The 56,305-nt window shown below is 64.3% G+C and carries 52 protein-coding genes, 1 other RNA gene, 1 pseudogene and 2 riboswitches (2 of these 56 running past the window's edge); of the genes and pseudogenes, 28 read left to right on the forward strand and 26 right to left on the reverse strand.

Annotation, left to right across the window (positions count from 1 at the left end; all coding sequences use genetic code 11):
* Positions 1–395 carry the 3' portion of a YcgN family cysteine cluster protein gene (locus EP379_RS02365; RefSeq protein ID WP_172600354.1) on the forward strand. Its footprint begins 46 nt before the window's first position, so only the last 395 of its 441 coding nucleotides appear in the window; its start codon lies beyond the left edge, outside the window; it ends in the stop codon at positions 393–395.
* A gap of 141 nt (positions 396–536) precedes the next feature.
* Here the strand turns inward: EP379_RS02365 and EP379_RS02370 are convergent, their stop codons facing one another.
* On the reverse strand, positions 537–929 hold the full coding sequence (locus tag EP379_RS02370) for a YkgJ family cysteine cluster protein (protein ID WP_127475433.1): 393 nt from the start codon (positions 927–929) through the stop codon (positions 537–539).
* 215 nt (positions 930–1,144) lie between these two features.
* On the opposite strand from EP379_RS02370, the gene EP379_RS02375 reads away from it, so the two are divergent.
* The 8 genes from EP379_RS02375 (at position 1,145) to EP379_RS02410 (ending at position 13,517) form a co-directional block, all read left to right on the forward strand.
* The gene (locus tag EP379_RS02375; protein ID WP_127475435.1) at positions 1,145–2,059 is read left to right on the forward strand and encodes a phosphate/phosphite/phosphonate ABC transporter substrate-binding protein; all 915 of its coding nucleotides are present in this window, start codon (positions 1,145–1,147) and stop codon (positions 2,057–2,059) included.
* A gap of 5 nt (positions 2,060–2,064) precedes the next feature.
* A complete protein-coding gene (locus EP379_RS02380) occupies positions 2,065–4,887 on the forward strand; it encodes an EAL domain-containing protein (protein WP_127475437.1) in 2,823 nt (940 codons plus the stop codon).
* Positions 4,884–6,758: a peptidase U32 family protein gene (locus tag EP379_RS02385; RefSeq protein ID WP_127475439.1), complete on the forward strand. Its 1,875-nt coding sequence runs from the start codon at positions 4,884–4,886 to the stop codon at positions 6,756–6,758. Before EP379_RS02380 ends, EP379_RS02385 begins: the two co-directional genes overlap by 4 nt.
* 1,028 nt (positions 6,759–7,786) lie before the next feature.
* On the forward strand, positions 7,787–8,143 hold the full coding sequence (locus EP379_RS02390) for a hypothetical protein (protein ID WP_127475442.1): 357 nt from the start codon (positions 7,787–7,789) through the stop codon (positions 8,141–8,143).
* Entirely contained in the window at positions 8,140–8,613 is a 474-nt protein-coding gene (locus EP379_RS02395) for a C40 family peptidase (protein ID WP_127475445.1), read from the forward strand. The genes EP379_RS02390 and EP379_RS02395 overlap by 4 nt, the downstream gene beginning before the upstream one ends.
* Before the next feature lie 128 nt (positions 8,614–8,741).
* Positions 8,742–12,590 carry a DUF3683 domain-containing protein gene (locus tag EP379_RS02400; protein WP_127475447.1) on the forward strand — a complete coding sequence of 1,283 codons (3,849 nt, stop codon included), beginning with the start codon at positions 8,742–8,744 and terminating at the stop codon, positions 12,588–12,590.
* A gap of 72 nt (positions 12,591–12,662) precedes the next feature.
* A complete protein-coding gene (locus tag EP379_RS02405) occupies positions 12,663–13,175 on the forward strand; it encodes a GlcG/HbpS family heme-binding protein (RefSeq protein ID WP_127475449.1) in 513 nt (170 codons plus the stop codon).
* Between the two features lie 138 nt (positions 13,176–13,313).
* Positions 13,314–13,517 (forward strand): acetyltransferase, encoded by a 204-nt coding sequence (locus tag EP379_RS02410; protein ID WP_127475452.1) that lies wholly within the window; start codon positions 13,314–13,316, stop codon positions 13,515–13,517.
* A 175-nt stretch (positions 13,518–13,692) separates the two neighbouring features.
* Here the strand turns inward: EP379_RS02410 and EP379_RS16840 are convergent, their stop codons facing one another.
* Positions 13,693–14,790, reverse strand: coding sequence for an adenylate kinase (locus EP379_RS16840; protein WP_127475455.1), 1,098 nt, complete (start codon positions 14,788–14,790; stop codon positions 13,693–13,695).
* 188 nt (positions 14,791–14,978) lie between these two features.
* On the opposite strand from EP379_RS16840, the gene EP379_RS02420 reads away from it, so the two are divergent.
* The 4 genes from EP379_RS02420 (at position 14,979) to ppa (ending at position 19,511) form a co-directional block, all read left to right on the forward strand.
* A complete protein-coding gene (locus EP379_RS02420; RefSeq protein ID WP_127475458.1) occupies positions 14,979–15,332 on the forward strand; it encodes an acetate and sugar kinases/Hsc70/actin family protein in 354 nt (117 codons plus the stop codon).
* A 30-nt stretch (positions 15,333–15,362) separates the two neighbouring features.
* On the forward strand, positions 15,363–16,634 hold the full coding sequence (locus tag EP379_RS02425; protein ID WP_127475461.1) for a 6-phosphofructokinase: 1,272 nt from the start codon (positions 15,363–15,365) through the stop codon (positions 16,632–16,634).
* A gap of 106 nt (positions 16,635–16,740) precedes the next feature.
* Positions 16,741–18,774, forward strand: a complete 2,034-nt coding sequence (locus EP379_RS02430; protein WP_127475463.1) for a sodium-translocating pyrophosphatase — start codon at positions 16,741–16,743, stop codon at positions 18,772–18,774.
* A 188-nt stretch (positions 18,775–18,962) separates the two neighbouring features.
* Positions 18,963–19,511 (forward strand): inorganic diphosphatase, encoded by a 549-nt coding sequence (ppa, locus tag EP379_RS02435; RefSeq protein ID WP_127475465.1) that lies wholly within the window; start codon positions 18,963–18,965, stop codon positions 19,509–19,511.
* A 71-nt stretch (positions 19,512–19,582) separates the two neighbouring features.
* Here ppa and EP379_RS02440 read toward each other — a convergent pair whose 3' ends face one another.
* The 4 genes from EP379_RS02440 to rpiA all read right to left on the reverse strand — a co-directional run bounded on the left by EP379_RS02440 (position 19,583) and on the right by rpiA (position 22,649).
* The gene (locus EP379_RS02440) at positions 19,583–20,194 is read right to left on the reverse strand and encodes a PilZ domain-containing protein (RefSeq protein WP_127475467.1); all 612 of its coding nucleotides are present in this window, start codon (positions 20,192–20,194) and stop codon (positions 19,583–19,585) included.
* Complete coding sequence (locus EP379_RS02445; protein WP_127475470.1) at positions 20,191–20,940, reverse strand: flagellar motor protein MotB; 750 nt, start codon at positions 20,938–20,940, stop codon at positions 20,191–20,193. The genes EP379_RS02440 and EP379_RS02445 overlap by 4 nt, the downstream gene beginning before the upstream one ends.
* 8 nt (positions 20,941–20,948) lie before the next feature.
* Positions 20,949–21,752, reverse strand: coding sequence for a MotA/TolQ/ExbB proton channel family protein (locus EP379_RS02450; RefSeq protein WP_127475472.1), 804 nt, complete (start codon positions 21,750–21,752; stop codon positions 20,949–20,951).
* A 243-nt stretch (positions 21,753–21,995) separates the two neighbouring features.
* Entirely contained in the window at positions 21,996–22,649 is a 654-nt protein-coding gene (gene rpiA / locus EP379_RS02455; protein ID WP_127475474.1) for a ribose-5-phosphate isomerase RpiA, read from the reverse strand.
* 133 nt (positions 22,650–22,782) lie between these two features.
* On the opposite strand from rpiA, the gene ilvA reads away from it, so the two are divergent.
* A complete protein-coding gene (gene ilvA, locus EP379_RS02460) occupies positions 22,783–24,300 on the forward strand; it encodes a threonine ammonia-lyase, biosynthetic (RefSeq protein WP_127475477.1) in 1,518 nt (505 codons plus the stop codon).
* A gap of 166 nt (positions 24,301–24,466) precedes the next feature.
* On the opposite strand, the gene EP379_RS02465 is transcribed toward ilvA, so the two are convergent.
* Positions 24,467–24,925, reverse strand: coding sequence for an EVE domain-containing protein (locus tag EP379_RS02465; protein WP_127475480.1), 459 nt, complete (start codon positions 24,923–24,925; stop codon positions 24,467–24,469).
* A 181-nt stretch (positions 24,926–25,106) separates the two neighbouring features.
* On the opposite strand from EP379_RS02465, the gene EP379_RS16315 reads away from it, so the two are divergent.
* Positions 25,107–25,244, forward strand: coding sequence for a hypothetical protein (locus EP379_RS16315; RefSeq protein WP_172600355.1), 138 nt, complete (start codon positions 25,107–25,109; stop codon positions 25,242–25,244).
* 49 nt (positions 25,245–25,293) lie between these two features.
* Here EP379_RS16315 and EP379_RS02470 read toward each other — a convergent pair whose 3' ends face one another.
* The 4 genes from EP379_RS02470 to EP379_RS02485 form a co-directional block, all read right to left on the reverse strand.
* Entirely contained in the window at positions 25,294–25,932 is a 639-nt protein-coding gene (locus EP379_RS02470) for a 5-formyltetrahydrofolate cyclo-ligase (protein WP_172600356.1), read from the reverse strand.
* A 34-nt stretch (positions 25,933–25,966) separates the two neighbouring features.
* Positions 25,967–26,149, reverse strand: a non-coding RNA gene (gene ssrS / locus EP379_RS02475) — 6S RNA.
* A gap of 27 nt (positions 26,150–26,176) precedes the next feature.
* Positions 26,177–26,497, reverse strand: a complete 321-nt coding sequence (locus EP379_RS02480) for a cell division protein ZapA (RefSeq protein ID WP_127475482.1) — start codon at positions 26,495–26,497, stop codon at positions 26,177–26,179.
* 1 nt (position 26,498) lies between these two features.
* Complete coding sequence (locus tag EP379_RS02485) at positions 26,499–26,708, reverse strand: TIGR02449 family protein (protein ID WP_172600357.1); 210 nt, start codon at positions 26,706–26,708, stop codon at positions 26,499–26,501.
* 184 nt (positions 26,709–26,892) lie between these two features.
* Between EP379_RS02485 and EP379_RS02490 the strand changes: the two genes are divergently transcribed.
* From EP379_RS02490 to EP379_RS02545, 12 genes are all read left to right on the forward strand, one after another.
* On the forward strand, positions 26,893–27,471 hold the full coding sequence (locus tag EP379_RS02490; RefSeq protein WP_172600358.1) for a UPF0149 family protein: 579 nt from the start codon (positions 26,893–26,895) through the stop codon (positions 27,469–27,471).
* A 2-nt stretch (positions 27,472–27,473) separates the two neighbouring features.
* On the forward strand, positions 27,474–28,784 hold the full coding sequence (gene pepP, locus EP379_RS02495; protein ID WP_127475487.1) for a Xaa-Pro aminopeptidase: 1,311 nt from the start codon (positions 27,474–27,476) through the stop codon (positions 28,782–28,784).
* 70 nt (positions 28,785–28,854) lie between these two features.
* On the forward strand, positions 28,855–30,192 hold the full coding sequence (gene ubiH, locus EP379_RS02500; RefSeq protein ID WP_127475489.1) for a 2-octaprenyl-6-methoxyphenyl hydroxylase: 1,338 nt from the start codon (positions 28,855–28,857) through the stop codon (positions 30,190–30,192).
* 4 nt (positions 30,193–30,196) lie between these two features.
* Positions 30,197–31,408 (forward strand): UbiH/UbiF/VisC/COQ6 family ubiquinone biosynthesis hydroxylase, encoded by a 1,212-nt coding sequence (locus EP379_RS02505; RefSeq protein ID WP_127475492.1) that lies wholly within the window; start codon positions 30,197–30,199, stop codon positions 31,406–31,408.
* A 13-nt stretch (positions 31,409–31,421) separates the two neighbouring features.
* A riboswitch (glycine riboswitch) is annotated at positions 31,422–31,512 on the forward strand.
* A riboswitch (glycine riboswitch) is annotated at positions 31,513–31,590 on the forward strand. It abuts the riboswitch before it with no gap.
* A 204-nt stretch (positions 31,591–31,794) separates the two neighbouring features.
* Entirely contained in the window at positions 31,795–32,685 is an 891-nt protein-coding gene (lipA, locus tag EP379_RS02510) for a lipoyl synthase (RefSeq protein ID WP_127475494.1), read from the forward strand.
* A 25-nt stretch (positions 32,686–32,710) separates the two neighbouring features.
* Entirely contained in the window at positions 32,711–33,793 is a 1,083-nt protein-coding gene (gene gcvT, locus EP379_RS02515) for a glycine cleavage system aminomethyltransferase GcvT (RefSeq protein ID WP_127475496.1), read from the forward strand.
* Between the two features lie 38 nt (positions 33,794–33,831).
* Positions 33,832–34,227: a glycine cleavage system protein GcvH gene (gene gcvH, locus EP379_RS02520; RefSeq protein WP_127475499.1), complete on the forward strand. Its 396-nt coding sequence runs from the start codon at positions 33,832–33,834 to the stop codon at positions 34,225–34,227.
* A 66-nt stretch (positions 34,228–34,293) separates the two neighbouring features.
* Positions 34,294–35,703 (forward strand): aminomethyl-transferring glycine dehydrogenase subunit GcvPA, encoded by a 1,410-nt coding sequence (gene gcvPA, locus EP379_RS02525; protein ID WP_127475501.1) that lies wholly within the window; start codon positions 34,294–34,296, stop codon positions 35,701–35,703.
* A 52-nt stretch (positions 35,704–35,755) separates the two neighbouring features.
* On the forward strand, positions 35,756–36,256 hold the full coding sequence (gene tpx / locus EP379_RS02530; RefSeq protein WP_127475504.1) for a thiol peroxidase: 501 nt from the start codon (positions 35,756–35,758) through the stop codon (positions 36,254–36,256).
* A 35-nt stretch (positions 36,257–36,291) separates the two neighbouring features.
* Positions 36,292–37,746: an aminomethyl-transferring glycine dehydrogenase subunit GcvPB gene (gene gcvPB, locus EP379_RS02535; RefSeq protein WP_127475506.1), complete on the forward strand. Its 1,455-nt coding sequence runs from the start codon at positions 36,292–36,294 to the stop codon at positions 37,744–37,746.
* Positions 37,747–37,751: 5 nt separating this feature from the next.
* The gene (locus EP379_RS02540) at positions 37,752–38,135 is read left to right on the forward strand and encodes a diacylglycerol kinase (protein ID WP_127475508.1); all 384 of its coding nucleotides are present in this window, start codon (positions 37,752–37,754) and stop codon (positions 38,133–38,135) included.
* Positions 38,136–38,534: 399 nt separating this feature from the next.
* Positions 38,535–39,467, forward strand: a complete 933-nt coding sequence (locus EP379_RS02545) for a carbohydrate kinase family protein (protein ID WP_127475511.1) — start codon at positions 38,535–38,537, stop codon at positions 39,465–39,467.
* 76 nt (positions 39,468–39,543) lie between these two features.
* Here the strand turns inward: EP379_RS02545 and EP379_RS02550 are convergent, their stop codons facing one another.
* From EP379_RS02550 to EP379_RS02560, 3 genes are all read right to left on the reverse strand, one after another.
* Complete coding sequence (locus EP379_RS02550; RefSeq protein ID WP_127475515.1) at positions 39,544–40,464, reverse strand: phosphoribulokinase; 921 nt, start codon at positions 40,462–40,464, stop codon at positions 39,544–39,546.
* Positions 40,465–40,763: 299 nt separating this feature from the next.
* Complete coding sequence (gene purD / locus EP379_RS02555) at positions 40,764–42,050, reverse strand: phosphoribosylamine--glycine ligase (protein WP_127475517.1); 1,287 nt, start codon at positions 42,048–42,050, stop codon at positions 40,764–40,766.
* A gap of 79 nt (positions 42,051–42,129) precedes the next feature.
* Positions 42,130–44,133 (reverse strand): LTA synthase family protein, encoded by a 2,004-nt coding sequence (locus EP379_RS02560; protein ID WP_127475520.1) that lies wholly within the window; start codon positions 44,131–44,133, stop codon positions 42,130–42,132.
* Between the two features lie 115 nt (positions 44,134–44,248).
* Between EP379_RS02560 and EP379_RS02565 the strand changes: the two genes are divergently transcribed.
* Positions 44,249–45,631, forward strand: coding sequence for a purple acid phosphatase family protein (locus EP379_RS02565; RefSeq protein ID WP_127475522.1), 1,383 nt, complete (start codon positions 44,249–44,251; stop codon positions 45,629–45,631).
* A gap of 37 nt (positions 45,632–45,668) precedes the next feature.
* On the opposite strand, the gene EP379_RS02570 is transcribed toward EP379_RS02565, so the two are convergent.
* The 12 genes and pseudogenes from EP379_RS02570 to dsbD form a co-directional block, all read right to left on the reverse strand.
* Positions 45,669–46,121, reverse strand: a complete 453-nt coding sequence (locus tag EP379_RS02570; protein WP_127475525.1) for a bacteriohemerythrin — start codon at positions 46,119–46,121, stop codon at positions 45,669–45,671.
* Between the two features lie 221 nt (positions 46,122–46,342).
* Positions 46,343–47,901, reverse strand: a pseudogene (gene purH / locus EP379_RS02575) (bifunctional phosphoribosylaminoimidazolecarboxamide formyltransferase/IMP cyclohydrolase).
* 351 nt (positions 47,902–48,252) lie between these two features.
* A complete protein-coding gene (gene fis, locus EP379_RS02580; protein ID WP_127475527.1) occupies positions 48,253–48,507 on the reverse strand; it encodes a DNA-binding transcriptional regulator Fis in 255 nt (84 codons plus the stop codon).
* Positions 48,504–49,493 carry a tRNA dihydrouridine synthase DusB gene (gene dusB / locus EP379_RS02585; protein WP_127475530.1) on the reverse strand — a complete coding sequence of 330 codons (990 nt, stop codon included), beginning with the start codon at positions 49,491–49,493 and terminating at the stop codon, positions 48,504–48,506. The genes fis and dusB overlap by 4 nt, the downstream gene beginning before the upstream one ends.
* A 348-nt stretch (positions 49,494–49,841) precedes the next feature.
* A complete protein-coding gene (locus EP379_RS02590; RefSeq protein ID WP_127475533.1) occupies positions 49,842–51,023 on the reverse strand; it encodes a DUF3426 domain-containing protein in 1,182 nt (393 codons plus the stop codon).
* A 15-nt stretch (positions 51,024–51,038) separates the two neighbouring features.
* Complete coding sequence (prmA, locus tag EP379_RS02595; RefSeq protein WP_127475536.1) at positions 51,039–51,914, reverse strand: 50S ribosomal protein L11 methyltransferase; 876 nt, start codon at positions 51,912–51,914, stop codon at positions 51,039–51,041.
* A 119-nt stretch (positions 51,915–52,033) separates the two neighbouring features.
* Positions 52,034–52,534, reverse strand: coding sequence for a bacteriohemerythrin (locus EP379_RS02600; RefSeq protein ID WP_127475538.1), 501 nt, complete (start codon positions 52,532–52,534; stop codon positions 52,034–52,036).
* A 166-nt stretch (positions 52,535–52,700) separates the two neighbouring features.
* On the reverse strand, positions 52,701–54,041 hold the full coding sequence (accC, locus tag EP379_RS02605) for an acetyl-CoA carboxylase biotin carboxylase subunit (protein WP_127475541.1): 1,341 nt from the start codon (positions 54,039–54,041) through the stop codon (positions 52,701–52,703).
* A 30-nt stretch (positions 54,042–54,071) separates the two neighbouring features.
* Positions 54,072–54,521, reverse strand: a complete 450-nt coding sequence (gene accB, locus EP379_RS02610; RefSeq protein WP_127475544.1) for an acetyl-CoA carboxylase biotin carboxyl carrier protein — start codon at positions 54,519–54,521, stop codon at positions 54,072–54,074.
* Between the two features lie 15 nt (positions 54,522–54,536).
* A complete protein-coding gene (aroQ, locus tag EP379_RS02615) occupies positions 54,537–54,986 on the reverse strand; it encodes a type II 3-dehydroquinate dehydratase (RefSeq protein ID WP_127475547.1) in 450 nt (149 codons plus the stop codon).
* Positions 54,987–55,307: 321 nt separating this feature from the next.
* Positions 55,308–55,826, reverse strand: coding sequence for a TlpA family protein disulfide reductase (locus EP379_RS02620; protein WP_127475549.1), 519 nt, complete (start codon positions 55,824–55,826; stop codon positions 55,308–55,310).
* Between the two features lie 116 nt (positions 55,827–55,942).
* Positions 55,943–56,305: the end of a protein-disulfide reductase DsbD gene (gene dsbD, locus EP379_RS02625; RefSeq protein ID WP_127475552.1), read on the reverse strand. 1,848 nt of this gene lie beyond the right edge of the window; 363 of the gene's 2,211 nt are visible here — the last part of the coding sequence; its start codon lies beyond the right edge, outside the window — the gene reads right to left on this strand; its stop codon occupies positions 55,943–55,945.

Genomic DNA, 56,305 nt, shown 5'->3' on the forward strand with positions numbered 1-56,305 from the left:
CCACGGAGTGGGAGCAGTTGTGCGATGGCTGCGGCCGCTGCTGCTTGCACAAGCTGGAGGACGAGGACAGCGGTGAGGTGTATTACACGCGCGTCGCCTGCGCCAGACTCGATATCGACACCTGCCGTTGCACCGCCTATGCAGCGCGGGCGCAGGCGGAGCCGGAGTGTGCGGTGATCACGCCGGCCAATATCGCCGCGCTGGATTACCTACCGGAGAGCTGTGCCTACCGTCTGCGCCACGCCGGCCTGCCGCTGCCGCCGTGGCATCCGCTGCTGAGCGGTGATGCGCGCAGCGTGCATCGCGCCGGCATATCGGTGCGCAGCTATGCGCTGCCGTTGTCCGCGGTGCCCGATCCGGATGACCTGGAAGACTTCATCATCGATCCGCCGTAACCGCGCTGCCGGCGCACGTGCATTTTCCGAGTGCCGGCGACAGTACGCACGGGAACACCTTCCTCGTATCTTGTGCCTTGTCCCTCGTATCTATCCGCCGTGCCGCGCCTGCCTGCGGCAGCTGCAACAGGAATGCGCCGATCAGGTCTGCGGGATGTAGGCGCAGTAGCCCGGCCGCGGACCGATGCGCGGATGGTTGCGGCAGGTGTCCGGGCGGCGTTCGTAGACCGTGCAGCGGCGTGTGGCGGCGTCGAGATAGACGCAGTCGCCATTGGCGCGCCGCGCCAGGGTGAACAGTCCGCTCCTGAGGTTGAAGTGCTCGATGAGGCCGGCCTTTTCCAGGCGCCGGGCGATGGGCTTGAGCGGCTCCTCCGCCTCGAAGGCATCCATCACGCCCAGGCGGATCAGATCGGTGACGCGCACCTCGGCCGGCAGTGTGCAGCAGGTGGCGCGGCAGTCGTCGCACAGGCCGTTGCGGTACTTGTGCCAGGTGGTGAGCCGTTCGGGATCGGCGCCGGTGCGGGGTTTGCTCATATGTTCCGTAGGGGTATGCCGGGGGCGGCATTATAGCGGCCGCCGCATGCATGAGTCGCGTGGCGCACAGTGGTCCGCCAGCGGCGTGTGTCCCCGTCCCGGCATAGGCGCCACTGCCGGCTTCCCGTATACTTGTGCCCATTACACGATATGCGCGCCGCGCCGCCGCCCCTGGCGACCGCAAGCGCAAGACTACTCTCCGGGAACCCCGCTTCATGAAGCCATCCCTCCGTGCCGTTGTGGCCTGCCTGGGTGTCTGCGCCGCCGTCGTGCTCGGTGGTTGCCAGGGCCGCGACGAGCCGGAGTACGCCCCGCGCTTTTCTGCCGAGGCCCCAAGCAGCGACCCGGTATACGTGTTCGGGGTGCATCCGCTGCACAATCCGCAACGCCTGCACGAGGTGTTCAGTCCGCTGATGGCCTACCTGAGCGCCCACATCGCGGGGGCCCGCTTCCGCCTGGAGGCCTCGCGCAACTACGCCGCCTACGACGAGAAGCTGTACGCGCGCCAGTTCCACTTCGCCCTGCCCAATCCCTACCAGACCATCAACGCCGTGAAGCATGGCTACCGTGTGTTCGGCAAGATGGGCGACGACGACAATTTCCGCGGCATCATCCTGGTGCGCAAGGACAGCGGCATCCGCGAGGTGCGCGACCTGCGCGGCAAGGCGGTGAGTTATCCGGCGCCGAGCGCGCTGGCGGCCACCATGCTGCCACAGTACTTTCTGCACAGCCACGGTATCGACGTGATGCATGACATCGAGAATCGCTATGTGGGTTCGCAGGAATCTTCCATCATGAACGTCTATCTCGGCGATGTGGCGGCCGGCGCCACCTGGCCGCCGCCGTGGCGTGCCCTCAGTCGTGAGCGGCCGGAGCTGGCAGCGGCGCTGGAGGTGCGCTGGCAGACCGATCCCCTGCCCAACAACGGTCTGGTGGTCCTGCCCGAGGTGCCGGAGACGGTGGTGGCGCAGGTGGGGCGGCTGTTGTTCTCCCTGCATGAATCGCCCGAGGGAAGGCGCCTGCTGGCGCCGATGGAGCTGTCGCGTTTCGAGCCGGCGGATGATGCGACCTACGCCCCGGTGCGTGAGTTCATCCACCGTTTCAGCGCCGCAGTGCGGCCGGTCGAGTAAATCCCATGTGGCGCTATTTACACCGTCTGTACACTGCCTCGATCACTAGGCAGCTGATGCTCGGCATTGCTGCTGTGCATGCCCTGTTGATGACCGTGTTCGTGTTCGACCTGGTGGGACGCGAGCGCATCTTCCTTTCCGAGCAGAGCGAGGCGCAGGCACTCAGTCTGGCCTCCACCCTGGCGGCCAATGGCACCTCCTGGGTACTGGCCAACGACATCGTCGGTATGGAGGAGGTGATTGTCGCCCAGGCGCATTATCCCGGCGTGCGTTATGCCATGTTTGTCGATCGGGACAACAAGGTGCTGGCCTATACCGACCGCAGTGTGGTGGGCCAGTATCTGGCCGACGCGGTAAGCCAGACACTGCTGGATGCCGCGCCGTTACCCCATCTGCTCATCAGCCGGGTAGAGTTCAACGATGCCGCCGCCCCGATCTTCAGCAACGAGGTACATATCGGCTGGGCGCGCGTCGGTCTGAGCCGGGGTGATATCACCGCCAATCTGCAGCAGGTAACACACGACGGCCTGACCTATACCGCCATCGCCATCGTCATCGGTTCGCTCTTCGCCTGGCTGATGGCGCGTGGCCTGACGCGCGGCCTGCGCACCCTGAGCGAACAGGCCGAGCGAGTGCGCCAGGGCGCGCGCAATGTGGAGTTTTCCTGCCAGCGCCATGACGAGATCGGCCGCCTGGCCGATGTGTTCGGCCGTATGGTAACGACGCTGGCGGAGCATGAGCTGATGATCGCCGAAAATCACGCCCTGCTGCGCTCGATACTGGATACCTCGCCGGACCTGATCTTCTTCAAGGACAGCAAAGGGGTCTATCTCGGCTGCAACAGTGCCTTTGCCGAGCTCGTTGGCCGCAGCGAGGCGGAGATTGTCGGCAAGACCGACCTCGATCTGTTCGATGCCGAGGTGGCGGAATCGTTTCGCGACAATGACCGCAAGATGCTGGAGCTGGGCGAGCGGCGCAGCAATGAAGAGTGGCTGACCTATCCGGACGGGCGGCGCATCCTGGTGGATACCCTGAAGACGCCATATTACGGCCCGCACGACACGGCGCTGGGTGTACTGGGCATCAGCCGCGATGTCACCGCCCGGTACCAGGCCGACGAGCAGGTGCGCCACACGCAGAAGATGCTGGAAAACGCCCAGCGTATTGCCCGCATCGGTTCCTGGGATCTGGATCTGGTGGCCAATCGCCTGCGCTGGACGCCCGAGGTCTACCACATCTTCGAGCTGGACCCGGCGGAGGTTACGCCCAGTTACGACGGCTTCCTGGCGGCGATACATCCCGAGGATCGCGACATGGTCGATCAGGCCTACCGCGACTCCCTGCGCACGCGCCGCCCCTACAAGCTGGAACACCGCCTGAGGATGAAGGACGGCCGCATCAAGTATGTCGAGGAGCAGGGCGAGACAATCTACGACACCAGCGGCAAGCCCATTCATTCCTACGGTACGGTGCAGGACATCACCGAGCGGCACCTGACCCATGCCCAGTTGCAGGAGAAGCAGCAGCATCTGGATCGCCTGGCCCATTACGACTCGCTCACCGGCCTGCCCAACCGTATGTTGTTCCGCGATCGTCTGGAGCAGTCGCTGCTCAAGGCGCGGCGGCGCCGCGAACAGCTGGCGGTGCTGTTCGTCGACCTGGACGAGTTCAAGCAGATCAACGACAGCCTGGGCCATGCGGTCGGTGACCTTGTGCTGCAGCAGGTGGCGCGCCGCTTCCTCTCCGTGGTGCGCGAGGAAGACTCGGTGGCGCGCCTGGGCGGCGACGAATTTACCGTGATTCTGGAGTCGGTACAGTCGGCGGAGAGCGTGTCGCAGGTGGCGCAGAAGCTGATCCATGTGACGCAGGAACCGCTGCACATCGACACGCGCGAACTGTATGTCACCACCAGCATCGGCATCAGCCTCTACCCCGGCGACGGCCAGGATGCGGAGACTCTGCTGCGCAATGCCGATACCGCCATGTTCAAGGCCAAGGAGCAGGGGCGCAACGCCTTCCATTTCTACACCGAGGACATGACCGAGAAGGCCTACGACCGCATCCTGATGGAGACCAATCTGCGCAATGCCCTGCGCAACGAGGAATTCGTGTTGTATTACCAGCCCAAGCTGTCGTTGCGTACCCGGGCCGTGGTCGGTATGGAGGCGCTGATCCGCTGGCAACTGCCCGAAGGCGGCATGATCTCCCCGCTACGCTTCATCCCGGTGGCGGAGGAGTCGGGCCTCATCATCCCGCTCGGTATCCGGGTCTTGCGCGAGGCATTCAAGCAGGCACGTCTCTGGCAAGAACAGGGACTGTTGCAGGGCCGCGTCGCTGTCAACCTATCAGGCAAGCAGTTGTATCAGCGTGATCTCATCGAGGTGATGCGCAACGTGTTGGCTGAAACCGGCTGCGACCCGACATGGATCGAACTGGAGGTGACAGAGGGTTTCGTGATGAAGAACCCGGAGCAGTCGATTCATCTGTTGGGTGAGTTGCGCGCCATGGGCTTCGAGCTGTCCATCGATGATTTCGGCACCGGCTATTCCTCCCTGGCCTATCTCAAGCAATTGCCCATCTCCAAACTGAAGATCGATCAGTCCTTCGTGCGCGGTATTCCTGCGGACAGCGACGACATGGCCATCGTCCGCGCCGTCATCGCCCTCGGCCACAGCCTGCAGCTCACCACCATCGCCGAAGGTGTGGAGACCGTGGCGCAGCGCGACTTCCTGCTGGCCGAAGGGGGCGACGAGGTGCAGGGCTATCTGTTCAGTCATCCCCTGCCCGAGGATCGGGCGAGCCAGTTTCTGGCGGCACACAAGATATGACGACCGCACGCCATCGCCTGGAACTGCTCGCCCCGGCCAAGAATGCCGAGTTCGGTTGCGAGGCCATCAATCACGGCGCTGACGCGGTGTATATCGGCGGCCCGTCGTTCGGCGCGCGTGCCGCGGCGGGCAATACCGTGGCCGATATCGCGCGGCTGGTGGACTATGCGCACCGCTATTCCGCACAGGTGTTCGTCGCCCTCAACACCATACTCAAGGACGAGGAACTGGAGGCGGCGCGGCAGCTCGCCTGGCAGGTATACGAGGCCGGTGCCGATGCCCTGATCATCCAGGATATGGGCTTGCTGGAGCTGGACCTGCCGCCCCTCGCCCTGCACGCCAGCACCCAGGCCGACAACCGCACGGCCGCCAAGGCGCATTTCCTGGAACAGGTGGGCTTCTCCCGCGTGGTGCTGGCGCGCGAGCTGTCGCTCAAGCAGATTCGTGAGATCGCGCAGGCCACCACCGCGGAGTTGGAGTTCTTCGTGCACGGCGCGCTGTGCGTCAGCTACAGCGGCCAGTGCTATGTCAGCCATGCGCAGACCGGGCGCAGCGCCAACCGCGGTGAGTGTTCACAGATGTGCCGCCTGCCGTTTTCCGTCGCCGACAGCAACGGCGCGATCGTGGTACGCGACCGCCATGTGCTCTCGCCCAAAGACAACAACCAAAGCGCCAACCTGCGCGCCCTGGTCGAGGCCGGCATCAGTTCGTTCAAGATCGAGGGACGCCTCAAGGACCTGTCCTACGTCAAGAACATCACTGCCCACTATCGCACCTTGCTGGATGAAATCATCGCCGAGGTACCGCACTACCGCGCCGCCTCCGCCGGGCGGTGCACCTTCTTCTTCCAGCCGCAGCCGGAGAAGAGCTTCAACCGCGGTTTCACCGATTACTTCACCCGGGAACGGCACCAGGACCTGCTGGCGCTGGACAGTCCCAAGTTTGTCGGCCTGCCCATCGGCAGCGTCACTCGCGTGGGACCGGACTGGTTCGAGGCGGAGAGCGAGGCCGAGTTGCACAACGGCGACGGCCTGAGCTGGTACGACGCCAACCATGAGCTGGCGGGCGTGCGCATCAATCGCGTCGAGGGGCGGCGCCTGTTTCCGGCGGAAAAGAACGTGCTGCCCGCCGTGGGCACCACGCTGTATCGCAACCGCGATCAGGCATTCGAGCGCCTGCTGGAGAAGAAGTCCGCCGAGCGCAGGATACGCGTGCAGATGCACTTTGCCGAAACGGCCGCCGGCTTTGCCTTGACTCTCATCGACGAGGAGGGTGTCACCGCCACCGTGGAGCTGGCGCAGCCGCATGAGCCGGCGCAGAACGCCGAGCGCGCCGAGGCCACCCTGCGCGAGCAGCTGGGCAAGCTGGGCAATACGATCTTCAAGGCGGAAGACATCACGCTGGCGCTGTCGGCGCCGTGGTTCATTCCCGTCGGCGCTCTCAATGCACTGCGCCGTGCAGCGGTGGACAAGCTGGAGGCGGCGCGCCGTGCGGCCTATCGCCGCCCCGTTCGTGCCCAGGCCGTCGAGCCGCCGCCGGCCTTTCCGCAGACCGAGCTGAGCTATCTGGGCAACGTCTACAACCAGCGCGCCCGCGATTTCTACACCCGCCACGGCGTCAGCCTCATCGCGGAGGCCTACGAGGCCAACCAGGAACGCGGTGAGGTGTCGCTGATGATCACCAAGCACTGCGTGCGCTACAGCTTCAACCTCTGCCCCAAGCAGGTGAAGGGCATCAAGCCCGATCCCATGACGCTGATCAGCGCCGGCGAGAACCTGCGCCTGGAGTTCGACTGCAAGCGCTGCGAGATGCATGTGATCGGGCGGCTGAAGCCGCAGAAGGTGGTGTTGGGGAGTTTGAAGCGGGGATAGCGCGCAGCGCTGTTTGACTTTGTTGTTGTGGTGCGCTGTCGCGCGGATTGATTTTTAAGGAAGGTCTGAATAAGTCCATCCTGGACTTTTCAGGTCGCTCCCGCCCCTCCCTGGGCTGCGCGACATAAGTCCATCCGTGGACAAAACCACGCCAAGCGAAAAGTGTGATTTTCGCTTGGCTTCATTTTTCAACGACTTATCGTCGTTGAAAAATGGCGGCACATCCCTGTGCCGCGGAAGCTCTGAACTTATTCAGAGCTTCCTTAACGGGGGATTCCGTCCCCCTGCGCCGGGTTACTTTTCTTTGAACGGCCAAAGAAAAGTAACCAAAAGAAAAGCCGCCCCGATGTCTCGCCCTGCGGGTTCCCTGCGCTACTCGCCCGGGACGGGTTTCTCCGACGGCACGTCCCTGTGCCGACGGAGAAATGCGCGCCATCCATGGCGCGCCCCCTGCGGGCTGTTCCGCCCCGGGCTGCGTTGCTCGGCGAGACAAAGGGGTTTGAAAGGCAAAGACGGCTCGCCTGACGGCATCGCGCTGTGAGGTGTGCGCTACGCGCACACAAAATGTGGGGTGCGCATTGCGCACCAATGCCGTGCCAGCCGAAGGATACGGTGCGTGGTGCGCACCCTACGGGAACCGGAGTGGTTTTGATTTTGGGTTTGTCTTTTGACTTTCCGCCTTTCCCCCCGTCTGCCGCGCCGAGCATCGCAGCCCGAATCGGGGGAAGCCCGTAGGGGACATGCCAGGGATGGCATGTCCTCGCCTTCGCGCCAGGACGGCGCGTAGGCGAGCGCCGATTCGGGCGAGAAGCGCAGGGGACCCGCAGGGCGCGGCAATCGGGTCGCCTTTTCTTTCGTTAGTTTCTTTTGGCGAGACAAAAGAAAGTAACACGTCGTACGGGGGCGGAACCCCGACCCAATTAACTCGCGCAGCGCACAAAACCCTAACACCGCAAAGCTCGCCCCTGGTGAGCCCAACCCCACAATGCGCTATCCTCCCCCAAACACCGGCAACACGAGGACACGCCATGCCCCGCCTGCTGACCCTGATGGCCCTGGCCCTGCTCGCCGGCGCCGCTGCCGCCGAGGACTACCTGCGCAACAAGGCGGAGGTGGAGGCGCTGCTCAGCGGTGCCACGCTGAACGGTGTCTATCTGCGCACCCAGTCGGCCTATACCCTGGAGTTCCGTGCCGACGGCACGCTGGTGGACAAGAACGGCGCCGGGGCGCGCTGGTGGGTGAATGACAGCGGGCAGTATTGCCGCGAGTGGCTGAGCGGGAGGCTGGCCGGCAATCGGGCGTGTATGGACCTGGCCGTCGAGGGGCAGCGCGTCGTCATCTATTCCAGCGGCAAGAAGGTGGCGGAAGGGGAGTTGGTCCGATGAGGGCGTTGCTGTTACTGGGGATGACGCTGGGGCTCGCGGCCTGCGGTTCCCTGCATCCGCCGGCGGCGCAGCGCCCGGTGCATCAGCCTGCCCCGGCAATGAGCACGGCGCCGATGTCGCGGGCGGTGGTGGTGGCGCAGCAGATGGTGGGCAAGCCCTATCGCTATGGTGGCAACACGCCGCGTGGTTTCGACTGCAGCGGGCTGGTGCAGTACTCCTACGGCCAGGCCGGCAAGGCCGTGCCGCGCAGCACCACTGAACAGTATTCCCGTACACGCACCATCCCCTATGCCCAGCGTGCCCCCGGTGACCTGCTGTTTTTCCGCATCGACGGCAAGCCCTCCCATGTCGGCATCTATCTGGGCAATGACCGTTTCGTACATGCCCCGTCCAGCGGTAAGCAGGTGGAGTACGCCTCCCTCGCCAACGACTACTGGAGCCGGCGTCTGGTCAAGGTGGGGCGGTTCTGAGATTCGGCCTATTCGCCGCGCCCTTGCGTGACGGTGGCATCGCCGTTTTGGTCCTGGCCGCGGTTCATCGGTCTCTGCCCCCCATGCTACACTTCGCCCTTGCCTGAGCTTACCCACGGCCGATCCCGATGAGCAGCGACACCCCCGCCCGCATCCGCGAAATCCCCTACAACTACACCTCCTTCTCCGACCGCGAGATCGTCATCCGTTTCCTCGGCGAGGAGATGTGGCAGGTGCTGAACCGCCTGCGCGCCGAGCGTGTCACCGGCCGTTCCGCCCGCATGCTGTTCGAGGTGTTGGGCGACATGTGGGTCATCACCCGCAATCCCTTCATCCAGGATGACCTGATCGAGAACAGCAAGCGCTGGGACTCCCTGGCCCATGCCCTGCATCACCGTCTGGATCAGATCGTCGCCCGTGCCGGCGGCAACGCGCTGGCCCTGCAGTTGGCCGACGCGGCGCGCGCCGCAGTACGCGAGTTCGAGAGCTGGCTGTCCAACCAGGCCGAGCGCCGGCGCCAGGTGCAGCGCCGCCTCTCCCGCGTCACGCGCAGGGACAACATCCAGTTCGATGGCCTGGCCCGCGTGTCCCACGTCACCGATGCCTCCGACTGGCGCGTGGAGTATCCCTTCGTCGTCGTCACGCCGGACAGCGAGGGTGAGGTGGCGGCCGTCGTCAAGGCTTGCATCGAACTGGGCCTCACGGTGATACCGCGTGGCGGCGGCACCGGCTATACCGGCGGCGCGGTGCCGCTGTATGCCGACTCGGCGGTGATCAACACCGAGAAGCTGACGCGCATGGACGAGGTGGAGCTGAGGGAGCTGCCCGGCGTGGCGCACAAGGTGCCGACCCTGTTCGTCGAGGCCGGCGTGGTGACGCGGCGCGTCGCCGAGCGCGCCGAGGCGGCCGGTTATGTCTTCGCCGTCGATCCTACCTCGCAGGACGCCTCCTGCATCGGCGGCAACATCGCCATGAATGCCGGCGGCAAGAAGGCGGTGCTGTGGGGCACCACCCTGGACAACCTGGCCTGGTGGCGTATGGTGACGCCGGATGCCGACTGGATCGAGGTGGAGCGTCTCAACCACAACTTGGGCAAGATCCACGAGCAGGAATACGCCGAGTTCCGCATCACACGTTTCGAGCCCGATGGCCGGACCCCGGTAGGCGAGGCGCAGATCCTGCGCATTCCCGGCCCCGAGCTGCGCAAGAGCGGCCTCGGCAAGGATGTCACCAACAAGTTCCTCGGCGGTCTGCCCGGCGTGCAGAAGGAGGGCTGTGACGGCCTGATCACCTCGGCGCGCTTCGTGGTGCATCGCATGCCGGCGCACATCCGCACCGTATGCCTGGAGTTCTTCGGCGCCGATCTGCGCCGGGCGGTGCCGGCCATCGTCGAGACCAAGGATTATCTGGACGGTCTGGACGGCGTGGTGCTGGCCGGCCTGGAGCATCTGGACGAGCGTTACGTGCGCGCGGTGAAGTACAGCACCAAGGCGCCGCGCAAGGAATTGCCCAAGATGGTGTTGCTGGCGGACATCGCCGGCGATGACGAGGATGCCGTGGCCGCCGCGGCCTCGGCGGTGGTGCGCCTGGCCAATGCACGCGAGGCCGAGGGCTTCATCGCGGTGAGCCCGGAGGCACGTCACCGTTTCTGGCAGGACCGCGCCCGTACCGCCGCCATCGCCGCCCACACCAACGCCTTCAAGATCAACGAGGATGTGGTGATCCCGCTGGAGAAACTGGGCGAGTACAGCGAGGGCATCGAGCGCATCAACATCGAGCAGTCGACGCAGAACAAGCTGCGCATGATCGATGCGGTGCTGGAGTATCTGGCCGGCGAGCTGTCGGAACTGGAGACCGCACCCGACTACGAGGCCAGTGCCGAGAATGACGCCATCGTCGCCGGCAAGAAACAGGCGGCACGCGAGCTGCTGCTGGCGGTGCAGGGGCGTTGGCAGGCGATCCTCGCCAACCTGGATGCGCCGGCCCTGGAGCACCCTGCCCTGGTGGGCAGCGAGCTGCTGCCCAAGATGCAGGCGGGGGACAGTCTGTTCAATCTGATGCAGCGGCGCGAACTGCGCATTTCCTATCGCCGCGAGGTGGAGCGGCCGCTGAAGGAGATCTTCTCCGGCCGTGACATGGCGCCGGTGCGTGAACAGCTCGATGCCATCCATGGCCGCATCCGTTCCAGCCGTCTGTTCGTCGCCACCCACATGCACGCCGGCGACGGCAACGTGCATACCAACATCCCGGTGCACTCCAACGACTACGCCATGCTGCAGGAGGCGGAGCGGGTGGTGGAGCGCATCATGGCCCTGGCCGAATCCCTCGGCGGCGTGATCTCCGGCGAGCATGGCATCGGCATCACCAAGTTCCAGTTCCTGCATCGGGATACCGTCGAGGCCTTCGCCGGCTACAAGCAGAAGGTGGACCCGGAGGGACGCTTCAACCGCGGCAAGCTGCTGGTCGGCGCCGGCCTCGACAACGCCTACACGCCGTCGCTGCGTCTGCTGCAGCAGGAGGCACTTATCCTGGAGGCGAGCGAGCTGGACCAGCTCAACAGCATGGTCAAGGACTGCCTGCGCTGCGGCAAGTGCAAGCCGGTGTGCAACACCCATGTGCCGCGCGCCAACCTGCTCTACTCGCCGCGCAACAAGATCCTCGCCACCGGTCTCATCATCGAGGCCTTCCTCTACGAGGAGCAGACCCGGCGCGGTATTTCGGTGCGCCACTTCGACGAAATGAACGACGTGGCCGACCACTGCACGGTGTGCCACAAGTGCGTCAATCCCTGCCCGGTCAACATCGACTTCGGCGACGTGTCGATCCTGATGCGCAACATCCTGCGCGCACGCGGCCAGAAGCGGCGCAGTGTCGGCACCGCCCTGTCCATGGCCTTCCTCAACGTCACCGACCCGCGCACCATCAAGCTGATGCGCACGGGACTGATCCAGTGGGGCTATGCCGCGCAACGCCTCGGCTACCGCCTGTTCAAGCGCTTCGGCCTGCTCGGCCGCGGCCGCCCGCAGGGCACCACCGGGCCGATGACGGTGCGCGCCCAGGTGGTGAATTTCGTCAGGAAGCCGATGCCGGCCAGTGTGCCGGCGCAGCCGATGCGTGCCCTGCTCGGGGTGGAGGACGCCAAGACCGTGCCCATCCTGCGCGACCCGCAGCGGGCCGGCGAAGATGCCGAGGCGGTGTTCTATTTCCCCGGCTGCGGATCGGAGCGCCTGTTCTCGGAAGTGGGCATGGCGACCCTGGCCATGCTCTTCCACAGCGGCGCCCAGGTGGTGCTGCCGCCCGGCTATCTGTGCTGCGGCTACCCGCAGACCTCGGCGGGCGATGCCGCGCGCGGCAAGCGTATCTCCACCGACAACCAGGTGCTGTTCCACCGCGTCGCCAATACCCTCAACTACATGGATATCAAGACGGTGATCGTCTCCTGCGGCACCTGCATGGACCAGCTGCAGACCTACCGCTTCAGCGAGATCTTCCCCGGCTGCCGCCTGCTCGACATCCACGAGTACCTGATGGAGCAGGGCGTCAAGCTGGAAGGCGTGCCGGGACAGCGGTTCCTCTACCATGACCCCTGCCACACGCCGATGAAGCGCCACAACCCGGTGAAGGTGGCGTCGACGTTGCTCGGCCAGGAGGTGCTGTTGTCCGACCGCTGCTGCGGCGAGGCCGGCACCTTCGCCATCAGCCGTCCCGACATTGCCAGCCAGGTGCGTTTCCGCAAGCAGGAGGAACTGCTCAAGGGGGTACGCCAGCTCACTGGCAAGGAGCGGGGCAACGGCGCGGTAAAGATCCTCACCTCCTGCCCGGCCTGCCAGCAGGGTCTGTCGCGCTACCGCGACGACACCGGCGCGGAGGCGGGCTATATCGTCGTGGAACTGGTGCGCCGGCTGCATGGTGACGACTGGCAGCAGCGTTTCATCGCTCAAGCGCAGCAGGGCGGCATCGAGCGGGTGTTGTTGTAAAGGAATACGGCACGCCGCCCTTGTATCTTGTATCTTGTAACTTGAATCTGTCTTCAATGAGGAGGAGTCCACATGAACAAGAACAAGCTGTTCGGCATCACCTTGGCAAGCGTCCTGGCCCTGGGTGCCGCCGCCCCTGCGGCCGCCGAGGACGAACCCATCGTCAACATCAAGCGCCTGTCCATGGAGATGGCCCTCAAACTGGCCCAGGCCGCCATTGCCCAGTGCCGCAAGGAAGGGATACAGATTGGTGTCACGGTAATCGATCGTGGTGGTCACCCGCAGGTGGTGCTGCGCGACGTGCTGGCACCGGACCTGACGCTGACCATCAGCCGGCAGAAGGCCTATACCGCCATGTCCTTCAACAGCCCGACCTCCGCCATGGAGAACCGCTTTACCCAGCCGTTCTCGGTGGGTAAGGTGGAGGGGCTGGTGTTCAGCGCCGGCGGCCTGCCCATCACGGCGGGCGGTATGATCCTCGGCGGCGTCGGCGTCAGCGGCGCCCCCACCGGCGAGCAGGACGAGCGCTGTGCCCGTAGCGGCCTGGAGAGCATCACCGCCGATCTGGAGATGGGCGCGTTCTGATGTCGTGGCCTGTAGGAGGCGGATCCTCTCGGTGAATGGCACCTGCCCAGGCGCGCCTTCGCCCACGGAGTGGGCTCCTACGGTTTTCTCGCTAGCGGTCCAACGAGCGGCAGGTGCCGCGCAACGAAAGGAGCAGTCATGTATCTCAAGCATGCAGCCAGCGGCGATCTGGTGGAGATCCTGGATATCAACTCCCTGGTCGACCCCTACCGCAAACAGGTGGCGGGTCGCTTTCATGCCGGCGAGGAGTTGCAGGATCCGGCCAATTTCGCCAAGAACGAGTTGATGTTCCCTTCCGGCGAGGCCTTGCCGCGTTGCTGGGTCGACCCCAGCTACCGCTGAGCTGTATTTACTTCCCGTTGTCCTTTCCGGAGCCCGATGAGCGGGCTCCCGTTTACTTTTGCCGTTTTCTACCGTTCAACGGCGTCCCTCCTGCAACTGCAGTGACTGCCTGAGCCGGCAGGAAAAAAAACGGCCACCCGAAGGTGGCCGTTTTGATTTATTGTAGGAAGAAGGATTACTTCTTCTTGGCCGCTGCCTTCTTCTTCGGCGCAGCCTTCTTCTTGGCTACGGCCTTCTTCTTCGGCGCAGCCTTCTTCTTGGCCGCTGCCTTCTTCTTCGGTGCAGCCTTCTTCTTGGCCGCTGCCTTCTTCTTCGGTGCAGCCTTCTTCTTGGCTACGGCCTTCTTCTTCGGCGCAGCCTTCTTCTTCGGTGCAGCCTTCTTCTTGGCTACGGCCTTCTTCTTCGGCGCAGCCTTCTTCTTGGCCGCTGCCTTCTTCTTCGGTGCAGCCTTCTTCTTGGCTACGGCCTTTTTCACAGCCTTCTTCTTGGCGGCTGCCTTCTTCTTGGGGGCGGCCTTCTTAGCTGCCTTCTTGCGGGCCGCGGGTTTCTTGGTGGCGGCCTCGGCGGTTGCCGGTTTATTGGCCTCGTTCTGCTCTGCTTCCATGGTTTTTTCCCCCTTGTGCTTGGTTGAGGTTTTCAAGGTTCGGATAATCGCATCGAAGATCTCGTCGATCTCACCGATGCCGTTGATTGTATGGAGTTTCCCTTGCCGACGGAAGTACTCGATCAGCGGAGCGGTCTGCGCCTCGTAGACGCGCAGGCGGTTGCCGATGGTTTCCTCGTTGTCGTCGGCGCGGTGGCGCAGGTTGCCGCCGCACTTGTCGCAGCGATCCTCCAGACGGGGTGGCGAGGTATAGATGTTGTACATCTGGCCGCAGGACTCACAGGTACGGCGGCCGGTCAGACGCTGCAGCAGGATGTCGAAGTCGACATCGATGAGCAGTGCGGACTCGATAGGCATCCCCAGCTTGGCCAGCATGGCGTCCAGCGCCTCGGCCTGGGGGATGTTGCGCGGGAAGCCGTCGAGGATGAAGCCCCGCTTGGCGTCCGGCTGCGACAGGCGTTCCTCGATGATGCCGAGGACGATGTCGTCCGATACCAGCTGACCTGCTTCCATGGCCGCCTTGGCACGCTGGCCGAGGGGGGAGTTGGCGGCTACCGCCGCGCGCAGCAGATCACCGGTGGAAATTTGTGGAACGTGATATTTGTCGACCAGCAGTTTGGCCTGTGTACCCTTGCCCGAGCCGGGCGCCCCCAACAATACGATTCTCATGTATCCCTCTCTGTCAGGTGACCTAAGCGGCAGTTATATAGGATTCTTAAGTTTTTTCCATGCCCACATACACAAAATGCATTACCTTTACAAGTAGCATGCGATTAAGCTAATCGCACTTATTATCCAAGTCAATGTATCCGAGTGAAATTGATATAAAAAATGCGTTGTAACGGCGTTGGTGAGCGATGAATTCCGTCCCTGACTTTACCGAGTCCGAACTGTGGACCGTGCGCGACACCCTCAAGCAGCGTTACGGCCATGACGTCGAGATCGAAATGGGCGATGCCGAACTGCGGCTCGACCCCCATTCCAGCACCCTGACCCCGTGCCCCGTTGTATTCTGGCGCGACGGCGGCGGCACCAACTTCGTCATCTTCAAGGTGGGCGACCGGCGCTACCGCAGCCAGTTCTTCTACCGGGTACACCAGCAATTCGGCACCGGCATAGACGAGTTCGACAATCTGGCCGAGTGCACGGTCACCCTGCTGCAGGTGCAGGCGGACCACGAGGCGAAGCAAACGGCAAAACAAGACCGCTAATTCACTATCGAACGGGAGCAACCAAGCACCATGGCAAAGAAAAAGAATGCCTTCTATGCCCAGTCCGGCGGCGTGACCGCCGTCATCAACGCCTCCGCTTGCGGCGTCATCGAGACCGCCCGCAAGCACAAGGACAAGATCGGCAAGGTCTACGCCGGCCGCAACGGCATCATCGGCGCCCTCACCGAGGACCTCATCGACACCTCCAAGGAGTCCGCCAAGGCCATCGCGGCCCTGCGCCACACCCCGTCCGGCGCCTTCGGCTCCTGCCGCTTCAAGCTCAAGAGCCTGGAGCAGAACAAGGCCGAGTACGAGCGTCTGATCGAGGTGTTCAAGGCCCACAACATTGGTTATTTCTTCTACAACGGCGGCGGCGACTCGGCCGACACCTGCTACAAGGTGTCCCAGCTGTCCGAGGCCATGGGCTACCCGGTGCAGGCCATCCACGTGCCCAAGACCGTGGACAACGACCTGCCGATCACCGACAACTGCCCCGGTTTCGGCTCGGTGGCCAAGTACATCGCGGTCTCCACCCTGGAGGCGACCTTCGACGTGCGCTCCATGTGCGCCACCTCCACCAAGGTGTTCGTCCTGGAAGTGATGGGCCGCCATGCCGGCTGGATCGCCGCCGCCGGCGCCATGGCCTCGACCAAGGATCAGGAGTTGCCCATCGTGGTGCTGTTCCCCGAGGTGGAGTTCGATCAGGCCAAGTTCCTGGCCAAGGTCGACGACATGGTGAAGAAGTTCGGTTACTGCACCGTGGTGGTGTCCGAGGGCTGCCACTGGCCGGACGGCAAGTTCCTGGCCGAGCAGGGGACCCGCGATGCCTTCGGTCACGCCCAGCTGGGCGGTGCCGCCCCGGTGGTCGCCAACATGATCAAGGACGCCCTGGGCTACAAATTCCACTGGGGGGTGGCGGACTACCTGCAGCGCGCCGCCCGCCACATCGCCTCCAAGAGCGACGTGGAGCAGGCCTACGCCATGGGCAAGGCGGCGGTGGAGTTCGCCCTCAAGGGCCACAACTCCGTGATGCCGACCATCGAACGCGTCTCCAGCAGCCCCTACAAGTGGAAGGTGGGCATGGCGCCGCTGTCCAAGGTGGCCAACGTCGAGAAGATGATGCCGAAGAACTTCATCACCAAGGACGGTTTCGGGATTACCGACAAGTGCCGCGAATATCTGCTGCCCCTCATCAAGGGCGAGGATTACCCGCCGTACAAGAACGGTCTGCCGCAGTACGCGACGCTCAAGAATGTCGCGGTGGCGAAAAAACTCAAAACAACCTTTGAGTTGAAGAAGTGATGGTGACAAAGGGGAGCGTAAGCTCCCCTTTGTGCTTTATGGGGCGTAATTGCGTTTAGTCAGTTTCTGTTCAAAAACAAATGCACCAAAACAGGAGGAAGCGAGCATGAGTAGTGGATTGTGGTTTGCGTTGGCCTGTGCCGTCGCGGCACTGGTATATGGCGCGGTGTCCATCAAGTGGATACTGGGCAAGCCCACCGGCAACGACCGTATGCGGGAGATCGCCGCGGCGGTGCAGGAGGGCGCGCAGGCGTATCTGAACCGCCAGTACACCACCATCAGCATCGTCGGCGTGGTGTTGTTCGTGGTCATCTTCGTGGCGCTGGGCTGGCAGACGGCCGTCGGCTTTGCTCTCGGTGCGGTGCTGTCCGGTGTCACCGGCTATATCGGCATGAATGTGTCGGTGCGTGCCAACGTACGCACCGCGCAGGCCGCCAGCGAAGGCCTGAATGCCGCGCTCAATGTGGCGTTCAAGGGCGGCGCCATCACCGGTCTGCTGGTGGTCGGTCTGGGCCTGCTCGGCGTGGCCGGTTACTACGCCGTGCTCACGGCCATGGGCGCCAGCTCCAGCGAAGCCACCCACGCCCTGGTCGGCCTGGCCTTCGGCAGCTCGCTGATCTCCATCTTCGCCCGTCTCGGCGGCGGCATCTTCACCAAGGGCGCCGACGTCGGCGCCGACCTGGTGGGCAAGGTCGAGGCCGGTATCCCCGAGGATGATCCGCGCAACCCGGCGGTTATCGCCGACAACGTGGGCGACAACGTGGGCGACTGTGCCGGCATGGCCGCCGACCTGTTCGAGACCTACGCGGTGACGGTGATTGCCACTATGTTGCTGGGTGGCCTGATGATCACCGGCTCCCCCGAGGCGGTGATCTATCCGCTGGTCCTCGGCGGTGTGTCCATCATCGCCTCCATCGTCGGTACTTTCTTTGTCAAGGCGCGCGATGGCGGCAAGATCATGAACGCGCTGTATCGCGGCCTGATCGTCTCCGGTCTGCTGGCGGTGATCGCCTTCTACCCGGTGACCACCATGATCCTGGGCGAAGGTGTCCAGATTGGCGACAAGATGGTGTCGTCGATGAACCTGTATCTGGCCTCGCTCATCGGCCTGGCCCTGACTGCGGCGATGGTGTGGATCACCGAGTACTACACCGCCACCGAGTTCAGCCCGGTGCGTCACATCGCCCAGGCCTCCACCACCGGTCACGGCACCAACGTCATCGCCGGCCTCGGCGTGTCGATGAAGGCCACCGCCGCCCCGGTGCTGGCCGTGTGCGCCGCCATCGGTGCCGCCTACGCGCTGGGTGGCCTGTACGGCATCGCCATCGCCGCCACCTCCATGCTGTCCATGGCCGGCATCATCGTGGCGCTGGATGCCTACGGTCCGGTGACCGACAACGCCGGCGGCATCGCCGAGATGGCCGAGCTGCCGGAGGCGATCCGCAACATCACCGACCCGCTGGATGCGGTGGGTAACACCACCAAGGCCGTGACCAAGGGCTACGCCATCGGCTCCGCCGGTCTGGCCGCCCTGGTGCTGTTCGCCGACTATACCCACGCCCTGACCGGCGCCGGCAACGCCGTGCTGAGCTTCGACCTGTCCAACCACATGGTGATTATCGGCCTGTTCATCGGCGGCATGGTGCCCTACCTGTTCGGCGCCATGGGCATGGAGGCCGTCGGTCGCGCCGCCGGTTCCATCGTGGTGGAGGTGCGCCGTCAGTTCAAGGACATCCCGGGCATCATGGAAGGCAAGGCCAAGCCGGAATACGGCACCTGTGTCGACATGCTGACCAAGGCCGCCATCAAGGAGATGATCATCCCGTCGCTGCTGCCGGTCGCCGTGCCGGTGGTCGTCGGTCTGCTGCTGGGGCCGCAGGCTCTTGGCGGCGTGCTGGTGGGTACCATCGTCACCGGCATCTTCGTGGCCATCTCCATGACCACCGGCGGTGGCGCCTGGGACAACGCCAAGAAGTACATCGAGGAAGGCAACTTCGGCGGCAAGGGTTCCGAGGCCCACAAGGCGGCGGTGACCGGCGATACCGTCGGTGACCCCTACAAGGATACCGCCGGCCCGGCAGTGAACCCGCTGATCAAGATCATCAATATCGTGGCGGTGCTCATCGTGCCCCTGCTGTAAGGAGACAGGTACGAGGGACAAGGGACGGGGTACGAGGGAAGGAGCGGGCTGCGCCCGCAGTGTATGTGAAAGGCCGCGGGCGCAGCCGCACCCCCCCTCGTATCTCGTAACTCGTCCCTTTTATGCAGTTATAAGGCCGGTATATAATGCCGGCCTTTTCTTTTGCCATTCCGCACGAGGTTTTCCCCATGAATCTGGACCGCGTGACGTCCGGCAAGGACGTCCCCAACGACATCAACGTCATCATCGAGATCCCGGCCCATTCCGACCCGGTGAAGTACGAGGTGGACAAGGAGACCGGTGCCATGTTCGTGGACCGCTTCATGAACACCGCCATGCACTACCCCTGCAACTACGGTTATGTGCCGCACACCCTGTCCAACGACGGCGACCCGGTGGACGTGCTGGTGGTGACCCCGGTGCCGCTGATCCCCGGTTCGGTGATCCGCTGCCGTCCGGTGGGGGTGCTGAAGATGACCGACGAGTCCGGCGACGATGCCAAGGTGCTGGCGGTGCCCATCGACAAGCTGTGCCGCATCTTCCGCCAGGTGAAGGATATCGGTGACGTGTCGCCGGCGCTGCTGGAACAGATCGCCCACTTTTTCGAGCACTACAAGGACCTGGACGAAGGCAAGTGGGTGCGCGTGCAGGGTTGGGAAGGCGTCGAGGAGGCCAAGGCCGAGATCATGGCCAGCGTGCAGATGTACAAGGACGCGCCGGTCAAGCCCAACTTCTGATACTTCAGAGACGAGAGAAAAGATACGAGATACGAGGAAAGGCACGCGTAGCGCTCATTCCCTTTTATCTTTCAGCTTGTATCTTTTCTCTGCTCCTTCTGCTGGCGCAGTCGAGCCGACTGCAATTCCAGCGTATGCCGTACCAGGGCATCGCGGGCCACTTCCGCCAGCTGGGTGAACTCCACGCCGATGCGGTAGGGCAGCGGCGTCGTGTGCCCCGTTTCGGTGCAGTGCACCACCCGGCCCAGGGCGTTGATTACGGTGTGGCCCGGAAACAGCATCAGGCGCAATTCCAGCTTGCTTTCCGGGGGCAGTGGTTCGGTGCGGTAAAAGGCGATGCCGCTGCCGCTCAGGTTGACTTTGTGGTTGGGGCCGCTGATGTGGCCGAGCTGGCTGCCGAGCAGGGCGCGGCTGAGCAGTTCGACCTTGCGGTCGATGATCGCCAGGTACTGGCCCACTTCCGGATCGCGCTTGCGGATTTGCGCCAGGATGCTGCTCGACTGGCTGGTCAGGCCGTGCAGCTGCAGGGCCAGCGCCGAGGTGTCCTGACGTGAGCCGGCCGGCTGTTGCAGGCGCTGCTGATAGTCCTCCTCCGGCAACTGGCGGTATTCCAGATAGACCTCGTCGTCGATGCGGAAAAAGCGGCGGCGTTCCTGACCGCGTCCGGGCATGACTGTATTCATGGCGTTTCACTCCGATCCTTGATGCGTATTTCCACACGGCGATTGCGCGCACGGTTGGCCTCGCTGTCATTGGGCAGCAGCGGTCGAGCGTCGCCATAACCTTCGGCGATGAGCCGTTCTGCGGCGACGGTGTGCATTTCGAGCAGCCGGTGTACCACCGACACGGCGCGGGCGGTGGACAGATCCCAGTTGGAACGGAAGCGTGCCGTGCTGATGGGGCGATCGTCGGTGTGGCCGGCAACGATCACCGTGCCGTGCGTGGTGGCGATGAGCCGGCCGATACGATCGACCACCGGACGGAAGCGGGGCAACAACACCTCGCTGCCGGACTCGAAGGCCGCCTCGTGGCGGAAGCTGATCAGCAGCTCACCTTCGGTATTGCGGCTCACCTCCAGCAACTCGTCCCGGATGTCGTCCAGCAGTCCGGTGTGGAAGCGTTCCAGGTTGTGATCCAGCGCCGGTTCGACCGCGTCCTCCGGGGCGGCAGGAGGCGTTACCTCCAGCGGCTCCACCATCCCCGATGGTTTTCCCTCCATCAGCACCTCATGCCCCGGTGATTCGCTGCGCTGGGTCAGCCACTGGATGCCGAAGGCGCGCTCCAGCGAGCCGGCGATCTGGCGATAACGCTGGGCATCGATCTGCGATACCGACAGCAGCAGCACGAAGAACGTGGTGAGCAGGGCCATCAGGTCGGCGAAGGTGACCATCCAGGAGGGGGCGCCGCCACGGCTTTTCTTGGTGGTCATTGCCATAGCTACGACGGCGGAGTGCCGTCTGTCTCCTGTGCGCGGCTGTCCAGCAGGGCGGCGAGTTTTTCGCGCTGCTGGTGTGGCAGATAGGCCTCCAGCACCTCATCCATCAGGCGAGGATTCTGTCCCTGCTGGATGGCGGCCATGCTCTCAATCATCAGCAGTTTGTTGACCCGCTCCTGCAGGCCGCGCAGTTCCAGTTTGTCGGCGATGGGCAGGGCGATGAGGTTGGCGATGAGGGCGCCATACAGGGTGGTGAGCAGGGCCACCGCCATCGCCGGGCCGATGCTGGACGGGTCCTGCAGGTTGGCCAGCATCTGTACCAGACCGACCAGGGTGCCGATCATGCCGAAGGCCGGGGCCGATTCGCCGATGGCGCGGAAGATGCGCTGGCCGATTTCGTGCCGTTCCATGGATTGCTCCATGTCCTCGCGCAATGTCTTGCGCACGAACTCCGGCGGCAGGCCGTCCACCGCCAACTGGATGCCGCGGGCGAGAAATTCGTTGCTTACCGGATGGCCGTCCAGTGCCAGGATGCCGCTCTTACGTGTCACCGCCGCCAGTTCGTTGGCCTGGCGGATCAGATCGATGGGGTTGTCGATTTCGTCGCGGATGGCCTTGAAGGCCACGCGCACCGCGCTGAGGCAGTGGGTGAGCGGGAATTTGATCAGGGTGGCGGCGATGGTGCCGCCGATGACGATCATCAGGCCGGGCAGGTTGATGAAGATGGTCAGATCGGAGCCGGTGATGATGGCGGCAAAGATGACAGTGAGGCCGCCGATGAGTCCCAACAGGGTTGCTATGTCCACGCCTGATCCCTTATCGCCGCTATGTTACCGAGTGTAGCGCCTGGGCGCAGGAAGGGAAAAGACGCTCAACGCAAAGACGCAAAGGGCCGCCAAGATATATTGGTAGTGCGGTTTGCCCGCGGCTGCGGCGCCCGGTGCCTTGTCTGTGCCGGGGGCGCTGCGCGCAATCATCCGGAGTGGTATGCCCCAAATCCCTTTGTGCTCTTGCGTCCTTCGCGTCTTTGCGTTTAAGCCTTTGGTGCTTTACAGCGTTCTGACGCCGCTGGGAGTGCCGACCAGCACCACGTCGGCCGGGCGCAGGGCGAACAGGCCGTTGGTGACCACGCCGACGATATTGTTGAGGCGTGCCTCCAGCTCGGTGGGTTCCTGGATTTGCAGGCCGTGTACGTCGAGGATGACATTGCCGTTGTCGGTGACGAAGCCGTCACGGTACACCGGGCTGCCGCCCAGCTTGACCAGCTCGCGGGCGACATAGCTGCGCGCCATGGGAATGACCTCCACCGGCAGCGGGAACTTGCCCAGCACGTCCACCACCTTGGTTTCGTCGACGATGCAGACGAACTTCTTGCTCGCCGCCGCCACGATCTTCTCGCGCGTCAGCGCGCCGCCGCCGCCCTTGACCAGGTGCATGCGGCGGTTGGTTTCGTCGGCACCGTCCACGTAGACGGAGATTTCGCTCACCTCGTTCAGGTCCAGCACCGGGATGCCGTGCTTCTTCAGGCGCTCGGCGCTGGCCACCGAGCTGGCGACGGTGCCGGCCACCTTGTGCTTGATCTCCGCCAGGAAGTCGATGAAGTGGTTGGCGGTGGAGCCGGTGCCGATACCGATGACGGTATCCGGCACCACATGCTCCAGGGCGGCCTTGGCAACGGCCTGTTTCATTTCGTCTTGTGTCATGGGTGCTCTCCGATGTGCCCTGAATTGTTGTCTTGTAATTGCCGCTGCAAACGGTCGTGTCTTGAGAAAGTGCCCGATTATACGCCAAGCGCGCGCACTGACACCGGGGCGGCAGAACTGGTATCGTAGCCGGATGCTCGAACATTACGCCAAAAAGATATTGCAGGCCCGGGTTTACGACGTGGCCCGGGAGACCCCGCTGGAGAGCGCCCCCGGCCTGTCGCGCCGCCTGGGCAACAAGGTGCTGCTCAAGCGCGAGGACCTGCAGCCGGTGTTTTCCTTCAAGCTGCGCGGTGCCTACAACAAGATCGCCCTGCTGTCGCCGGAGGCCCGCGCCCGCGGCGTCATCGCCGCCTCCGCCGGCAACCATGCCCAGGGCGTGGCGCTGGCGGCACAAAAAATGGGACTCGACGCCCTTATCGTCATGCCGCGCACCACCCCGGAGATCAAGGTGCAGGCGGTGCGCCGGCGCGGTGCCCGTATCGAACTGCACGGCAACGCCTACGACGAGGCCTACGCCCATGCCCGCCAACTGGCGGATGAACAGGGCCGCACCTTTATCCATCCCTATGACGACGAGGATGTCATCGCCGGCCAGGGCACGGTGGCGATGGAGATCCTGCGCCAGTACTCCGCCGACGACCTGCATGCGGTGTTCGTCCCGGTGGGCGGCGGCGGCCTCATCGCCGGCGTCGCCGCCTATATCAAGTACCTGCGGCCCGAGGTGAAGGTGATCGGCGTCGAGCCGGATGATGCCGCCTCCATGCACGACGCCCTCAAGGCCGGCGAGCGGGTGGTGCTGGAGCAGGTGGGCATCTTCGTCGACGGCGTGGCGGTGCGCCAGGCGGGGGCGGAGCCGTTCCGCATCGCGCGCCAGTGCGTGGACGAGGTGATCCTGGTGTCCACCGACGAGGTATGCGCCGCCATCAAGGACATTTTCGAGGACACCCGTGCCATCGTCGAGCCCGCCGGCGCCCTGGCGGTGGCCGGCATGAAGCGCTACGTGCAGCGCGAGGGCGCGCGTGACCAGGCCCTGGTGGCCATCAACTCCGGCGCCAACATGAACTTCGATCGCCTGCGCCACGTCGCCGAACGCGCCGAGCTGGGCGAGCAGCGCGAGGCCCTGTTCGCCGTCACCATTCCGGAGCGGCCGGGCAGCTTCCGCCGGTTCTGCGAGGCCCTGGGGCAGCGCGCCATCACCGAATTCAACTACCGCTATGCGGACGCCCGCGAGGCGCACATCTTCGTCGGCGTGGAGATGCACGACGGCGCGCGCGACAAGGAGGAGCTGATTTCCCTGCTGAAGAGCCAGGGCTATCCCTTGCTCGACATGACCGACAACGAGATCGCCAAGCTGCACGTGCGCTACATGGTGGGCGGCCACACCGGCGGCCTGGCCGACGAGCGTCTGCTGCGCTTCGAGTTTCCCGAACGCCCCGGCGCCCTGCTGCGTTTCCTCAACCACATGGGACGGCACTGGAACATCAGTCTGTTCCACTACCGCAACCATGGCGCCGACTACGGTCGTGTCCTATGCGGTATCCAGGTGCCGGCCGCCGACGAGGCCAAGTTCCAGGAGTTCCTCGCCCAGATCGGCTACCCGCACTGGGACGAGAGCGGCAATCCGGTCTATGAGCTGTTCCTGCGCTGAACAGAAAAGCGTTAAACGCAAAGACGCAAAGGACGCCAAGAACGCAAAGGCTGGATTGCCCCGCAGGGTGGGTTGGCGCGAAGATGAGTTGCCAATCGCGGCAGAGTCGCTCCTGCCCAGGGTTTCTTTGCGGACCTTTGCGAACTTTGCGTTTATTCTTCATGGGTTATTCCAAAGCCAAAATCGCCTCCCACTCCTGCGGGCTGACCGGCATCACCGACAGACGGTTGCCACGCCGCACCAGGGGCATCTCGGCCAGTTCCGGCCGCTGCTTCAGCTCCTCCAGGCTGATGGTGCGCTTGAGCTTGCGCACCAGGCGCACGTCCACCATGTACCAGATGGGTTTTTCTGCCGTGCTCTTCGGGTCGTAGTACTTGCTGTCCGGATTCCACGCTGTATGGTCGGGGTAGCCGGCACGGACGATCTCGGCGATGCCGACGATGCCCGGCACCTTGCAGTTGGAGTGGTAGAAGAACACCTGATCGCCCAAGCGCATCTGGTCGCGCAGCATATTGCGGGCCTGGTAGTTGCGCACGCCGTCCCAGTGCTCGGTCTGCCCGGAGCGGCTTGCCAGGTGGTCGATACCGAAGACATCGGGTTCGGACTTCATCAGCCAGTAATTCATGGGAACATGCTCTTGTGGGGGACAAAAGGCCGATATGGTAGCTAAAACGGGCAAAAAGAAGGCCAAACGGGCATTTTTGTGACCCAGGCCTCTTGTCAGGCAAAAAACCATGCGCTATATAAGTCATTCGCAATGAAGCGACAGTTGCCAGGGAGGCAGGGAAGAGGTAATGGAGGTCAGGATGAGACGACGCAAACCCGACTTGCTCGTGGTGCTTGCCGCCCTGATAGCGATGGGGGTCCTCTTTACCGGAATTACGCAGGCGATGATGAGTGACTCAACGCCGGCGCCCACGGTGGCCGAGGCCAACAAGAAATAACCAAGCCACGACAGTCCCAGAGAACAAAACCCGCCGCAAGGCGGGTTTTTTATTGCCCGCAGCGGAACAGCCGCTGCTCGGTGGCGATGCCATGCAGCGGCACGTCCCAGGCGGCGCAGGGCAACTGGGCCACCTGCTGGAAGGCGTAGGCGGTGCCAATGAGGAGCGGTTTGCGCCAGTGCGTGCGGTGCAGCAGGTAGGCCAGGGTGCGATCGTAGAAGCCGCCGCCCATACCGAGGCGGTTGCCCGCCGCATCGAAAGCCACCAGCGGCGTGAGCACCAGATCGATGGCGGCGGCGGGGCGCATGCTGCGCCAGCCTAGAGCCGGCTCGGCAATGCGGAACTGGTTGTGACGCAGCGGGGTATCGGGCCGGTAGGGCGCGAACCACAGGCGATTGTGGAAGGCCGGGCTCAGCACCGGCAGGTAACAGCGCTTGCCCATGGCCCAGGCGCGGCGTATGAGCGGCATCAGATCCATCTCGCCGTCGTTGGCGAGGTAAAAGGCGATGTGCTCGCTGCGCAGGAACAGGGGCGAAGTGCCCAGTTGCCGGGCCAGGGCCTGCGCGGCCTCGCGCCTGTCGGCCGGCACCAGGGCGCGGCGCCGGCGGCGCATCTCGCGGCGGATGGCGTTGCGGTCGGGAGGGGACGCGGGATCGTTGATCGGTGGCGCGCGGTTGCTGTCACTCATCTTACGCTTTGTCGATCTCGCGCAAATAAGGAGGGTGCCCTCCGCCTGGGCCGTCGTCGCTGTTGCTCCTTGAACCCAATGGTTCAAGTGGGACTGCCGGACGGCGTATCAGGCTTTCCGCAGCGCGGACATGCACACAACACCGTCGCCAGCAGCCCCGGGGGTGTGATTATCGGCTCAAGAAATCCCCAGCGACTAACGAACCCCGCAGGGGGCACCCATAGTTGAACGGGTCTTGCTGATTCTACAGCTTGAGCTGGCGGTCTTCGCTCTCCAGGACGCCTTCGATGCGTTCCTGCAGGCGGCGCAGACGCCGGCCGAGGTCACCAGTATAACCGCTTCCCTGCTGGCGTTGTTGCAGCAATTCGTGGGTGATGTTGAGTGCTGCCAGCACCGCGATGCGTTCGCTGCCGATGACCTTGCCGGTGTTGCGGATATCGCGCATCTTGTCGTTGAGGATGCGCGCCGATTCCAGCAGGCCTTCGCGTTCCTCCGCCGGGCAGGCGATGGTGTATTCCTTGTCGAGGATGCGCACCGGCACCTGCAGGATGTCATTGGCGGCCATCTCAGCCCTGCTCCATCGCCTTGATGCGGTGAATCATCGCCTCCACCCGGGTACGCGCCAGCTCGGTTTTTTCCAGCAGCTTGGCGCGCTCGGCCAGCAACGAGGATTGCTGCTCGCGCAAGGACAGATTTTCGTCGCGCAGACGGTCCACGGTGCGGATGAGTTCATCCACACGGCGTTCCAGCATGCTGATGTCCAGTTCATCCTTCATGGTCGACGGGCGGCACTGCTTCTGTCATGGCAAGAGCGCGGCGGCTGCCGCAAAAGCGAAACCACTATAGAGCGGCGGCGATAGGCGGTCAATGTCGCATCCACCGTGGGGTGTTGTCGCTGTCACGGCGATGCTACGATCATCCCACTTTGGGCGGCAGCCTGCCGCCATGTCCGGAGATCCCATGAGCGAAACCCCCAACGATGCCGCGGTCCTGGTCGATGCCGCTTTGCGCCGTCTCGATGCGGAGATGAGCGTGGCCGAGTGTCACGGCGTTCTGGCCGGTTGGTTGTGCGCAGCCCACGGTTTGACGCGCGAGCAATGGCTGGGGCATGTCGCGCCGGAGCTGAATGCCGGTGATGTCCTGGCACAGGAGGCCGCCGCCACGCTGGAGGGCCTGCGTCAGGCGGTGGTGGCCCAGCTCAATGACTCGATGCTGGATTTCCAACCCCTGCTGCCCGGCGATGATCAGCCGTTGGCGGACCGGGTGGCGGCGCTGGGCGAGTGGTGTCAGGGTTTTCTGCTCGGCATGAGTCTGGGCGGACTGAAGGATGTGGCGAAGATGCCGGGTGACAGCGGCGAGGCGTTGCGCGATCTGGTGCAGCTGTCGCGTGCCGCCAGCTATGACGTGGGCGGCAGCGAGGAGGACGAGGAGGCCTACACTGAACTCTTGGAGTATGTGCGTACGGCGGTGTTACTGGTGAACGAGGAACTCAACCCCACCCGCGCCGCGCCGCGCCTGGATCCGACGACCCTGCACTGATCATGACCCGTAGTGAATTTGCCAAGCGGCGCAAGCGCCTGATGCAGTCCATGGGAGCGGACTCCATCGCCATCCTGCCCACCGCGCTCGAGCGCGTGCGCAGCCGTGATACCGAATACCACTATCGCGCCGACAGCGATTTCTACTATCTCACCGGCTTCCCTGAACCGGAGGCGGTGGCGGTGCTGATCCCCGGCCGCGCCCATGGCGAGTTCCTGCTGTTCTGCCGCGAGAAGGATGCCGAGATGGAAACCTGGCACGGCCGCCGTGCCGGGCTGGACGGCGCCATGGAGCAGTACGGCGCCGATGATGCCTTCCCCATCACCGATATCGACGAGATTCTGCCCGGCCTGCTGGAGAACAAGGAGCGGGTCTACTACACCATGGGCGCGCATCAGGACTTCGACCGCCGGGTGATGGACTGGATCAACACCCTGCGTAAGAAGTCGCGCGCCGGCGTGCATACCCCGGGCGAGTTCGTCTCGCTGGATCACCTGTTGCACGACATGCGCCTGTACAAGAGCGCCGCCGAGGCGGCGGTAATGCGCAAGGCGGCGAAGATCACCGCCCAGGCCCATCTGCGCGCCATGCGCGCCTGCAAGCCCGGTGTGCGTGAATATCAGCTGGAGGCGGAGATCCTGCACGAATTCATGTCCCATGGCGCGCGCTTCGCTGCCTACAATTCCATCGTTGGCGGCGGCGCCAACGGCTGCATCCTGCATTACACGGAAAACAGCGACGAACTGAAGAACGGCGATCTGGTACTGATCGACGCCGGCTGCGAGTACGATTATTACGCCGCCGATATCACACGCACCTTTCCGGTCAACGGCAAGTTCTCGCCGGAACAACGCGCGCTGTACGACATCGTGCTCGAGGCCAATTACGCCGCCATCGAGCAGGTGCAGCCGGGCAATCACTGGAACCAGCCGCACGAAGCGGCGGTGAAGGTGCTGACCCAGGGGCTGGTGAAGCTGGGCCTGCTCAAGGGGCGGGTGTCGCAGCTCATCAAGGATCAGGCCTACCGCCAGTTCTACATGCACCGCACCGGCCACTGGCTGGGCATGGACGTGCACGACGTGGGCGAATACAAGGTCGGCGAGGAGTGGCGCGTGCTGGAGCCGGGCATGGTGCTGACCATCGAGCCGGGCCTGTACATCAGCCCGGCCAAGGGCGTGGCGAAGAAGTGGCACAACATCGGCATCCGCATCGAGGATGACGTGCTGGTCACCAGGACCGGCCATGAGGTGTTGACCCGGGATGCACTCAAGGATGCCGATGCGATCGAAGAGTGGATGGAGGGAGGAGAGTGACAAGTCCCAAGTGGCAAGTGACAAGAAGCCCCTCTTGTAACTTGCGGCTTGTCGCTTGTAACTTGCAACCATGACCTACGACATCGTCATCATCGGCGGCGGCATGGCCGGCGCCAGCCTGGCGCTGGCGCTGAAGGATCTGCCCTTGTCCATCGCCCTGGTGGAGGTGGTGCCCTACGACTCCGCGGCGCAGCCCGCCTTCGACGCCCGTGCCATCGCCCTGGCGGCCGGCTCGCAGCGCATCCTGCACAGCATGGGTGTGTGGGAGGCGATGGCAGCACGCGGGGTCACCCCTATCGAACATATCCATGTCTCCGAGCGCGGCGGTTTCGGCTCGGCGCATCTGGCGGCGACGGAAGAAAATGTCACCGCCCTCGGTTATGTGGTGGAGGGGCGCGTCATCGGCGCCACGCTTACCGCCGCGCTGGCGCAGTGCGCCAATGTCGAGCTGTTGTGCCCGGCCGAACTGGTTGCCGTGCAGGTGGAGGAGGATGGCGTGGCCGTGCAGTTGCAGCACACGGGGGCGCCGCGCACGCTGCGTGCGCGCCTGCTGGTGGCGGCCGACGGCGGCCGTTCCACCGTGCGCGAGCAAGTAGGCGCGCGCACCTGGGAACTGGGCTATGGGCAGACCGCCGTGATCGCCACCGTCACCACCGACCGGCCGCACGGCAATACCGCCTACGAACGTTTCACCGATACCGGCCCGCTGGCCCTGCTGCCCTGCGATCCGCCCGGCGATGCCGACCAGGCGTTGCGCGGTCGGCGCTGGTCACTGGTCTGGACGGCGCGCGACGATCAAGTCGATGAATTGCTGGCATTGCCTGACGAGGAGTTTTTGCAGCGCCTGCAGCAGCGCTTCGGCTACCGCGCCGGCCGTTTCCTGCGCACCTCGGAGCGCCAGGCCTACCCGCTGGTGCTGCGCTTCGTGCGCGAGGCGGCCAGCGCGCGTGTCGCCTTCATCGGCAATGCCGCCCATGCCATTCACCCGGTGGCCGGGCAGGGCTTCAACCTCGGCCTGCGCGATGTGGCGGCGCTGGCGCAGGTGATCGCCGCTGCCGTGGCACGCGGCGAGGACATCGGCCGCATGACGGCGTTGCAGGACTATGCGCGCTGGCGCCGGCCCGACTACCTGCGTACCGCGGCCTTCACCGACGGTCTGGTACGCACCTATTCCAACAACCTGCCGCCGCTGAAGCTGGCACGCAACCTCGGCCTGCTGGCGCTGGACGCCCTGCCGCCGGCCAGGCATCTGCTGGCACGGCAGGCGATGGGGCTGATCGGTCATTTGCCGCGGCTGGCTTGCGGATTGCCGTTGCAAGTGACAAGTGACAAGGAGGAAGTGCGGGTGACAGGCGGCAGATTTGAACAGGATTGTTTTGTGACTTGCCACTTGAAACTTGCAACTTGAAACCATGAATTACGACATCGCCATCATCGGCGGCGGCATGGTGGGCGCCTCGCTGGCCTGTGCCCTGGGCGGCTCACGGCTGCGCGTGGCGGTGGTGGAGCCGGTGGCGGCGCCGCGCCAGTTTCCCGCCGAGGAGTTCGACATCCGCGTCAGCGCCATCACCCGCGCCACGCAGAACGTGTTTGCCGCCGTCGGCGCCTGGGAGGGCATGGTGGCGCGGCGCGTGCAGCCCTACGAGGCGATGCATGTGTGGGATGCCTGCGGTAACGGCGCCATTCATTTCGACTGCACCGAGCTGGGCGAGCCCGACCTTGGCCACATCGTCGAGAACCGGGTGATCCTCGCCGCGCTGCTCGATCGTCTGGGCGAGTTCGACAACATCGACTTTCTCTGCCCGGCCCATGCCACCGGCCTGCAACTGGGCGACGACACGGCGCAGCTGTTCCTCGCCGACGGCCGCACCCTCACGGCGCAGCTGCTGGTCGGCACCGACGGCACCACCTCCTGGGTGCGCGAGCAGGCCGGCATCGACAGCACCGGCTGGGCCTACGACCAGAGCGCCCTGGTGGCCACCGTGCAGACCTCACGCCATCACCAGAACGCGGCCTGGCAACGTTTCCTGCCGACCGGCCCGCTCGCCTTCCTGCCCCTGCCCGGGGGTTACAGCTCCATCGTCTGGTCCACCGGCCATGAGCAGGCCGAGGTGCTGCGCACCCTGCCGGCGGGCGAGTTCCTCGATCGGTTGCAGCAGGCCTTCGGCGACAGCCTGGGGCGCATGGAGTCGGTGGGGCCGCGCGGTGTGTTCCCCCTGCGCCTGCAGCACGCCGACCGCTACGTCCTGCCGCGCCTGGCCCTGGCCGGCAATGCCGCCCACGCCCTGCATCCCCTGGCCGGGCAGGGACTCAATATCGGCATGCTGGATGTGGCCGCCCTGGCCGAGGTGCTGCTCCATGCCGGGCACCGCGATATCGGCAGCCTGAGCCTGCTGCGCCGCTACGAGCGCTGGCGCAAGGGCGACAACATCGCCATGGTGGGCGCGATGGACGTGTTCAAGCGCTTGTTCAGCAACGACAAAATGCCGCTGGTCCAGTTGCGCAACGCCGGCCTGAGTCTGGCCGACCGTTTGCACCCGGTGAAGAATTTCTTCATGCGCCGGGGCATGGGCCTGGCTGGCGACCTGCCGCCGCTGGCAAGGCGGCCCCGAGCCGGGTTATAGTGCCGCACCGACCCTAGAAGTCGTGGGAGAGAGCAGGCCCGCCCTGCCGCCGAAGGCGCAAACCGCCCGGACACTCGCTCAGGCAAAAGGACCGCGGCATTCCGGTCGGCTCTGGAGAGAGGCTGTTGATCAGTCCGCCGAAGGGGTTAAAGCTCTCAGGTGCAAGGGACAGAGGGGCGACGCAAGGCTGGGGCCTTGCGTCGCCCCTTTTTCGTTTCCGGGGCAAGAAAGAAGCCCAATGCAAAGACGCAGAGAACGCAAAGGGCGCAAAGATTATTGTCGTGAGACCCAAGCCATGCCGGGGACCCGGTAAATCCGGATGCAACAAACCTTTGCGAACTTCGTGTCTTGCGTTTAACGCTTTTGACTTTGGAGTTTGAGTGCATATGAGCCGTGGCAGCATCGCGATCCCTGTGTTCGACCACTCGGCGCAGCCCAATGTGGGGCGTATGCCGGCGTGGGTGCGCCAGTCGCTGGCGGCGGGGGACTATGCGGCGACCGCGCAGCGGGTGCATGGCCACGGTCTGCATACCGTGTGCGAGGAGGCGCGCTGCCCCAACCGCGGCGAGTGCTGGAGCCGCGGCACCGCCAGCATCATGCTGCTGGGCGATACCTGCACCCGCGCCTGCGGTTTCTGCGCGGTGAAGACCGGACGGCCCGGCACGGTGGACCGGGACGAGCCGCGCCGGGTGGCGGAGGCGGTGGTCCAGATGGGGCTGGATTATGTGGTGCTCACCTCGGTGAACCGCGACGAGCTGGCCGATGGCGGCGCCGGCATCTTCGCCGCCACCCTGCGCGAGCTGCGTGCGCGCCGCCCGGCCATCGGCCTGGAGGTGCTCACCCCGGACTTCCGTGGCTGCCAGGAGCAGGCCATCGAATTGCTGTGCGCCGCCGCGCCGGAGTTCGTCTGGGGCCACAACGTGGAGACGGTGCCGGCGCTGTACCGCACGGTGCGCAAGGGGGCGAAATACGAGCGCTCGCTGCGCCTCTTGGAACTGGCCGCGGCGCAGCCCGGGGTGGAGGCCAAGTCGGCGCTGATGCTGGGCTTGGGCGAGGGGTTTGACGAGGTGGTGGCGGTGATGCGCGACCTGCGCAGTGCCGGCGTGGCGCGGCTGGCCCTGGGCCAGTACCTGCGTCCGACGCGCCAGCACCTGCCGGTGCGGGAGTATGTGCACCCCGACACCTTCGCCGCCTACGCCCGCGAGGCGGCGGCGTTGGGTTTCGCCTGGGTCAAGGCCGGGGCGATGGTGCGCAGTTCGTATCACGCCGAAGAATAGATTTCTGTCTGACAGGAGAAGCATTTTGGGTAACAGAACGCCGTTGTACGAAGCGCATGTGGCGCTGGGGGCGAAGATGGTGGATTTCGCCGGCTGGGACATGCCGATCCACTACGGTTCGCAGATCGAGGAGCACCATCAGGTGCGCCGTGACGCCGGCATGTTCGACGTGTCGCACATGTGCGTGGTGGACCTGCGCGGGGCGCGGGTGAGCGACTTCCTGCGCTATCTGCTGGCCAATGACGTGGCACGTCTGACCGTGGCCGGCAAGGCCATCTACAGCTGCATGCTCAACGAGCGCGGCGGGGTGATCGACGACCTGATCGTTTACTATATGGAGCCGGTCTGGTTCCGCATGGTGGTCAACGCCGGCACCCGCAACAAGGACATCGCCTGGCTGCGCCGCCATGCCCCGTCCTTCGGCGTCGAGGTGGACGTGCAGGAGGAACTGGCGATGATCGCGGTGCAGGGCCCCAACGCCCGCGCCAAGGCACAGGCCGCGCTGGGCACGCGCATCGGCGCCGCGCCGCAGCTGCCGCGTTTCGCCGCGGTGGAGTCCGGCAGTCTGTTCATCGCCCGCACCGGCTATACCGGTGAAGACGGCTACGAGATCATGGTGCCGGCGGAGCACGCCGAGGAGCTGTGGAACGATCTGTATGCCCAGGAGGTAAAGCCCTGCGGCCTCGGCGCGCGCGACACGCTGCGCCTGGAGGCGGGCATGAATCTGTACGGCCAGGACATGGACGAGGACACCACGCCGCTGGTGTCCGGTCTGGCCTGGACCGTGGCCTGGGAGCCGCAGGGGCGTGATTTCATCGGCCGCCCGGTGCTGGAGGCGCAGCGTGCTGCGGGTGTGCCGCAGCAGCTGATCGGCCTGGTGCTGGAAGACAAGGGCGTGCTGCGCAGCCACCAGCAGGTGTACACCGCGCAGGGCGTGGGAGAGATCACCTCGGGCACCTTCTCCCCCAGCCTCGGCCGCGCCGTGGCGCTGGCGCGCGTGCCGGCGGGCGAGGTGGGCGAGTGCGAGGTGGACATCCGCGGCAAGCGCCTCAAGGCGCGCGTGGTCAAGCCGCCCTTCGTGCGCAACGGCCAGTCCTGCATCGATTGAACCGAACCAACCAAAGCTTTGAGACCGAGGAGACAACAATGAGCAACGTACCGGCCGAACTGAAGTACACCAAGACCCATGAGTGGGTGCGCGCGGAGAGCGACGGCACCGTCACCGTGGGCATCACCGAGCATGCCCAGGATCTGTTGGGCGACATGGTGTTCGTCGAACTGCCCGAAGTAGGCCGCGTGCTGAAGAGCGACCAGGACTGCGCGGTGGTGGAGTCGGTGAAGGCCGCCTCCGACGTATACGCGCCGCTGGCCGGCGAGATCACCGCCGTCAACGACGCGGTGGTGGACTCCCCGGAGCTGGTGAACAAGTCCCCCTATGGCGACGGCTGGCTGTTCCGGATGAAGCCGGCCAATGCGGCCGACCTGGCCGGCCTGCTCGATGCCGCCGGCTATGCGGCGGTGGTGGCGGAAGACAGCCACTGAGTCCAGGCGACATGTGGCGCGCCGGGTTCGCCGCGCGCCACCTCTCCTCTGCAACGGAAGACCAACATGCCGTTCATTCCGCATACCGAAGATGATGTGCAGGCCATGCTGGCGGCCATCGGCGCCGACAGCATCGAGGCGCTGTTCGACGAAATCCCGGCCGAGCTGCTGGCCAAGGGGCTGCCCAACGTGCCGCCCGGCATGAGCGAGATGGCGGTCGCCCGCCTGATGCACCAGCGTGCGGCACAGGACGGCATGCCGCTGTGTTTCATCGGTGCCGGCGCCTACGAGCATCACATCCCGGCGGCGGTGTGGGAGATCGCCTCGCGCGGCGAGTTCTACTCGGCCTATACGCCCTACCAGGCGGAGGCGAGCCAGGGCACGCTGCAGGTGTTGTACGAATACCAGACGATGATCGCCAGCCTGACCGGCATGGATGCCTCCAACGCCTCGCTGTATGACGGCGCGTCGGGGCTGGCCGAGGCGGTGCTGATGGCGGTGCGCGCCAACCGCAAATCGAAGAGCAAGCGCGTGCTGATGCCGGCCACGGTGCACCCCATCTACCGCAAGGTGGTGCAGGCCATCGTGCGGAACCAGGGCATCGAACTGGTGGAGCTGGATTACTCCGGCAGCGGCAATATCGAGCCGGAATATCTCAAGCGCTACGCCGGCGAGGACTATGCCGCGCTGGTGATCCCGCAGCCCAATTTCTTCGGCGTGCTGGAAGAGGTGGATGCGCTCACCGACTGGGCCCATGCCAACCACGCGCTGGCCATCGGCCTGGTGAACCCGACGGCCATGGCGGTGCTGACGCCGCCGGGACAGTGGGGCGGCAAGGGCGCCGACATCGCCGTGGGCGAGGGCCAGCCGCTGGGCGCGCCGCTGTCCTCCGGCGGCCCGTATTTCGGCTTCATCACCTGCAAGCAGGAACATGTGCGCCAGATGCCCGGCCGCATCATCGGCCGCACCGTCGATCTCGACGGCAAGGTCGGCTACACGTTGACCCTGCAGGCGCGCGAGCAGCATATCCGCCGCGCCAAGGCCACCTCCAACATCTGTTCCAATCAGGGGCTGATGGTCACCGCCGCCACCATCTACATGGCGCTGGTCGGCGCCGAGGGCCTGGCGCGCGTGGCCCATGCCTGTCATGCCAACACCCGCGCCCTGGTGGAGCGGTTGACGCAGATCGACTGCGTGGAGCAGGTGTTCTGCTCGCCCTATTTCCACGAGGTGGTGCTGCGCATCAACCAGCCGGTGGCCGAGGTGCTGCGCGCGCTGGCGGTGCAGGACATCCTCGGTGGTTACGATCTGTCCGCCGACTATCCGGAGCTGGGCAACGCCATTCTGGTGTGCGCCACCGAGACGCGCACGGCGGAGGATATCGAACGTTACGCCCAGAACCTGGAGCGCATCCTGTCGCGGCGCAAGGACGGTCCGATCTGCACCAAGCTGCGGCCGAAGGAAGGCACCCTCTGAGCCATTGGCTACACTTCGGACTCCGACCCGACAACCACAGGAGAGGCACACCATGGCCACCATCACCCTGAGCGGCAACCCCATCACCACCAATGGCGACCTGCCCGCCGTCGGCAGCCAGGCCCCGGACTTCAAGCTGACCCGCGCCGATTTGAGCGATGTCACCCTGGCCGATTTCAAGGGCAGGAAGAAGCTGCTCAACATCGTGCCGAGCCTGGATACCGGCGTCTGCGCCACCTCCACGCGTAAGTTCAACGAGGCGGCGAAGAAGCTGGGCGACCAGGTGGTGGTGCTGATCGTCTCCGCCGATCTGCCCTTTGCGCAATCGCGCTTTTGCACCGGCGAACACCTGGACAACGTGATCAGCCTGGCCATGATGCGCGACAAGAATTTCGCCAAGGATTACGGCGTGCTGATCCAGGACGGCCCGCTGGCCGGCATCTGCGCCCGCGCCGTGGTGGTGCTGGATGGGAACGACAAGGTGCTGTACACCGAACTGGTGCCCGAGATCGTGCAGGAACCCGATTACGACCAGGCCCTGGCGGCCCTGTAATTCACCGATTCCGCTAGCGAAAAGCGACCAACGACATGCTGATCTTCGAACACTCCCGCAGCGGCCGCGTCAACGCGGCGCAGACCCCCGGACCGCAACCGGCCTATGACGGCATCCCCGATCGGTTCCGTCGCAAGGACCGGCCGCTGCTGCCGGAGGTATCGGAGCTGGAGGCGGTGCGCCACTACACGCGCCTGTCGCAGAAGAATTTCTCCATCGACACGCAGTTCTACCCGCTGGGTTCCTGCACCATGAAGTACAACCCGCGCGGCTGCCATACGCTGGCCTCGCTGCCCGGTTTTCTGGCGCGCCACCCGCAGGCCCCGGTGGCGACCCACGGCCAGGGTGTGCTGGCCTGCCTGTACGACTTGCAGGAAATACTGAAGGACGTTACCGGCATGAAGGGGTGCTCGCTCACGCCGGCGGCCGGCGCCCAGGGCGAGTTCGCCGGCGTGGCAATGATCCGCGCCTATCACGACGCGCGCGGCGATACGGCGCGGCGCGAGATCCTGGTGCCCGACGCGGCGCACGGCACCAATCCGGCGACGGCGGTGATGTGCGGCTACGAGGCGCGCGAAATACCCACCGACGAGAATGGCGATGTCGATCTGGCGGCGCTGAAGGCGGCGGTGGGGCCGCAGACCGCCGGCATCATGCTGACCAATCCGTCGACGCTGGGTGTATTCGAGCGGCGCATCAAGGAGATCGCGCAGATCGTGCATTCGGCCGGCGGCCTGCTGTATTACGACGGCGCGAATCTCAACGCCATCCTTGGCAAGGTGAAGCCGGGCGCCATGGGCTTCGACGTGGTGCATCTCAATCTGCACAAAACCTTCTCCACCCCGCACGGCGGCGGCGGCCCGGGTGCCGGCCCGGTGGTGGTGGGCGAACGCCTGCTGCCGTTCCTGCCCATCCCGATGGTGGGCTACGACGGCCGCGAATACCGCTGGCTGGAGGAGGCGGACTGCCCGCAGTCCATCGGCCGTCTGTCGGCCCATGCCGGCAACGTCGGCATCCTGCTGCGCGCCTATGTTTATGCGCGGATGCTCGGCCGCGAGGGCATGGAGCGGGTGGCCGATTACGCTACGCTGAACGCCAACTATCTGATGGCACGCCTGCAACAGGCCGGTTTCGAGGCGGCCTTCCCCGCGCGCCGTGCCACCCATGAATTCATCATCACGCTGAAGAAAGAAGCCAAGGAGTGGGGCACCGGCGCGCGCGATTTCGCCAAGCGTCTGCTCGACTACGGTTTTCATGCGCCGACCACCTACTTCCCGCTGCTGGTGCCCGAATGCCTGCTCATCGAGCCCACCGAGACCGAGAGCAAGGAGACGCTGGACGCCTTCGTCGACGTGCTGGCGAAGATCCGCGCGGAGGCGCAGCAGACCCCGGACATCGTCACCGGGGCGCCGCACACCTTGCCGGTGAAGCGTCTCGACGACGTCAAGGCGGCACGTGAGTTGGATCTGGTCTGGAAGAAACCGGCATAACAGCCATGACCGAGATCAACAAGCCCGGCCACAGGGGCCTCAGCCATGTCGTCAAGGCCTTCGGTTATTCCGTACAGGGGCTGAAGGCCGCCCTACAGTATGAAGAGGCCTTTCGCCTGGAACTGCTGGCACTGATCGTCATGTTGCCTGCTGCGCTGTGGCTGGGCGGCAACGGCATCGAGCGGGCCCTGCTGGTGGGCAGTCTGCTGCTGGTGCTTATCGTCGAGCTGATCAACTCCGCCATCGAGGCAGTGGTGGACCGCGTCGGTGTCGAGCACCATACCCTGGCCGGCCGCGCCAAGGACATCGGATCGGCGGCGGTATTCATGGCGCTGATGAACGTGCTGGTGGTGTGGGGCTTCGTGCTCTATGACCGGTTTGTGGCTTAAAACCCAGTTACAAGTTACAAGTTACAAGTTACAAGTTACAAGTTACAAGTTACAAGTTACAAGTTACAAGTGGGGGAGTGCGCTGCGCGCACGGTTGTTTAATTCCAGAACAGCACAAGCGTGGCTAGTTCATTCCCCTTGTATCTTGTAACTTGTATTTTGGGAAGGTCTGAATAAGTCCATCCTGGACTTCTCAGGTCGCTCCCGCCCCTCCCTGGGCTGAGCGACATAAGTCCATCCGTGGACAAAACCACGCCAAGCGAAAAGTGTGATTTTCGCTCGGCTTCATTTTTCAACGACTTATCGTCGTTGAAAAATGGCGGCACATCCCTGTGCCGCGGAAGCTCTGAACTTATTCAGAGCTTCCCTTGTATCAATTTTTTACAACAGGGGAGCACCATGTCTGCACTGATCTGCGGTTCCATCGCCTATGACACCATCATGGTGTTCCATGATCGCTTCAAGAACCACATCCTGCCCGATCAGGTGCACATCCTGAATGTCTCCTTCCTGGTGCCGGACATGCGCCGCGAGTTCGGCGGTTGTGCCGGCAACATTGCCTATAATCTGAAACTGCTCGGCGGCAAACCGTTGCCGATGGCCACCGTGGGGCGCGACTTCGAGCCCTATGCCGATTGGCTGGAGCAGTGCCGTATCGATACGCGCCATATCAAGGTGCTGGACAACACCTACACCGCGCAGGCCTTCATCACCACCGATCAGGATGCCAACCAGATCACCGCGTTCCATCCCGGTGCCATGAGCTTTGCCCACGAGAACCGTATCGACGAGGCCAAGGGGGTGACCCTCGGTATCGTCGCGCCCGATGGCCGCGACGGCATGATCGAGCACGCCACCCAGTTTGCCGAGGCCAACATCCCCTTCATCTTCGATCCGGGCCAGGGCCTGCCGATGTTCGATGGTGATGACCTCAAGTGCTTCATCGAGCAGGCCACCTGGGTGGCGGTGAACGATTACGAGGCGCAGTTGCTGGAGGAGCGCACCGGCCTGTCGCCGCACGAGATCGCCGAGCGTGTCGAGGCCCTGATCATCACTAAAGGTGCGCACGGTTCGTATATCTACACCAAGCAGCGCCGCCTGGAGATTCCCACTGCGCCGGTGCGTGAGCTGCATGACCCTACCGGCTGCGGCGATGCCTATCGTGCCGGCCTGATCTACGGTCTGATGAACGACATGGACTGGGAGACCACCGGCCGTGTCGCCTCGCTGATGGGGGCCATCAAGATCGAGCATCCCGGCACGCAGAACCACCGCTTCACCTTCGACGAGTTCAAGAGCCGCTTCCATGAGGCCTTCGGCTATCACCTGTAGGGCGCGGGTTTCACGCCGGCAGCAACGAACAAGGCCCGCTTGCGCGGGCCTTGTTCGTTACAGCAGTCAGAGCCGATTACTTCGCGGCCTTGACCTTGCTGCTCTTGGCCTTGCGGCTTTTCTCGATCATGCCGTGGATGATCGGGGCGAGGATCAGTTCCATGGCGAAGCCCATCTTGCCGCCGGGGACCACGATGGTATTGCGGCGTGACATGAAGGAGTTGGGGATCATGTTCAGCAGATAGGGGAAGTCGGTATTGAACTTCGCCGGGTCGCGGAAACGGATCACCACGAAGGACTCGTCCGGGGTCGGGATGTCGCGGGCGATGAATGGATTGGAGGTGTCGACGGTCGGTACGCGCTGGAAGTTGATGTCGGTACGGGAGAACTGCGGGGTGATGTAGTTCACGTAGTCCGGCATGCGGCGCAGGATGGTGTCGACGATGGCCTCGGCGGAGTAGCCGCGCTGGGCGTTGTCGCGGAATATCTTCTGGATCCACTCCAGGTTGACGATGGGCACCACGCCGATCAGCAGGTCGGTATAGGCGGCGACGTCGATCTTGCCGTCCACCACGCCGCCGTGCAGCCCTTCGTAGAACAGCAGGTCGGTCTTGTCGCTGATGGTTTCCCATGGCGTGAACTCACCGGCCTTGTAGTTGGCGTTCAGGCGCGCGTTGTGCTCGACGGCTTCGGCGTCGCTGTGGATGTAGTAGCGCCGCTTGCACTTGCCGGTGCGACCGTAGGTGGCGAAGGTTTCGGCCAGCAGGTCGAAGTGGTTGGCGTCGGGACCGAAGTGGGACAGGTTCTTGCCCTTCTTGGCGAACTCTTCCAGGGCCTTCTTCATCTCGGCGCGGTTGTAGCGGTGGAACGAATCGCCTTCCACCACCAGCGGCTTGATGTTTTCGCGGTGGAAGATGTGTTCGAAGGCGTTCTTGACCGTGGTCGTGCCGGCACCGGAGGAACCGGTGACCGCGATCACTGGATGCTTCTCGGACATTTCGTGTGCTCCTTAAGAAAGAAAATTAAAGCTTTGGTTTTGTGTTCGTTGAATTCGTTTTGCCGCTGTTGGGGCGATTTCGCGCGCACAGGTCTGGGCATGATACGCAAATACCGGGGGTAAAGGCCAGACACCCGGTTAGACCGCGATGACCATGAGCCGCCCGCCACCGTAGGTCAGGCGTGGCCGGCCGGTTTCACCGCCTCGTCGAAGGTGTAGCGGTAGCACCGGTCGTCGGCCCCAGCCGTTCACCCAACGGATCGTGCAAGGTCAGTGCCGGGCTGGTGGGGAACACCGCGTCAGCCCCCTTCACGCTGGATGGCGCGCCAGGCGATGTCCCGGCGATAAAACAGGCCGTCCCAGCGGATCTTGCCGGCCAGGGCGTAGGCGCGGGCCTGGGCCTCGCTGACCGTGGTGCCCAGGGCGGTGGCGCACAGTACGCGGCCGCCGGCGGTGACCACTTGTCCATTCCTGTCGGCGGTGCCGGCATGGAACACCTTGGCATCCGGGGCTGTGGCCTCGTCCAGGCCGGAGATGACGTCGCCCTTGCGATAGTCGCCCGGATAGCCGCCGGCGGCCAGCACCACGCCCACGGCGGCGCGGCTGTCCCACTCGGCGCTGACTTCGTGCAGGCGGCGGTCGAGCGCCGCCTCGCACAGTCCCACCAGTTCGGATTTGAGGCGCAGCATGATGGGCTGGGTCTCCGGGTCGCCGAAACGGCAGTTGTATTCGATGACCTTGGGCGCGCCGTCGGGGGTGATCATCAGGCCGGCGTAGAGGAAACCGGTGTAGGGGTGGCCTTCGGCGGCCATGCCGCGCACCGTGGGTTCGATCACCTCGCGCATCACGCGCGCATGCACCTCCGGCGTGACCACCGGGGCCGGGGAGTAGGCGCCCATGCCACCGGTGTTGGGGCCGGTGTCGCCGTCACCGACTCGCTTGTGGTCCTGGCTGGTGGCCATGGGCAGGATGTGTTCGCCGTCCACCATGACGATGAAACTGGCCTCTTCGCCTTCCAGGAACTCCTCGATCACCACGCGATGTCCGGCCTCGCCGAAGGCGTTGCCGGCCAGCATGTCGCGTACTGCGTCCTCGGCCTCGTCCTCGGTCATGGCGACGATGACGCCCTTGCCGGCGGCGAGGCCGTCGGCCTTGATGACGATGGGGGCGCCCTGTTCGCGCACATAGGCCAGCGCCGCCTCCATGTCGGTGAAGGTGGCGTAGGCGGCGGTGGGAATGCCGTGGCGGGCGAGGAAGTCCTTGGTGAATGCCTTGGAGCCCTCCAACTGGGCCGCCGCCTGGCTGGGACCGAAGCAGCGCAGGCCGGCGGCAGTAAAGGCGTCCACCACGCCGAGCACCAGCGGCACTTCCGGGCCGACGATGGTGAGGGCGACAGCGTTGTCGCGCGCGAAGGCGACCAGCCCCTGGATGTCTTCCACCTTGATGGCGACGTTCTCCAGCTTGGCCTCGCGCGCGGTGCCGGCGTTGCCCGGCGCCACGAAGACCTTGCGCACGCGCGGCGACTGCGCCGCCTTCCAGGCCAGGGCGTGTTCGCGCCCGCCGCTGCCGATTACCAGTACGTTCATCTGCCTGCCCTTCTCGTTCTGTCTGCCCTGAAACGATGCGGCTGCGGAACGGTGACAGCGCACGTCCCGCTCCCACTGCCTAGTCCGGCGTGACCGGCTTGTTGTGATACAACATGTACTTGGCGGTTTCATGGTAGGCCCGCGTCATCTGTTCCATGCGTGCCGCCACGTCGGGGTAGCGCTCAATCACGTTGTCACGCGGCTTTTTGCTGTCCAGCCGGTGCAGATGGCGATAGCTGCCATCCGCGTTGGTCTCGAAATAGAACTCGTCGCCGATGAGACCGATACGTACCGGGGTACTCTGGATGATCTTGAAGGCATAGCGCTCGCCGTCGAAGCGTGGATCGAGCAGGTTGCGTCCCAGTGTGGTGTTCACATAGCTTTGGCCGGCCAGCGCGGCGAGGGTGGCGAGCACGTCGGTTTCGCTGGCGACGGTGTCGATGCGACGCCCCTGCGGTATCAGCCTGGGGCTGTAGATGATGAAGGGGACGCGATTGCTGGTGAGATCCAGCTGCACGTCGGCCCGGCTGGCATGCTCCGCGATGCCCGGCAGGCCGTGGTCGCCGAAGAAGGCGAACACGGTGTTGTCGGCATAGCCGGCTTCCTGTGCCAGGCGCATGAACTCGCCGATGCTGTGATCCATGAAGCGATAGGCGTTGAATTCCTCCACCGAGTGGAAACCGGCACGCTCCAGTTCGCGCGGCGACGGGTGCAGCAGTTCGAAGCCGGCGTTGTCCTCGGGGATGGTATAGGGGCGGTGATTGCCCGAGGTCTGCACCACGGCGACGAAGGGTTTCTGCTGCTGGCGGAATACCTTGTCCGCCTCACGGAACAGGTCCAGGTCGGAAATGCCCCAGACGTCGACGACCGGCGCGCTGTAGCTGCCTTCCTCATACAGGCGCAGGTCGGGGATGTTGTTGGTGAGCAGGCCGCGGATGTTGCCCCAGCTGACGCTGCCGCCGAGGAAGTAGAACTTGTCGTAGCCGGCAAAGCTGTTGAGCAGCGTGTGTTGATCGACGATGCGCGGATTGCGCGACGAGGTGCCGTGGGTCTCCACGTCGGGAATGCCGGTGATGGCGCAGAAGATGGAGCGCGCCGTGCCGGTCTGCGGGGTGTAGAAATTGGGGTAGAAATAGCCGTCGGCCGCCAGCCGGTCGATGTGCGGCGTCGGGGCGAGGGGATTGCCGGACAGGCCCGACTTGTAGCTGGCGAAGGACTCCATGATCACGATCACCACATTGGGCGGAGTGCTCGGTGTCTGGCCGGGAACGTGGCGGCGGCGGAAGTCGAGGCTAGCCGGATCGGGGTTGTCGACGCCCAGCCAGGCCGCCATCTCCGGGTAGTAGCGGCGCACCTGTTCGGTATCGAAGGTCACGCCGCCGCCGTTGAGCAGCGTATCGACGAAATACAGCAAGGGGTTGAAGGTGAGCTGGGCGGAGAAGGTGTGGGTGCCGAAGAAGGCGTCACTCCAGCGCAGCGGATAGGCGGAGAACTTGCCGTACAGGCCGCCCAGCAGCAGCAGGGTGGTGAGCAAGGTGGTGACGGTGCGGCCCTTCCAGTTCAGTCGCGGCGCGGGCGTCACGGCGCAGCGCAGCAGCAGACGGTTCATCGCCCAGGACTGCAGGGCGCCAGCGGCCAGCAGCGCGGCGCCGAGGGTCAGCACCGGGTAGGTCTCCCAGACCATCTGCAGCGAGATGTCGAGGTTCTTCAGAAAGCGCAGGGCGCTGGCGTCGACGCGGGTCTGCAGGTAGGCGTAGTGGCCGAAGTCGATCATGTAGAACAGCAGCGTGGCCATGCCGGTCAACGTCAGATAACCGACCCAGAACCGGCGCGCTGCCGCCGAGTGGAACGGGCTGAGCCAGGGCAGCCAGGCGAGCAGGAACAGCGGCAGCAGGATCAGCAGGGTCAGGCGCAGGTCGAACTTGAGGCCGAGGTACAGCGCCGTCAGCAGCTCGCCGCCGGGCAGCGGGTCGCCGGCGGCATCGAAATACAGCCAGAACCCCAGCCGCAACAGGCTGAAGACCAGGAGGTACAGTACGGTGGCGAGGGCCAGGAAGCGCGGCAGGCGAGGTATCTTGTGCATGGATGCGTGAGCGGGCGCTGCGGATAAAATGGGGTCGGCATTGTACCATAGGGTGGCCAGCCGCCATGGTGGCGCCGGTCTGTTCGTTGGTCTGTTTCACCGCTAGGGAGTTCCCATGCCTGTAGCCTTTGTCCATGTCTTTCTGCGCTGGTTGCGGCGCCTGTTGTTGGGGGTGCTGGTGTTGGTGGCGCTGTGGGGTGTGGGGCGGCTGGGGCAGGTGGCCTGGCAGAGCGCTTATGACGGTGCCCGTGAGCCCTACCTCCAGGTGGTGAGCCACGACGGCATCACCCTGCGCTGGCAGAGCGGTGAAGAGGAGATTGGCGTGGTGCGTTATGGCACCGACCCCGCGCGGCTGGAGCACGTGGTGCGCGAGACGACGGCACGGCTCTCGCATGAGGTCCGGCTGGCCGGATTGCAGCCGGCGACGCGCTATTACTATGCCGTGGGCACCGATGCGGCGGTGTATCGCGGCGGCCCGGACTACTGGTTCCATACCGCACCGCCTCCCGGTGACCGCGGCCCGATCCGCCTGTGGATACAAGGTGACCCGGGTTATTGGCACGAGGGGACACGCACGGTACGTGATGCCGCTTTGCAGTGGTCGGCGCAGCATCCACGGTCCGGGCGTCCCCCCTTCGACCTGTGGCTGACCACCGGTGACAACGCCTACAGCTCGGGCAAGGCACGGGAGTTTCAGGAAGCCCTGTTCGAACCCTATGCCGCGTTGCTGCGCAACATTCCCTATCTGCCGGTGTATGGCAACCATGATGCCCGCCGCTGGACCTTTTATCGTGTCTTCAGCTTTCCGGCCGCCGGTGAGGCCGGTGGTGTGCCATCGGGTAGCGAACGGTATTTTTCTTTCGACTACGCCAATATCCATGTCGTGGTGCTGGACTCCGAGTCTGGTGACTTGTCGGCCGACGGGCCGATGTTGCGCTGGTTGCAGCAGGATCTGGCCGCCAACCGGCTGCCGTGGACCGTGGCCCTGTTCCACCACCCGCCGTACAGCCGCGGCGGGCACAATTCCGACAGCTGGCGGGACAGTTGGGGGCGCATGGTGGACATGCGCACCACATTTCTGCCGGTGTTGGAGGCCGGTGGTGTCGATTTGGTGTTGAGCGGCCACAGCCATGTGTACGAGCGCAGCCATCTCCTGGCCTGCCATTACGGTAGGGCCGATACGTTGCGGCCGGAGATGGTGCTGGACAGCGGCGGTGGCGGGCCGGAGGCCCCCTACCGCAAGCCGGCGGGGCGTGCGGCCCATGGCGGCACGGTGTATGCGGTGGTCGGTTCGACGGCCAAGCTCGATGCCGGACCGCTCGATCACCCGGTGCACGCGGTGAACCGGCGTGAGCTGGGGTCGCTATTGATCGACGTGGAAGACGCCCGGTTGGACGCGTATTTCATCAATGCCCACGGTCAGGTGAGCGATCGCTTCCGCATCGTGAAGTCAGCGGATATCGCGCCGGTGGAACGCCGCTGCGGTACGGGGAGATAGACAGCCGGGGCGCAGGCGCGCCCCGGTCCCCAGGCTGTCAGCCGCCGAAGATGCGGCTCAGGGTCTTGGACAGCCAGCCCTTGTCGTGGTCGCCGTTGAGATGGGCCTTGACTGTGGCGACATAGTCGCGGTCTTCCTGTTTGATGTGATTGGTCAGCCAGATACGTAGGTCGGAGAGCAGCTTCTTCGAAATGTCCTCGCCCTTGTCGAAGCGGGCCTTGTAGTCGCGGACCCGGGCGGTGAAGGCCTCGTGGACCTTGCGGTGTGGCTCCAGATGGCCATAACCGGCCTTCTCTTGCAGGCTTTCCTCGAAGGTGAAGTGGCTGACGGTGTAGTCGATGAGCTGGTTCAGCACCTGCTCGATATCCTCTTTGCTCTTGTCGGCGATGGCGTCGTGCAGCTGGTTGATGTATTCAACGATGCGCTTGTGCTGCGAATCGATGATGTCGATACCGGTTTCCAGACTTGAGTCCCAGACAAAGTAGTACATGGGTTGATCTCCGTATGCTGCTCATTGTTGTGTTTCCCTGCACAGGCAGGCGCTTGGGCGTGTGGAGTGTGATATCGCTATCAGATTTTGTGAGTTAACAAAAATCCCTACCTTGTTTGGTGAATTTAATCACATTTTTTGTGGGATAGAAAAGGGCGCAGACACGAAAAAGGCCGGTTTCCCGGCCTTTTTCGGCAGCAACCGACTGCAACAGCGGGCAATCAGTGGCGGAAATGACGCATGCCGGTGAACACCATTGCCATGCCGTGTTCGTCGGCGGCGGCGATCACCTCTTCGTCACGCAGCGAGCCGCCCGGCTGGATTACCGCGGCGATCCCGGCCTTGGCGGCCGAGTCGATGCCGTCGCGGAACGGGAAGAAGGCATCCGAGGCCATCACCGAGCCCTTGACCTCCAGTCCGGCATGCTCGGCCTTGATGGCGGCGATGCGCGCGGAGTTGACGCGGCTCATCTGACCGGCACCGACGCCGATGGTCATCCTGTCCTTGCCGTAGACGATGGCGTTGGATTTGACGTACTTGGCGATGCGCCAGGCGAACAGCAGATCCTCCATCTCCCGGGGGTGGGTTGGCGCTTGCTCACCACTTTGATCTCGCCGGTCAGCAGCAGGTCGGCCTCCTGCAGCAGCAGGCCGCCGGTGACGCGCTTGAAGTCCAGGCGCTGGGTGGCTTGTGACGGCCACTGGCCGCACTCCAGCAGGCGCACGTTCTTCTTGGCGGCGACGGCCGCGACTGCGGCGGCGGAGATTTTGGGCGCGATGATTACCTCGACGAACTGGCGCTCGACGATCACCCTGGCGGTTTCGCCGTCCAGCTCGCCATTGAAGGCGATGATGCCGCCGAAGGCCGATTCCGGATCGGTCTTGTAGGCGCGTTCGTAGGCGTCGAGCAGGTTGCTGCCGATGGCCACGCCGCAGGGGTTGGCGTGCTTGACGATGACGCAGGCCGGACCTTCCGGGAACTGCTTGACGCACTCCAGCGCGGCGTCGGTGTCGGCGATGTTGTTGTAGGACAGCTCCTTGCCCTGCAGCTGGCGCGCGCTGGCGACGTTGCCGGCCTCGGGGTCGTGCTCGACGTAGAAGGCGGCCTTCTGGTGCGGGTTCTCGCCGTAGCGCATCTCCTGCACCTTCTTGTATTGCAGGTTGATGGTGCGCGGGAAGTCAGTCTTTGCGCCGCTGGTGAGGCGGCCGAAATAATTGGCGATGGCACCGTCATAGCGCGCGGTGTGCTCATAGACCTTGATGGCCAGGGAGAAGCGGGTGGCGTGGGTGGTGGCGCCGTTGTTGGCCTTCATCTCGTCCAGCACGGTGGCATAGTCGGCGGCATCGACCACCACGGTGACATCCTTGTGGTTCTTGGCCGCGGCGCGCAGCATGGTGGGGCCGCCGATGTCGATGTTCTCGATGGCGTCTTCCAGCGTGCAGTCCGGCTTGGCCACCGTTTGCTCGAACGGATACAGGTTCACCACGATGAGGTCGATGGGCTGGATGCCGTGCTGGGCCATCACCGCGTCGTCGGTGCCGCGGCGGCCGAGGATGCCGCCGTGGATCTTCGGGTGCAGGGTCTTGACGCGGCCGTCCATCATCTCGGGGAAGCCGGTGTGGTCGGAGACCTCGATCACCGGCACGCCATTCTGCGCCAGCAGCTTGCAGGTGCCGCCGGTGGAGAGCAGCTCCACGCCCATGGCGGCGAGGCTTTTGGCGAATTCCACGATGCCGGTCTTGTCGGAGACGCTGAGCAGCGCGCGCTGAATCTTGTTCATGTTGTTTTCCTTTAAGAAAAAAGCCTGCAACGCAAAGATGCAAAGGACGCCAGGAACGCAAAGATATTCATTTGTTATCCAGGAACTGGCGCAGAGCTCTGCATTCGGCTGGGCCGGATTACCGCATCAGGGAAGCAATTATTACTTTGCGTCCTTTGCGCTCTTGGCGTCTTTGCGTTTAAGGAAGCTCTGAATAAGTTCAGAGCTTCCGCGGCACAGGGATGTGCCGCCATTTTTCAACGACGATAAGTCGTTGAAAAATGAAGCCAAGCGAAAATCACACTGTTCGCTTGGCGTGGTCTGAGAAGTCCAGGATGGACTTATTCAGACCTTCCTTAATTCTTTTGGGTTTCAGTTGTCCAGACCGTACTGCTTGAGCTTCTTGCGCAGGGTGCCGCGGTTGATGCCGAGGGCCTGGGCGGCGCGGGTCTGGTTACCCCGGGCGTAGTGCATCACGGTCTCCAGCAGCGGGCGTTCCACTTCGGACAGCAGCAGTTGGTAGAGGTCGTTGGGCTCGTGGCCGTTCAAATCCTGGAAATACTGTTGCAGTGCGTTGCGTACCATGCCGTTGAGCGGGATGGTGCGGGCTGCGCTAGTGGTGTTCATGCCGCCAATTCCTCCCCGTTGATGATGCGGTCGAAAAAGTCCCTGACCATTTGCAGTTGCTGCGCCGCACCCTCCACGCGGTTCACCTCCTGGCGGAAGGCGGCACCGTGGCGCTGCCCCTTGCTGTACCAGGAGATGTGCTTGCGAGCCATGCGCACGCCGGTGTACTCGCCATAAAAGGCGTACAGGTTGTTCAGGTGACCGAGCAGGATGTCGCGCACCTCCTGCGCCGAGGGTTCGGGCAGCAGCTCGCCGGTGGTCAGGTAATGCTGGATGTCGCGGAAAATCCACGGCCGCCCCTGGGCGGCGCGGCCGATCATCAGGCCATCGGCGCCGGTGTAGTCGAGAACCTGTTTGGCCTTCTGCGGTGTGGTGATGTCGCCGTTGGCGATCACCGGGATGCGCACGCTGGCCTTGATGGCGGCGATGGTGTCGTATTCGGCTTCGCCGCTGTAGCCGTCGGCGCGGGTGCGGCCGTGCACGGCGAGGGACTGGATGCCGACATTCTCGGCGATACGGGCGATGGTGACGCCGTTCTTGTGCTCGCGATCCCAGCCGGTGCGGAACTTGAGGGTGACCGGCACCTCGGGCACGGCGCTTACCACGGCTTCGAGAATGCGCCGCACCAGATCTTCGTCGCGCAGCAGGGCGGAGCCGGCGGAGACGTTGCACACCTTCTTGGCCGGGCAGCCCATGTTGATGTCGATGATCTGCGCGCCGTTGTCCACGTTGTAGCGCGCGGCGTCGGCCATCAGTTTGGGGTCTGCGCCCATGATCTGCACGTTGCGCGGCTCCACCTCGCCGTCGTGATCGGCGCGGCGCTTGGTCTTTGCGCTGCCCCACAGCAGGGAGTTGGACGATACCATCTCGGACACCGCCATGCCGGCGCCGAGCTGTTTGCACAACTGGCGGAACGGCCGATCGGTGACCCCCGCCATGGGCGCGAGCACCAGGTTGTTGGCCAGTTTGTAGGGTCCGATCTGCATGGGCGGCGCGGGGCTGAAAACGCGGGAACCGCGAATCATACCCCAGGAACGGCAAAGAAGGTACAAGGGACGAGGTACGCGGGGCGAAGGGGCTGCGTGCCGCGCACGCAAGTAGTTGATATGTCGCGCAGCGAGATCCTCCTCGAACCTTTTACCTCGTGTCGCGCATCGGAAGGCGCGTGTCGGCGCGCCTAGGGAAGGTCTGAATAAGTCCATCCTGGACTTCTCAGACCACGCCAAGCGAACAGTGTGATTTTCGCTTGGCTTCATTTTTCAACGACTTATCGTCGTTGAAAAATGGCGGCACATCCCTGTGCCGCGGAAGCTCTGAACTTATTCAGAGCTTCCCTAGTGGAAGGTGAATTCGAAGCCGACGGCCTCGCTGCCCGGATCGACCACCTCCAGCGTCAGCTGGGCAGTGGCCTGCGGTTCCAGCATTGCAGGTACCGATCCGACGAGATACTCCTTGGGCAGAAAGCGGCGCCACGCCACCACCTTGCCGCCGAGGTCGCGCATCACCACCTCCACGGCCGGGTAGGGTTGGGCGAAGGCGGCGCGGTTCTGCAGGGTGGCGTGGATGGTCAGTGCGCCCTGGTACTGTTCGTGGGAGCGGATATCGCGCTCCAGTAGGGTCAGCGCGGCAAGGTCACGCCGCGGCGGCAGCCGGCAGCCGGTGTAGGCGCACAACTGCTCCAGAAGCGGCCGCAGTTCGGCCTGCTGCACGAAGGTAAGGCGATTGAGGTAGACGAATTGCACGGCCAGGACGGCAATGAGTAGCAGGCTGCCCAGGGTCCAGCCCAGCGTGGCCAGCGGGCGGCGGCGCGGTGCCTCCTCTTCTTCCGCCAGCAGTGCCGACAGGGGGGACAGAGCGGCCGGAGCGACGCTGCGGGCCGTGGTGAGCGCTTCTTCGGGCTGGTCAAATTCGGCCACCGCGACGGATGCCGTGTCGATGTCGGTGCTGGCAGGCCCGGAATCCTCCACCGGCGGCTCGTCCCAGGGCAGGGGGTAGGTCTGCGGGGCGTCGTCGCCGTCGCCGCTGTGCGGCCCGAATTTCAGCAGGGCCTCGATATCCTCCTCGTCATAGGTGGCGGCGGTGGTTGCGGGTTCCGGCGTTGCTATTGCTTCGACCGGCGTGTCTGCATCCTCCGCGGCGGCGGTTGTCTCCGTCGCTTCTTCCGTGTCGCTGCCGAACAGTTCGTCCAGGTCGATGGCGAGGGTCTCCTGTGCCTCCTCAGCGGCGCTTTCCTCCGTTATTTGCGAGGCGATGTCCTCTGCCGCCGGCGCAGATTCAGCCGCGCAGGGTTCTTCCGCAACAATCGGCTCCTGCTCCGGCTCGCGCAGCAACTGCTCGTAGTCGGGCTCGTCGTGCGGCGGTTCGGCGGCGGGATGGCCGGGCAGGGTGTCGGTGAGGAAGTCCGGCGCGTGGAACACGCCGCGGCATTCGCCGCAGCGCACCTTGCCGCCCGCCGCCTGCAATTGCTCAGGGGTGATGCGGAAGTAGGTGTGGCAGGTCGGACACTGGGTATACATGCGGGCGAAAGTAATCTATTTCCGGCAGCCTTCCAAGCGCACCCAGCCGTCGTGCTCGACCGGCGGCTGCATGTCGAACCACGGCCGGTAGGCGGCCAGTACCTCCTCGGCCTGCTCGGGCAGGATGCCGGACAGCACGATGGCCGCGCCGGGGCGCACCAGGCCGGCGAAGCGGGACGCCAGTTCCATCAGCGGTCCGGCGAGGATGTTGGCGATGAGCACATCGCTCTGGCAGGAAGGCAGGCCTGCGGGCAAGGCGGTGTGGATGCGCGCGGCGACGGCGTTGCGTTCGGCATTGTCGCGGGTGGCGATGAGGGCCTGCGGATCGTTGTCGATGGCCCATACCTCGTCGGCGCCGAGCAGGGCGGCGGCGATGGCGAGAATGCCGGAGCCGCAGCCGTAGTCAATGACCTGTTGCGCGGCGGTGGGGTGGGTGTCCAGCCATTCCAGGCACAGGCGGGTGGTGGGATGGGTACCGGTGCCGAAGGCGAGACCCGGGTCGAGCAGGATGTTGACGCATGCCGGGTCCGGTGCCTCGGTCCAGCTCGGCACGATCCACAGCCGCGTGCCGAAACGCATCGGCTTGTAGGTGTCCATCCACTCGCGGGTCCAGTCGCGGTCTTCCAGCTGCTCCAGGCGCCAGGGCGGCAGCTCACCGGGCCAGGCCGCGCCCACATCGGCAAGGGTGGTGGTGATGTCGTGTCCCGCCTCGAACAGCGCCACCACGCGGGTGGCCTGCCACAGCGGCGTGGCGCCCGGCGGCGGCTCGTACAGCGGCTGGTCGGCGTCGTCCTCCATGGTGACGGCGACGGCACCCGCCTCGCTCAACCGTTCGGCCAGAGCGGGGGCGTGTGTTTCGTCGGTTTCGAAGATCAGTTGCAGCCAGGGCATGGGTCGGAGTGCGGCGTCGGCAAAGGCCGCATGATACCCCATCCGTAGGTGCAGCACGCGAAAAGCCGTGAGGTCGCAACCTGCCTCGACCCGCTCCGGCCTACAGGGTGGGCGCTAGCTCAGCCGAACAGCGATTGCCACAGCCGGCCGGCGATGGACTTCTTTTCTGTGGTGGCGACGGCGCCGCGGGAGAGGAAGAAGGGGCCGTAGTGCTGGTCGTCTTCCATGATGTGTTTGGTGAGCCAGATGCGCAGGAAGTGCAGCAGTTCGAAGGTGACCGAGGCCTTGCCGCTGGCCAGCTTGTCCTGCAGCGCGTGGATTTCGTCGATGAGGTGGTCGTGCTGCTGCTTGTGGTCGTCGTAGGCGGGGTAGCCGAGGATGCGCATCAGGCTCTCTTCCACGGCAAAGTGGATCTTGGTGTAGTCCACCAGTTCACCGAGGATCGCTTCGGCGGCGGCCTTGCCCTGGCGCTGGTGGATGGCGCGGTGCAGCTTGTTGAGCAGTTCCACCAGGAACTGGTGCTGGTCGTCGATTTCCTGGATGCCGACGCTGAGTTCGTCGCTCCAATCGATGAGGTTGCCGCTCGAGGCGGGCCGCGGGGTCTCTGCGATCTGGTTCATGGCGATGGGACTCTACGCGGTTCGATGGGAAATGCACTCATTGTCACAAATTAACGCAAGTGTAATATTGATTTTTGTCAAAGGCTGTACGATTTTTCCGCAAAAAAAAGCCGTTACCTGCTGGTAACGGCCTTTTTGCCGCTGATGGCCGCTGGTCTGTACGGAATCAGAGTTTCAGCTTCTTTTCCAGGTAATGGATGTTGGTGCCGCCGGCCTGGAAGGCCGTGTCACGCAACAACTCCTGGTGCAGCGGGATGTTGGTTTTGATGCCGTCGATGAACATCTCGCTCAGGGCCGTGCGCATGCGCGCCAAGGCCGCGTCGCGGTTTTCGCCCCAGGCGATGAGCTTGCCGATCATCGAGTCGTAGTAGGGCGGCACCTTGTAGCCATTGTAGATGTGGCTGTCGACGCGGATGCCGGGACCGCCGGCGAAGTGCACCTGGTTGATGGTGCCGGGGCAGGGCATGAAGGTGGCCGGATCCTCGGCGTTGATGCGGCATTCGATGGCATGGCCGCGCAGGGTGATGTCGCTCTGCTTGTAGGACAGCGGCAGCCCGGCGGCGATGCGGATCTGTTCCTTGACGATGTCCACGCCGGTGATCATCTCGGTGACCGGGTGTTCCACCTGCACGCGGGTGTTCATTTCGATGAAGTAGAACTCGCCGTTTTCGTACAGGAACTCGAAGGTACCGGCGCCGCGGTAGCCGATCTCCTGGCAGGCGCGTGCGCAACGCTCGCCAATCTTCTTGCGTTGCTCCTCGGTGATGCCGGGGGCCGGGGCCTCTTCGATCACCTTCTGGTGGCGGCGCTGCATGGAGCAGTCGCGTTCGCCCAGATAGATGGCGTTGCCGTGGGTGTCGGCCAATACCTGGATCTCCACATGGCGCGGATTCTCCAAGTACTTCTCCATGTACACCATGTCGTTGTTGAAGGCGGAACCGGCCTCGGCGCGGGTCAGCGAGATGGCGTTGAGCAGCGCGGCCTCGGAATGCACCACGCGCATGCCGCGACCGCCGCCGCCGCCGGCGGCCTTGATGATTACCGGATAGCCCACCTCGCGGCCGATGCGGATGCATTCGTCCGGGTCGTCGGGCAGGGCGCCGCCGGAACCGGGCACGGTGGGCACGCCGGCCTTGATCATCGCGTTCTTGGCCGAAACCTTGTCGCCCATCAGGCGGATGGTGTCGGCGCGGGGACCGATGAAGACGAAGCCGCTCTGCTCCACGCGCTCGGAGAAATCGGCGTTCTCCGACAGGAAACCGTAGCCCGGATGGATGGCCTGGGCGTCCGTGACTTCCGCCGCGCTGATCAGCGCCGGGATGTTGAGGTAGCTTTCCTTCGACGGTGGTGGGCCGATGCACACCGACTCGTCGGCCAGACGCACATGCTTGAGGTCGCGGTCGGCGGTGGAGTGCACCGCCACGGTCTTGATGCCCATTTCACGGCAGGCGCGCAGGATGCGCAGCGCGATTTCACCGCGGTTGGCAATGACGATTTTGTCGAACATAGAAGATGGATGGCTCGTGTTCGGCTTGGATTATTCGATGATGAACAGCGGCTGGCCGAATTCCACCGGCTGGCCGTTCTCGACCAGGATGGCCTTGATCACGCCGGCCTTGTCGGCCTCGATCTGGTTCATAATCTTCATGGCTTCGATGATGCACAGGGTGTCGCCGACATTGACGCGCGAGCCGACTTCGACGAAGGCCTTGGCCTGCGGCGAGGGCGAACGGTAGAAGGCGCCGACGATGGGGGAGGTCACGACGTGACCGCTGACCTCTTCCTTCTTTTCCGCGGCGGGCGCCGCTGCGGCTACCGGCGCGGTGGCGGCCGGGGCCGCTGCCGGTGCAGCGATGGCCACGGCCGGTGCGGCGCTCTGACTGTAGCGGCTGATGCGCACCGACTCTTCGCCTTCATGGATCTCGATCTCGGCGACGCCGGACTCTTCCAGCAGTTCGATGAGTTTCTTGACCTTGCGAATATCCATTGTGGTTAGTCCTGTTCAGTTGTTGTTCGCAGAAATTTGTTTGAGCGCAGCAAGAAGCGCCAGTTCATAAACCATCGGCCCCAGCCCGCTGATCACGCCGCGGGCGAGGTCGGAGAAATAGGAGTGCTTGCGGAACGGTTCGCGCGCATGCACGTTGGACAGATGCACCTCGATGAATGGAATGGCCACTGCCGCCAGGGCGTCGCGCAGGGCGACGCTGGTGTGGGTGAAAGCCGCCGGATTGATGATGATGAAGGCGATACCCTCGTCCCGCGCCCGATGCACGCGCTGCACCAGTTCGTGTTCGGCATTGCTCTGGAAACATTCGACGCTGTGACCGGCGGCCGTCCCCTGCTGCTGCAAACGGGCATCGATCTCCGCCAGGGTGGCATGGCCGTAGTGACCGGGCTCGCGCGTTCCCAGCAGGTTGAGATTGGGGCCGTTCATTACCAGCAGTTTTGCCATGGGGCTTCCCCGGAGGATGGTCGGGTGTGGTTGGTTGTAATGATTTTCCCGCACGTTGTTCGCGCGCCTCCCTGCGCCCCACCCCGTCCGGGGTTGAAGCGACGCATCGCTTCCGGCGAAGCGTTCCCGTCGAATTGCCGCACATTCCACCTTGCGGCACCTTTTACCGCAGGCGCGGCACGGGATACGGCGTGAGATTGTGCACCAGCCGGAGGGGTTTGTCTACGAATCGGGAGTTACCGCCCGTTCAAAGCAGTTCCGCGCAAATTTCGGTCATATAAAGCTGTGACAGGGTGCTCATTTACAACAGCAGTCCCCTGTTTACAACAGCGGCAATACGGCCTCCTCGGCCTGTTGCAGGGTGATTTCGCTGCGGTGGGTGTAGACGGCGCGGCCCTGACGGTCGAGTACCACGGTGTAGGGCAGGGCGCCCACCTTGTTGCCCAGAGTCTGCGCCAGCTCCAGGCCGCCTTCCTCGCCGATGAGGATGGGAAAGTCGATGCCGAGACTGTCGGCGAAGCTCTGTGCATTTTCCCGTGTGTCGATGGTGATACCGACCACGGTGAGGCCGCGGGCGGCATATTTTTCCTGCAATTCCATCAGGGCCGGCATTTCCTCGCGGCAGGGCGGGCACCAGGGCGCCCAGAAGTTGAGCAGGACCACCCGTCCCTGCCATTCATTCAGATGCCGCTGTTTTCCCTCCAGATCGGGGAAGTTGAACGCGATGGGGGTTGCGGCGGCGTGGCTGGCCGGTGCGGCCGGTACGGCGCTGGTTTCCGAGCCGCAGCCGGCGGTAAACAGGACGGCCCCCAGGGCCAGGACGGGCAACAGACGGTGCATCGCAAAAACCTCAGCAAATAAATAGTCGGCGAATGAACGCCAATTCACGCAAATATGTTTCCAGTGATTTCATTTGCGTCTATTCGCGTTCATTCGCGGATGAAGGATTTTCAGGTTCAACGCAGCGCCCGCTCCACATGGGCGCGGAACTCTTCCGGTCCCATGAAGCCCACCACGCGGAAGCCCTGGCGTTCCTGGCCGTCGGCGCCGAAGAACAGCAGGCTGGGCGGGCCGATGAGCTTGAAGTGGCGCAGCAGGGCCTGATCGTCGGCGTCGTTGGCGGTGACGTCGGCCTTGAGCAGCACGGCACCGGACAGGGCCTGGATCACGCCGGCATCGGAGAAGGTGTACTTGTCGAACTCCTTGCAGGAGACGCACCAGTCGGCGTAGAAGTCCAGCATCACCGGCTTGCCCTGGGCGGCGGCGGCGGCCACCGCCTGTTCCATCTCGGCCACGGTCTTGACCTTGCGGAACTCCAG

It is taken from the genome of Sulfurivermis fontis, from assembly GCF_004001245.1.
In the GTDB taxonomy this organism is placed as follows: Bacteria; Pseudomonadota; Gammaproteobacteria; order Thiohalomonadales; family Thiohalomonadaceae; genus Sulfurivermis; species Sulfurivermis fontis.

What these genes read in the sequence shown, in the direction of transcription:
- EP379_RS02370 (WP_127475433.1), bottom strand. Translation starts at nt 929, where the DNA reads ATGAGCAAACCCCGCACCGGCGCCGATCCCGAACGGCTCACCACCTGG.
- EP379_RS02375 (WP_127475435.1), top strand. Translation starts at nt 1,145, where the DNA reads ATGAAGCCATCCCTCCGTGCCGTTGTGGCCTGCCTGGGTGTCTGCGCC.
- EP379_RS02380 (WP_127475437.1), top strand. Translation starts at nt 2,065, where the DNA reads ATGTGGCGCTATTTACACCGTCTGTACACTGCCTCGATCACTAGGCAG.
- EP379_RS02385 (WP_127475439.1), top strand. Translation starts at nt 4,884, where the DNA reads ATGACGACCGCACGCCATCGCCTGGAACTGCTCGCCCCGGCCAAGAAT.
- EP379_RS02390 (WP_127475442.1), top strand. Translation starts at nt 7,787, where the DNA reads ATGCCCCGCCTGCTGACCCTGATGGCCCTGGCCCTGCTCGCCGGCGCC.
- EP379_RS02395 (WP_127475445.1), top strand. Translation starts at nt 8,140, where the DNA reads ATGAGGGCGTTGCTGTTACTGGGGATGACGCTGGGGCTCGCGGCCTGC.
- EP379_RS02400 (WP_127475447.1), top strand. Translation starts at nt 8,742, where the DNA reads ATGAGCAGCGACACCCCCGCCCGCATCCGCGAAATCCCCTACAACTAC.
- EP379_RS02405 (WP_127475449.1), top strand. Translation starts at nt 12,663, where the DNA reads ATGAACAAGAACAAGCTGTTCGGCATCACCTTGGCAAGCGTCCTGGCC.
- EP379_RS02410 (WP_127475452.1), top strand. Translation starts at nt 13,314, where the DNA reads ATGTATCTCAAGCATGCAGCCAGCGGCGATCTGGTGGAGATCCTGGAT.
- EP379_RS16840 (WP_127475455.1), bottom strand. Translation starts at nt 14,790, where the DNA reads ATGAGAATCGTATTGTTGGGGGCGCCCGGCTCGGGCAAGGGTACACAG.
- EP379_RS02420 (WP_127475458.1), top strand. Translation starts at nt 14,979, where the DNA reads ATGAATTCCGTCCCTGACTTTACCGAGTCCGAACTGTGGACCGTGCGC.
- EP379_RS02425 (WP_127475461.1), top strand. Translation starts at nt 15,363, where the DNA reads ATGGCAAAGAAAAAGAATGCCTTCTATGCCCAGTCCGGCGGCGTGACC.
- EP379_RS02430 (WP_127475463.1), top strand. Translation starts at nt 16,741, where the DNA reads ATGAGTAGTGGATTGTGGTTTGCGTTGGCCTGTGCCGTCGCGGCACTG.
- ppa (WP_127475465.1), top strand. Translation starts at nt 18,963, where the DNA reads ATGAATCTGGACCGCGTGACGTCCGGCAAGGACGTCCCCAACGACATC.
- EP379_RS02440 (WP_127475467.1), bottom strand. Translation starts at nt 20,194, where the DNA reads ATGAATACAGTCATGCCCGGACGCGGTCAGGAACGCCGCCGCTTTTTC.
- EP379_RS02445 (WP_127475470.1), bottom strand. Translation starts at nt 20,940, where the DNA reads ATGACCACCAAGAAAAGCCGTGGCGGCGCCCCCTCCTGGATGGTCACC.
- rpiA (WP_127475474.1), bottom strand. Translation starts at nt 22,649, where the DNA reads ATGACACAAGACGAAATGAAACAGGCCGTTGCCAAGGCCGCCCTGGAG.
- ilvA (WP_127475477.1), top strand. Translation starts at nt 22,783, where the DNA reads ATGCTCGAACATTACGCCAAAAAGATATTGCAGGCCCGGGTTTACGAC.
- EP379_RS02465 (WP_127475480.1), bottom strand. Translation starts at nt 24,925, where the DNA reads ATGAATTACTGGCTGATGAAGTCCGAACCCGATGTCTTCGGTATCGAC.
- EP379_RS16315 (WP_172600355.1), top strand. Translation starts at nt 25,107, where the DNA reads ATGAGACGACGCAAACCCGACTTGCTCGTGGTGCTTGCCGCCCTGATA.
- EP379_RS02470 (WP_172600356.1), bottom strand. Translation starts at nt 25,932, where the DNA reads ATGAGTGACAGCAACCGCGCGCCACCGATCAACGATCCCGCGTCCCCT.
- EP379_RS02480 (WP_127475482.1), bottom strand. Translation starts at nt 26,497, where the DNA reads ATGGCCGCCAATGACATCCTGCAGGTGCCGGTGCGCATCCTCGACAAG.
- EP379_RS02485 (WP_172600357.1), bottom strand. Translation starts at nt 26,708, where the DNA reads ATGAAGGATGAACTGGACATCAGCATGCTGGAACGCCGTGTGGATGAA.
- EP379_RS02490 (WP_172600358.1), top strand. Translation starts at nt 26,893, where the DNA reads ATGAGCGAAACCCCCAACGATGCCGCGGTCCTGGTCGATGCCGCTTTG.
- pepP (WP_127475487.1), top strand. Translation starts at nt 27,474, where the DNA reads ATGACCCGTAGTGAATTTGCCAAGCGGCGCAAGCGCCTGATGCAGTCC.
- ubiH (WP_127475489.1), top strand. Translation starts at nt 28,855, where the DNA reads ATGACCTACGACATCGTCATCATCGGCGGCGGCATGGCCGGCGCCAGC.
- EP379_RS02505 (WP_127475492.1), top strand. Translation starts at nt 30,197, where the DNA reads ATGAATTACGACATCGCCATCATCGGCGGCGGCATGGTGGGCGCCTCG.
- lipA (WP_127475494.1), top strand. Translation starts at nt 31,795, where the DNA reads ATGAGCCGTGGCAGCATCGCGATCCCTGTGTTCGACCACTCGGCGCAG.
- gcvH (WP_127475499.1), top strand. Translation starts at nt 33,832, where the DNA reads ATGAGCAACGTACCGGCCGAACTGAAGTACACCAAGACCCATGAGTGG.
- gcvPA (WP_127475501.1), top strand. Translation starts at nt 34,294, where the DNA reads ATGCCGTTCATTCCGCATACCGAAGATGATGTGCAGGCCATGCTGGCG.
- tpx (WP_127475504.1), top strand. Translation starts at nt 35,756, where the DNA reads ATGGCCACCATCACCCTGAGCGGCAACCCCATCACCACCAATGGCGAC.
- gcvPB (WP_127475506.1), top strand. Translation starts at nt 36,292, where the DNA reads ATGCTGATCTTCGAACACTCCCGCAGCGGCCGCGTCAACGCGGCGCAG.
- EP379_RS02540 (WP_127475508.1), top strand. Translation starts at nt 37,752, where the DNA reads ATGACCGAGATCAACAAGCCCGGCCACAGGGGCCTCAGCCATGTCGTC.
- EP379_RS02545 (WP_127475511.1), top strand. Translation starts at nt 38,535, where the DNA reads ATGTCTGCACTGATCTGCGGTTCCATCGCCTATGACACCATCATGGTG.
- EP379_RS02550 (WP_127475515.1), bottom strand. Translation starts at nt 40,464, where the DNA reads ATGTCCGAGAAGCATCCAGTGATCGCGGTCACCGGTTCCTCCGGTGCC.
- purD (WP_127475517.1), bottom strand. Translation starts at nt 42,050, where the DNA reads ATGAACGTACTGGTAATCGGCAGCGGCGGGCGCGAACACGCCCTGGCC.
- EP379_RS02560 (WP_127475520.1), bottom strand. Translation starts at nt 44,133, where the DNA reads ATGCACAAGATACCTCGCCTGCCGCGCTTCCTGGCCCTCGCCACCGTA.
- EP379_RS02565 (WP_127475522.1), top strand. Translation starts at nt 44,249, where the DNA reads ATGCCTGTAGCCTTTGTCCATGTCTTTCTGCGCTGGTTGCGGCGCCTG.
- EP379_RS02570 (WP_127475525.1), bottom strand. Translation starts at nt 46,121, where the DNA reads ATGTACTACTTTGTCTGGGACTCAAGTCTGGAAACCGGTATCGACATC.
- fis (WP_127475527.1), bottom strand. Translation starts at nt 48,507, where the DNA reads ATGAACACCACTAGCGCAGCCCGCACCATCCCGCTCAACGGCATGGTA.
- dusB (WP_127475530.1), bottom strand. Translation starts at nt 49,493, where the DNA reads ATGCAGATCGGACCCTACAAACTGGCCAACAACCTGGTGCTCGCGCCC.
- EP379_RS02590 (WP_127475533.1), bottom strand. Translation starts at nt 51,023, where the DNA reads ATGTATACCCAGTGTCCGACCTGCCACACCTACTTCCGCATCACCCCT.
- prmA (WP_127475536.1), bottom strand. Translation starts at nt 51,914, where the DNA reads ATGCCCTGGCTGCAACTGATCTTCGAAACCGACGAAACACACGCCCCC.
- EP379_RS02600 (WP_127475538.1), bottom strand. Translation starts at nt 52,534, where the DNA reads ATGAACCAGATCGCAGAGACCCCGCGGCCCGCCTCGAGCGGCAACCTC.
- accC (WP_127475541.1), bottom strand. Translation starts at nt 54,041, where the DNA reads ATGTTCGACAAAATCGTCATTGCCAACCGCGGTGAAATCGCGCTGCGC.
- accB (WP_127475544.1), bottom strand. Translation starts at nt 54,521, where the DNA reads ATGGATATTCGCAAGGTCAAGAAACTCATCGAACTGCTGGAAGAGTCC.
- aroQ (WP_127475547.1), bottom strand. Translation starts at nt 54,986, where the DNA reads ATGGCAAAACTGCTGGTAATGAACGGCCCCAATCTCAACCTGCTGGGA.
- EP379_RS02620 (WP_127475549.1), bottom strand. Translation starts at nt 55,826, where the DNA reads ATGCACCGTCTGTTGCCCGTCCTGGCCCTGGGGGCCGTCCTGTTTACC.